This is a genomic window from Aeromonas genomosp. paramedia (genome assembly GCF_023093515.1).
Classification (GTDB): Bacteria; Pseudomonadota; Gammaproteobacteria; order Enterobacterales; family Aeromonadaceae; genus Aeromonas.
The window spans coordinates 287,605-344,742 of sequence record NZ_JAAROG010000018.1; the positions used below are offsets into that span (position 1 = coordinate 287,605).

A 57,138-nucleotide genomic window follows, 5' to 3' on the forward strand; every position below is an offset into this window, starting at 1 on the left:
GTTCTGGAACTGCATCGGCTGACCCAGCTCGGCGCCACGCACCAGTGCCATGGTCTCCTGCAGATCGTCACGCTTCTTGCCGGTGACGCGCACCTCGTCACCCTGGATGGCAACCTGCACCTTGATCTTGGAATCCTTGATCAGCTTCACCAGCTTCTTGGCGATCTCTTTCTCGATCCCCTGCTTGAATTTCACCGTCAGGTGGAAACGCTTGCCGGAGTGAACGCTGTCGCCCACTTCCATGGAGCTGTTCTCGATCTGGCGCTTGAGCAGGGCGCCGCGCAGGATCTCGACCATCTGCTTGAGCTGGAAATCCGCATCGGCTTCCAGCTTCACCTCTTCCTTGTTCAATTCGAAGCTGGCTTCCACACCACGAAAATCGAAACGGGTCGCCAGTTCACGATTGGCGTTATCGACGGCGTTCAACACCTCGTTCATTTTGACTTCAGAGACAATATCGAATGACGGCATAGCCGGGCTCCTCATGCTGTACTTCAGGTTGTGCTGACAAAGGGGCAAATCTACCAGAAAACCGGCAAATTTGCTGATTTCAATGGGATTGCTCTGCTAGAATCCCCTGCGCACAGGAATGGCGAGACCCGTTAGTGTCCGCCTAGCGACATCTTCACTTATCCCCGGTAGCGGGTTGTTCGGAACGCAGCCACTACCCTGATTGAGCCTCTCCATGCCAAGCGGATTACGCGACAACAACCTGAAAAACAGCCGACACCCCTCCTCACCTCACTGGTCCTTGCTGGGCTGTGGTGCCCTGGGCGGCGTCTTCGCCTCCTTGCTGACCCAAAGTGGCCAGCCGACCCGTGTGCTGCTGAGCGAGCGGCACCGCGCCACCCTGCATCCCGGCATCGATTTCACCTCCCTCGAGGGTCACACCCAGCTGCTCGCCATCGAGCGGGGTTTCATCGACAAGCCCGGCCCCATCCAGCGACTGCTGGTGATGACCAAGGCGGGTCAAGTGGTGTCGGCCCTGACGCCCCTGGCAGGCAAGCTGGCGGCAGGGGTTCCCATAGTGCTGCTGCACAATGGCATGGGCATAGCCGAACAGGTGGTGCAGCTGTTTCCACACAACCCCGTCATTGCCGGTGTCACCAGCCACGGCGCCATGCAAAATGGCCACTTCGTGTTCCGCCATACCGGCAAAGGCGAGACCTGGCTGGGCCCGGTCAACGACGCGGCCAAAGCCCATGCCCACCTGGCGGATGAACTCGCTCGCGCCCTCGGTCAAGCCGGCTGGGATGAGCAGATCCTGACCCGCCAGTGGCAGAAACTCGCCATCAACTGCGCCATCAATCCGCTCACGGCGCTTTACAAGCTCAAGAATGGCGAGCTGGCCGGCCCCCGTTTCGCCGATGTGCTGCAACAGATCTGCGTGGAAGTCGCCGACGTGATGCAGGCCGAAGGCCAGCCCACCGGCAGCGACGAGCTGCTACGCCGGGTGATGACTGTGGTGGAACTCACCGCCGACAATTACTCTTCCATGTATCAGGACATGGAGCAGGGGCGTGAGACCGAGATCGAGTCCATCACCGGCTTCCTGCTCGGCAAGGCCGCCGCCCACGGCATCGCGGTGCCGGTCAATCAGGGCCTCTATCAGGCCGTCAAAGAGAAGCGCTGAGCCCGGGATCGCGGGCGATGGAGGAGTGCAGGATGAGCATACTGGTACTGGTAGCCCCTGGGTCGGAGGAGATAGAGACGGTCGCCATCGTCGACACCCTGGTGCGCGGCGGCATAGAGGTAGTGCTGGCCTCCTGCTGCCCGGCGGGGCAGCGCCAGATCCGCGCCTCCCGCGGGGTGCAGCTGGTGGCCGATTGCCATCTCGACGAGCTGACCAGCCGCGACTTCGAAGCCATGGTCGTGCCGGGCGGTCTGCCCGGCAGCGAAGTGATCCGCGACACCCCCCTCGCCATCGACCTGCTGAGGGAACAGGCTGACCTCGGCCGCTGGCGTGCGGCCATCTGCGCCGCCCCCGCCGTGGTGCTGCACCATCACGGCTTGCTTGGCGATGCCAGCGCCACCTGCCACCCAGGCTTTCAGGCCCGCCTGCCCGCCGCGCAACTGAGCACTGCCCGAGTGGTACGGGATGATGCCCATCGCCTCATCACCAGCCAGGGCCCCGGCAGCGCCATCGAGTTTGCCCTCGAGATAGTACGGGTGCTGCGTGGTGACGAGGCCGCCCGCGCGGTCGCAGGCCCCATGGTGCTGCCATAAGCCTGCGCTGGATAAACAAGAAGGCCCCATGCGTTGCAGGGGGCCTTCTTGTTTTCCGGTGTAGATACACGGAAAAAACCTTGCACTTTCCTGCCACCCCCTGGCTGCCAGCATGCTCCCCTACGCCTGATTTGCGCTTTGGCCTGACCCTGATGCCGTCCTGACTCCCTGTTCTTATCGGCCCGTGGGTTGCCCCTGACCCATATCGGCAATGAGAGCCCAAGAGTCTCGCGGCTCGGCTGTAATTCCAGACAATGAATGACGGCGGCCTCACACCCGGAGTTGCAGATCGGCGCCAGCGAGTTGCGCCAAGTGCCGCACGCCGGGTTGTGGCAGATGGTGCCCAAGGGGCCGCCATACATGCTCAAACCTCGGCGTTGCCATAGTTGCGCTTCATGCGCAGGGCCACATTGACCAGGGCGATCAGCACGGGCACTTCCACCAGCGGGCCTATGACGCCGGCGAAGGCCTGATCCGAACTCAAGCCAAACACGGCGATGGAGACCGCAATGGCCAGCTCGAAGTTGTTGCCGGTGGCGGTAAAGGCGATGGAGGCGTTCTTGTCATAGGGAATGCCCAGCTTCTTGCCCACCAGAAAGCTGGTGAAGAACATGAGCACGAAATAGACCACCAGGGGCAAGGCGACCCGCAGCACATCCATGGGCAGCTCGACGATCATCTCCCCCTTGAGGCTGAACATCAGCACGATTGTGGCCAAGAGGGCGATCAACGTGATGGGGGAGATGGCCGGAATGAAGCGCTCGCTGTACCACTTCTCCCCTTTCGCCTTGACCAGATAGTGACGGCTCAGGAAGCCTGCCAGGAAGGGAATGCCGAGATAGATCAGCACGCTTTCGGCGATATCCAGCATGGTGATATCCACTGCGAAGCCCTGCAAACCAAACAGGGGCGGCAGCACTGTGATAAACAGCCAGGCCATGAAGCTGTAGGTGAGGATCTGGAACGCGCTGTTGAGGGCCACCAGGCCAGCACCGTACTCCTTGCTGCCACCGCCGAGATCGTTCCACACCAGCACCATGGCGATGCAACGCGCCAGGCCGATCAGAATGAGACCCACCATGTAGCCAGGCTGATCATGCAAAAACACCAGGGCGATGACAAACATCAGGATAGGGCCAACCAACCAGTTCATCACAAGCGACAAGGTGATTGCCTGACGGTCACGGGTCATGGTGCCCATGGTGGTGTAGTTCACCTTGGCGAGCGGCGGATACATCATCAGGATGAGGCCGATGGCGAGCGGCACATTGGTGGTGCCGACCGACATGGCCTCGTTCCACTGGGCCACCTGAGGGAAGAGATAACCGATCCCCACCCCTATGGCCATGGCGACAAAGATCCAGAGGGTGAGATTGCGGTCGAGAAAACGCATTTTTTTGCTGACGGGCAGATCGCAGCAGGCATTGGTACTCATCAAGAGACTCCCTGAGAGGATGAAACGGGCGGCTGCTGGCGGGGCAAACCGATTGAAATCAACGCCGCCAACAGGATAAAGCCGGTGGAGATCCAGAGGCAGGCCTCAAGACCGTAGAGCTGGAACACCAGACCGGAGAGCAGGGTGCCGAGCAGGCGCCCCAGGGCATTAGCCATGTAATAGAAGCCCACATCCAGCGAGACTCCGTCAGAGCCGGCGTAGCTGACGATGAGGTAGCTGTGCAGGGAGGAGTTGATGGCAAACAGGGCACCGAACACCATCAAGCCACCTACCAGGCTGATGGCCGGATGCACCTCATAGTGGAGCGACAGGGCAATCAGGGCCGGGATCAGGGCCAGCACCAGAGCCCAGCCCATGGCGGCCTTGCCATCGGGTACCCGACCCTCTCGCTTGCCGGTAAAGCGGGGGGCCTGGGTCTGAACCACACCGTAAGCGATGATCCAGAGCGCCAGGAAGCCCCCCACATACCAGTGATCCCAACCAAAGCTGGAGGCGAGGTAGACAGGCAGCGCCACCACAAACCAGACATCGCGGGCACCGAACAGGAACAGACGGGCCGCCGAGAGGTAATTGACGGCGCGGCTCTTGGAGAAGATCTCGCTGAACTTGGGCTTGTTCTTGGCTTTGCCGAGATCCCGTTTCAGGGTCAGCATGCTGATGCACCACACCAGCGCCAACGCCAGTGCCATGACCAGCACGGCCCCCTGAAACCCGAGCAGGGTCAACAGGGCGCCACCAAGGAAAAAGCCCATCCCTTTCAGGGCATTCTTCGAGCCGGTCAAGAGTGCTACCCACTGGTAGAGCTGACCCTGTGCCTCTCCCGGCACCAGCAACTTGATGGAGCTTTTGGCACTCATCTTGTTGAGGTCTTTGGCCACTCCCGAGAGCGCCTGCGCCGCCATCACCCAAGGCACTGTCAGCCAGAGCGGTGGCACCAGCAACATGCCCAGCGCCAGCACCTGGAGGGCTAGGCCGATGTTCATGGTGCGGTTGAGCCCGAGGCGAGCCCCGAGCCAGCCCCCCACCAGATTGGTCACCACCCCAAAGATCTCGTAGAAGAGAAACAGGGAGGCGATGGCCAGTGGGCTGTAACCGAGCCCATGGAAGTAGAGCACCACCAACATGCGCAACGCGCCATCGGTCAGGGTAAAAGCCCAGTAGTTGCCTGTCACCAGCAAATACTGGCGGATCTCGGGGGAGAGTCGGGTCAGTGCCATGGCGGGTTATCCTTGCGCCTTGTCCATTTGACCGACCATGCGCATCAGCTCGGCGGTGCGGTTGGCATAGCCCCACTCGTTGTCATACCAGGCGTAGATCTTCACCTGAGTGTCATTGACCACCATGGTGGAGAGCGCATCTATGGTGCAGGAGCGCGGATCCGTCTTGTAATCCACCGACACCAGCGGGCGTTCTTCATAGCCCATGATCCCCTTGAGCTCACTCATGGCTGCCGCCTTGAGCAAGCCATTGACCTCGGCTTCGGTGGTGGGACGGTTCACCTCGAACACGCAGTCTGTGAGGGAGGCGTTGGCCAGCGGCACCCGTACCGCGTGACCGTTCAGCTTGCCCTTGAGCTCGGGGAAGATGTGGGTGATGGCGGTGGCAGACCCCGTGGTGGTGGGGATCAGGCTCAGGCCGCAGGCGCGGGCACGGCGCAGATCCGCATGGGGGGCATCCAGGATGGTCTGGGTGTTGGTGATGTCATGAATGGTGGTCATGGAACCGTGCTTGATGCCGAGCTGCTCGTGGATCACCTTCACCACGGGCGCCAGACAGTTGGTGGTACAGGAGGCCGCCGTCACTATGGGGTGCTGCTCCTTGTCGTAGAGGTGGTGGTTGACCCCCATGACGACATTGAGGACCCCCTCTTCCTTCACTGGTGCGGTGACCACGACGCGCTTCACCCCTTGCTCCAGATAGGCACCCAGCAGGGCCTTGGTTTTCATCTTGCCGGAGGCCTCGATCACTACATCACAACCGGACCAGTCTGTCTGGCCGATCTCTTTGTTGCGAGTGCAGAGGATACGATGGTTACCGATCACCATCTCGTCTCCCTCGCTGCTGGCTTCATGGTGCCAACGGCCATGGACCGAATCGAAGGTGATGAGGTGTGCCAGCGAAGCGGCATCACCAGCCGGGTCATTGATGCGTACAAACTCCACATCAGCCCAATCGAAGGCGGCGCGAAATGAGAGACGGCCCATGCGGCCAAACCCGTTGATACCCACTTTGATAGTCATGTTGTTTTCCTTAACCGGCGAATGCATGGTGGTTGTTGAGGTAGTTGACGTGCGCTGCCAATGTCAGCGCCTTGGGGCGCAGCCCTTGTACCAGCGACTTGACCTGTGTCGGGGCATAGCCAGCCTCCAGCAGCAGGATGGCTGCCATCAGCCCGGTACGTCCCGAACCGCCACGGCAATGGATGGCCAGGGTCTGACCTGCCGCCAGACGCGCCAACAGATCCACCTTGTGGTTGGCAAAGGTTTCGGCGAACGGCGCCTCGGGGGCGCAATCGTCCTCCACCGGTAGCTGGAACCAGGCCAGCCCCAGTGCATTGCACTCGGCTGGCAAGGCATCGGCCTTGAACTTCGTCAGCTCGGCATCGGGCATCATGGTGACCACAGCCTCTGCCCCTGCTTCTTTCAGGGTCTTGAGGGACGCTTGCAAGGAAGCCTCCCTGGTGCCGGGACAGGGGGTGAAGACAAGGCGGGCGCCATTATCCAGGTTCAGGATGTCAAAGGGGTGCATGATAAGCAGTGGCTCCATGTCTCGTCAGGATGGGAGGGGGAATGTGGGGCTCGGCATGCGGCGATGCCGGGCGGGCGTCAGCACGACTCGTCGCAACAGGGCGAACGCGGCTGACCATTGGCGCCCAGGGGATGGATCTCTGCCAGACCGCAGGCCTCCGGATGACCGGCGCAGCACTCCTCGGTGAGATAACCGATCAAGTCGAGCATCAGGGGAATGTTGGCGCGATAGCGCAAGAAACGCCCCTCCTGCTCCACCGAGAGCAGGCCCGCGTGCAGCATGGCCTTGAGGTGAAACGACAGGGTGTTGGGAGCTATGTCGAGCTCGCTGGCCAGCTGGCCGGCGACCTGACCCTCCAGCCCCGCCTTGACCAGCAGGCGCCACACATCGAGGCGAATGCCGGATGCGAGGGACTCGAATACCTTGGTGGCTATCTCTTTGTTCATGGGACTTTCCCTTAATTCATTTCATGGATTCAACTATACAAGAAACATTGAAATGATCAACATGACCACAACTCATTGTCGATCCCGTCAATCCCTCTTGTCGTTCACACAGCACTCCTCGCGGAAAAACGCGATGATCTCTTCCAGCACCTCATATTGAGAGACGCACAACAGGGTACGGCTCTCCCGGTTCTGCTTGACCAGGCCGACAGAGACCAGGGCCGCAATATGATGGCTCAGGGTCGAGGCGGGAATGGCCAGCTGCTTTTGCAAGTCTCCCACGGGCAGGCCTTGCTCCCCGGCCTTGACCAGGTGCTTGAAAATGAACAAGCGAGTCGGATGACCCAACTCTTTCAATGACTTGGCGACATCTTCCAACTCCATGATCCAACCCTCTTCACAGATGACATTTCGATAATACCAGAAATATCTTGACCACTCATATATTTCGATTATTTTGGAAATATAGTAAGACCAAAGAGGATATGAAGATGAATGACTGGTTAACCATGCTGACGGATGCATCTCGGATGTTTGTATTCCTGGCCGTCGAGCTCTCCGCGCTGTTCCTGGTGATCAGTGCCGCAGTCAGCCTGATCCGCCAGAAGATCCCCGATGCCAAAATCCAGGCCATGCTGGGGGCACGAAAAGGCAGAGGCTATTTGATTTCGGCGGTACTGGGGGCATTAACTCCTTTTTGCAGTTGCTCAACCATTCCGATGCTGCGCGGACTCTTGTCTGCCAAAGCCGGTTTTGGGCCAACCCTGACCTTCCTGTTTGTCTCGCCACTGCTCAACCCGATCATCGTCGGCCTTATGTGGGCCACCTTTGGCTGGAAAGTGACGGTGTTGTATGCCGTGATCGCCGCCAGCGTCTCGGTGCTGGCGAGCATGCTGCTGGACATGCTGGGGTTCGAGCGTCATGTCATTGGTGCCAAAGAGACCAAGCAAAGCTGCAGTGGCACAGCTTGTGGCACCACGACGAGTGAAGCTGCCAGCGTGAGTGCAACCCCTTGCAGCTCAGGCAAGGCTATCAAGTCCGTCACACCGCTAAAGGCTCAGGCACCCTGCTGTACAGCCCAACCTGAGGCCGCGCCAACTATCTCTTGCTGCGCAGATGGCACTGTGGCACTGACTCGGGCCCCAGTCATTCCCACGGCCTTCGCCAAGGCGCGTGCCGATGTATGGCAACAATTCAAAGAAGTGCTGCCTTACTTGTTGCTGGGGGTACTCGTCGGGTCATTTATCTATGGCTTTATTCCTGCCGAGTGGATAGCCACCCACGCCGGGGCTGACAACCCGCTAGCCATTCCATTCAGCGCCATCGTGGGTATTCCACTCTATATCCGGGCAGAAGCCGTGATCCCTCTGGCATCTGTATTGCTGGACAAAGGGATGGGTATGGGGGCTGTGATGGCACTCATCATCGGCAGTGCGGGGGCCAGTCTGACCGAGGTGATCCTGCTCAAGTCGATGTTCAGAACCCCTATGGTTGTGGCATTCCTCACCGTGATCCTAGGAATGGCCATCCTGATGGGTTACTTGGCACAAGGAGTGTTTGCAACCCCGGCCTGAGATCCGCCGCACCGACGCAGTGAAATAAAAGAAGAGAATGGCGTGGACAAAGGGAGCGAAAATGAAAACTCGCGGATACAAAAAAGCCCATCTCATTCAATGAGATGGGCCGTATAGATGGCGGAGGAGGTGGGATTTGAACCCACGGATGGTCGCCCATCGCCGGTTTTCAAGACCGGTGCATTCAGCCGCTCTGCCACCCCTCTCCTCGCAGATCAGCGCTCCCCGAACGACTCGCTCAGGGTCTTGCGCAGGGGCTTGAGCAGATAGTCCATCAGGGTACGATCGCCAGTGCGGATATCCACCTGGGCCGTCATGCCTGGCAGCACGTCAATTACTCTGCCCGTCGTGGAGGTCACGGGGTAGCTGGCGGGCTTGATCCGTACGCGATAATAGATATCCATGCCGCGACTGGTCTCTTCCTTGAGGCTGTCGGCACTCACATACGCCACCTCCCCTTTCACGCCACCAAAGATGGTGTAGTCGAAGGTATCGAAACGAATTGTCGCTTCCAGACCCGGCACCACACGGGCAATGTCGGCGGTACTGACCTTGGCCTCGATCATCAGGTCGTCATCGACCGGGATGATCTGCATCAGCTCCTCCCCAGGCCTGAGCACCCCGCCCACAGTGGTGACACGGATATTCTTGACGATGCCAGGCACCATGGCGGTAAACATGCTGTCCTGTTGCTCTTGCTTGCGCAGGGTCAGGGTCTGCCTGCCTTGCGCTATGTCATCCTCCGCCTTGGCCAGCTCCAGCCTGGCCTCTTCAAGAAACTGGTTGCGCCGATTCACCAGTCGGGCCTCGGCCTCGTTGAGTCCGCGCTGCACTCGCAGCAGCTCGGAGCCGCTGGCATCACCATCGGCATAGAGTTGCTCCACCAGACGCAGCTCCTTCTGGGCCAGTGACACCGCCACCCGCATGGTCCTCAGCTCTTCGCCAAGACCGGTCTGACGCTGCTTGAACAGCGCCTCCTCGACACGGGCCGTCTCGGGAGAGCGCGCCAGCAGGTCCGACGGGAAGGCGAGTCGTTGTTCGCCGATGACTTCCGCCCGCAACCGGGTCGCCCTCGCCTCAAGCGCAAACAGGCGCGCCTCCACTTCCCCGACCGACGCCCCCACTCTCGTCTGCTCCAGACGGGCGAGCAACTGACCGGGAGCGACCCTGTCCCCCTCCTTGACCAGCAGCTGTTCCAGTACACCACCATCCACCGACTGGATGATCTGTACCCGACTGCTGGCAATGACCTCCCCGGTGGCGCGGGCGACTTCGTCAATACGAAACCATGAGGCCCACACGGCAAAGGTAACCACAGTCACGAGTGAGGCCATCAACAACCAGCCCTGGTGGCCCCGGTGAGAGTTCTGCAACTTGCGGATCCGCGCCTGGGTACGCGCGTCATCGTCTTGCAGGAAACGATCAGACCACATCGAGCCTTCCTCCTTTGCCAATCTGTGAGGATGCCACCGGACGGGCGAGCATCTGTGTCAGCACCCGGTCCGGCGTGCCGTCTTTTACCACCTGCCCCTGCTGCATGACGATGACCCGGGTTGCCAATCGAGCGGCAGCCATGGGCCTGTGGGTCGCCACGATCAAGATATCCTCGGGTTGCACCGCCGCTTGCAGGGCCGCCCAGACACGCTGTTCGGATTCGCCGTCGAGGGCCGCGGTCGGCTCGTCCAGCAGCCAGACCCTTGGCTGGTTGATCAGCACCCGAGCGAGGGCAACCAGCTGCCTCTGGCCGCCAGACACCCCCTCTCCCCCCTCGCTGATGGCGAGATCCATGCCCTGAGGGCTGGATGCCGCAATCCCGTCGATACCGAGCTCGCGGGTGATCTGCAGCAGGCGAGAGTCGCTGGTCACGCCGGTCAAGGCCAGGTTGCTGCGCAGCGTGCCCTTGAACAGCTGTACGGCTTGCGGCAGATAGCCCACCTGGCTGGCCACCAGCTGGGGATCGATTTCCCACAGATCGGCGTCCCCCAGGCGGACACGGCCCTCGCCGGGGCAATAGAGTCCAGCCAGCACTTTCAGCAGCGTCGACTTGCCGCAGCCGATCGGTCCCACCAGCAAGACGCGCTCACCGGATTTGAACTGCAGGCGCTCGATGTCGATCTGACAGATGGGCGATTCGGGATAGGCGAAACGCACGCGCTCCAACACCACCTCTGTGGGTAGGGTATCCGGCAGCAGCAGTTGCTGATCAGCACGACGATCCCGCGCCAGCGACAAGACCTGGTGCACCATCTGCAACGCCTGCCTGACGTGTTGCCACTGTGCAAGGTACTGGACACTCTGGGCGATGGGTGCAATCACCCTGCCGCCCAGGATGCTGCACGCGATCAGCCCCCCCATCGTCAAGAGGCCAGCCTCTATCTGCCACACCCCCACGACCACGGCGGCGACATAGGCCAGGGTCGACAGGCTGCCGGTGCTCACGCTGGAAAAACTGCTGACGGCTCTCTGCTGGATGCTGTAGCCATCGATGCTCGCCGTCACGTTCTGCCACTCCTGTGCAAAACGCCAACCGGCATTGTTGGCGCGAATGGACTCGGCACCTCTGATCGTGTCCACCAGCAGTCCCTGCCGCTCGTTGCTGCGCAGCATCTGCTGTGCCAGCAGGGCGCGAAGACGCCACTGGGTAACATAGCCCAGCAACAGGGCCACGGGCAGCAACAGGGCATACACCCAGCCGACCGCGCCTCCAATGATGGCGATAAACGCCAGAAACAGGATGGCAAAGGGCAGGTCCACCAGTGCGAACACCACGCCGGCACTGAAGAACTGCCGTACGGCATCCAGCCCGCCCACCTGGGCCGCCAGGGTGCCCAGACTGCGTGGCTGCTGATCCAGGCGCAGATGCAGCAAGTGCTCGAAGACCTGCTGCGAGACGCGCTTGTCGACCGCGCAGGAGAGGCTGTCCAGGATCCTGGCCCGGGTGATCTTCAGCAACCAATCCAGCAGGATGATCAACATCATGCCGGTCACCAATGTGGTCAGGGTCGCATAGGCCAGGGTGGGCACGACACGGTCGTAGACCTGCATGGCGAAAATGGAGGTACCGACCGCCAGCAGGTTCACCAGCACTGTGGCCACCATGACTTTCCACAGCCAGCCACGCTCACGAAACAGTTCACGCCAGACCAGGCGAGTCGCCAGGTTGCCAGACAATAGGCTGTCGGCCTCGGCGCTTCTGCGGGTCGGCGCCCGCAGCCAGACCACCAGGGCATCCTGTAGCTCGGTGTCATCGGCGCCACGGCGCTCTCCGGCGGCGTTGATCAAGATCAGGCGGCCGGCGGCATCACGCTCGACCAGCAACCACTCGCTCCCCGTCCAGACCAAGGCCGGCAATCGGCGTTGGTCGAGGCGACGCCAGGGCAATTGCACCGGGGTGAGGTTCTTCAATCCGGCCTGGATCAGTACCTGCCTCAGCCACTGTGCGGGCCCGAGGACGGCGACTGAATCTGCTGTTTGAGTGCATGCCTGTTGCAACGCATGGCTGTCACAAGGGATCTGTAGAGACACCAATAACTGTTTCACCAATGTCGGCGCCATACTCTGCGGCGCCTGCTCGGCGGTTTGCCTATCCATGGGGTTGGAACTCCTCACCGTTCAAGGTCACCAGGGGATCAAGCCCCCCCGTCAGCGCAGCCAATTGCAGGGAGTAGATCTCCCAGTCGCTCTTTGCCTGAACCAGCTGCAATTGTTGTTCACTGAATTCGCGCTGGATATTCAGCACATCGAGCCAGCTCTTGGTCCCTGCCACATATTGGCGCTGATAAGACCCCAGCACCGCCCCCAGCTCGGCCAGTGACTCGCTCTGCACCCGGATAAGCCCGGTCTGCAACTCACGGCTGCGTTGCAGGCGACGCACGCTGCGCTCAAGCTCGCTGACGGCGTAGGCCAGGTCCTCCTCGGCCGCACTCTGCTGCGCCACCGCCGCGTCTGTCCGGCCACGGGTAGCAAAGCCCATCCCCTCCAGCGTGCCTTCCAGCACCAGGCTGACCCGGGTCTCATCCCGGTAGGACGGTTGGTCATAGTCCTGCTCCGCTTGCAGGTAGAGCGTGGGCATGGAGGCCGTCCTGACCTGATCCACGCTCGCCCTGGCCCGCTCTATCTCCTGCTTCTTGTAACGCACTTCGGCGCTGCCATTCAGGGCGGCCTGGTGCAATGCCTCGCCCTCGCTGATCTGCAATATATCGGATGCCACCGGCTGCCGGGCCGGCACAGGCGTCTGGGTCAGGGCCAGCAGATCGCTCCTGGCAATGGCCAGCTCCCCTTCGTAGCGCTCGACCCGCGCCCTGGCTTGCGCGAGGCGAGTGGCCGCCAGGCGAACATCTGCCGCCGAGGCAAGCTGTCCCTGCTCGCGCCGGCTGATCTGCTCGAACAGCGACTGGTGAGCTGCCAGACTGGCCTCGACCACCTGCAGGCGCTGGCGGCTGCCAAGGACATTGGAGTAGGCAACAGCGGTCTGCTCCAGCAACTGGCGCCTTACCCGCAGCAAGTCGACACGCTCGACATCGGTGTCGGCATCGGCAAACGCAATGCTGTTATCGATGCGCCCGAATGCCCACAGCGGTTGGCGTGCGCGCAGTGTCACCGGCGTGGAGAGATCCTCCCCTGTGGTGGCATCCCGAGTGGATTCTGAATACTGCTGTACCTGGGCAGTCAGGCTGGGATAGCGCTGGCTGCGCGCGGCATCGGCGGAGTATTCCCGCGCCTCGATCTGCGCCTGTTTGCCACTCACGGCAGGGTGCAGACCGAGGGCTGCCTGCAACGCAGCCTGCAAGCCATCGGCCTGCTGCGCACTCACGGGCTGGATCAGTGCGACCAGACTCAGGACCAGCAGGCCATGCCGCCTCAGGCGCGGCAAGGTTGTTACCATGAAAACTCTCCGTCGATTTCCTGTTCGTTGTGGGGCAAGGCAGAGGGAGCAAGATGCGCTGCCTTGCCCGTCAGCAGTGCCGCCTTTTCCGGCTCGCCGGACAGCACATACGCCCGCGCCAGATCATTGCGCCATTGGCTGTTCCAGGGGCACAGCTCATGGGCCTTGCACATCAGGGCAATGCCCTCGTCCAGGTGGCCCTTGCGCACATAGACAAGCCCCAGCATAAAGGTGGCGGCGGCATGCTCTGGCAGATGGTGCAGCAACTGCTTGCAGTGGTATTCGGCGTCATCCAGCTTCTCTTCGCGGTAGAGCGCCACGCTCGTTTCCAGCAAGCCGGGCACAGGCAGTGCCACCATGTCGGTGATCGGTTGCCACTGGATGCGAGCATTGGTGCCGCGCAAAAGTGGGGCAAGATGGGTCTCGTAACGCGCCCACCTGGCCATGGAGCTCTTGTACAGCGGCTGGCGAACCTGCCAGACGCTGGCGGTTTTCACCGGCCGCTGCAGCTCGCTGAAATTGAGGATCTGAGGCTCCCAGGCCACCCCGACGTAATTCAGCATGCGCCGCGCCTCGCGCTCAGGATCATCCAGCACATCCTCGTAGCGCACCTCCAGGATCTCGCCGGGGAAGAGCTGGTTCCAGTGGTGCATCAACAGGTTATGGTCGGCGAGCTGCTCGCCAATCCAGGTCAGATCGTACGCAAAGCCCATGCCACCGTGCTTGGCCGCATAGTCAGTGAAGTAGTTGGAGATGGCGATATCACGGGGATCGCGCCGCACCGAGATGATACGCGCACGGGGGAACAGCAGCTTGATGAGGCCGATGTTCTCGAAGTTGTGGGGCAGCTTGTCCACCACATGCAGCGCCCCGGGGGCGTACTCCTGCAGCTCCTTGAGAAGATTGCCCGTGATGCCCGCGATCACCTTGGCATCGAGATCGTCCACACAGTCGGGATAATGCCGACCCGAACCGACGCGGCGCTCCCACCGCTCCAGCCCGGCAATCACGCCGGGGACCAGCCCCAGCTCGCCGGCACCGTGGATCTGGCTGTGGCCGGCCAGCATCTGCTCGACCAGCGTGGTGCCGGAGCGCGGCATGCCGAGCACGAACACCGGCAGCGTCGAATCATTGCCAATACCACGGCGATGCTCATAGAGCGACCGACCGAAAGCATGACGAATGCGCGCGCAAGCTTGCCGGTGCGCCGCCGGGTCATAGCCGAGCAAGGCGCGGCTGGCCCCATTCGCCTCGTCGGCCAGTGCGAAGGCCCTGGCATGGTCCTTGCGCTTTTCCCAAGCGGCGGCCAATTGCAGCAGCAGACCGGGTTTCACCGCCCCCTCAGGACCGGGGCGGCGGGCCAGCATCTCCAGGTGGTGCAAGGTGGCGTCATCCTCCGGGAAGCGCCGCGCGTTGATAAGCGCACTATGACCGCGCACCGGGTCGAGCACCTTGACCCGTTCAAACAGCGCCACCGCCTCCTCAAGACGCCCCAATTGCAGGTACAACTGACCCAGCCCCTGCAAGGCTGGCACCAGCTGCGGATGATCTTGCAATACCTGGCAGTAGCGCACTTCGGCCTCGGCATACCGCTGCTCCTGTACATCGACTCCCGCCAGCGCCACCTGCGCTTCAAACACCCAATGAGCGTGCTCCATCCCATCGATACAGCCTGACGGCGGTAGCGCCTGTGCCTCTTCGAGAGCCTGGGTGACCATCTCTCTGGCCAGTGCCGTATGCCCCTGGGTGGCGACAGCCACCAGCTTCAGGCGCAACGTCAACGCGGGCTTTTGCTGCTGGCGCGCCAGATGGATGGCACGGTGCAGCAAGGCGATGGCCTGGGATGTGCGCCCTTGCAGCTCAGCCAGCTCGGCCCGGTGCTGATGCAAGCCAGGATGCTCGGGATAATGCCTTCCCCCCCGGCACAGGGCATCCTCGGCCTGGGCATGACGACCGACCTCGGCCAGTCGCTGGGCATAACCGGTCAGCAGGCCGCAATAATCTTCCTCGTCCAGCGTGGTTTGCTGCTCGTCCAGCCAGGCATCGGCGGCGGCATATTGCTCAGCCGCCAGCCACAGCTCCAGACGCAGACCACGCAGTTGCTGGCCATTCCAAGCCGCCTGTGGCTCGGGCCAGTGCTCCTGCTCCCCCTCCCAGAAGGCCTCGGCCCGGGTCAGCAGTTGCCCGCCCAATGCGATGGCACCGTCCTGCAAATAGAGACGCAGCAGTTGTTGATAGATCAGGATATTGGGCGCCAGGAAAAGGCTTCGTTCATACAGTTGCCGCGCCGCCGCCGTCTGCTGGCGCCGCAGCTGACAGGTCGCCAGCCGCGCCAGCAGCAGTGCGTGCTCCGGTGCTTCAAGCAGGGCAGCCTCGAGCAGCGCCTGCGCCACGTCGAGCTCCCCCTGCAGCAGTTGGACGGCAGCCAGGTCGACACGCCCATCGACATCAAGGGTCGCAAGATCCAGCCCAGCCAGCGCGTGACGGGCTGAATCCAGCTCGCCAAGTTGGGCGCACGCCAGCGCCAGCAATACTTGTTCGGCTGGGGTTTGTGGGGCACCGCAGGCCTCCTGCAACAGCATAAATTGTTGCTGCAGGGCCAGCGTGCGCAATAGGGAGAGTGAACTCATGGGAACAGCGGGATCCTGGGGCGTTATCGCCCCTCAACGAGGGGCGATAGGGATGGAGAAATAGAACCGGGTCAAGCCAGACCTTGAGAGGTCAGCACTCCAGCCGGCATGTTGGCTCTGTAGATGTTGCCAAGCGCTGAACCAAGGTTCGGGTTGGCACCCCACATGCTACCAATCCAGAGTTGTGCCCCCCCATTCAGGCTCGATGGGGCGTATCGAGAAAGCAGACCACTTCCATAGATCACGACCGCTGAATTGCTGTTCGTCGCAAAATACTCGGCGCCCGCGTCGTGCAGTATACGGGTGACGTTGCCGCCAAAGGCTCCCTTCACCGGGGTGCCCGACCCGACAAGCACGATGCGGTCATCGCTGCCAAGATTGTTCGCTCCCTGCCATACGCCCCAGCTGTCGCTAGCGCCAGGACCGTTGCCGTCCGTGCTGAGTGCACCGGACGTGCTGCTGACCCGGATGTAGATGGTGTAGGCGGTGCTAGCATCGAAGGTGCGCCCGCTGTGGCTGGAGTTCACACCCTCGACCAGATCGAACACCACTATGCTGGTGTCGATCGCGGGCGCCGAAGTATCGATCACGATGGCTTCATTTGCCCCGAGCGAACCCGCTGCGCCCGGGGTTGGCAGGGTCAGGGTGGCGTTGTTGCCGGCCGCATCGCGGATGGTGCCACCATTGAGGCCCAGTGCCACCGAGCTCAGGTAATCCAGATCGGCGCTGGTGTCCCCCGCCTGAACCGTGTAGTTGAAGGTCAGGGTGTTAGAGCCTGAACCACTGACGTAATTGATGGTCCGATCCGTAGTGCCGGTTTCCAGTGTCAGTTGCGGTGTGCCGGTGACTGTGACCGCATCGCTGAAACTGACCTGGATGCTGATCACACTCCCCACACCGTAGGTACCCGCCGCCGTAGGGCTGCTAACCCCGTTCACGACAGGGGCCGTGGTATCGACCAGGAAGCTGGCGTTGTCGGCCACCAGGGCGTGGCTCAGGTTCACGTCGTTACCCGCGGCGTCGCGCAGGGTGCCCCCGTTGGCAGCAAGTGCGCCGGCGGCGATGCTGATGCCGTTGGCATCGGTCTGACCGGGCAAAATCGTGTATTGGAATACCAGCGACGCTGTGCCTGAGCCCGAGGCGTAATTTGCGTAAACCGTGCTGCCACCGATATTCAGCGCCAGACGCGGCGTACCGCCGGTGATATTGACCAGGGTCGCCTCGTTCATGGTCACGGTGACGCTGACAACGTCACCGGCATTCAGGATGTTGTTCTGTACACCGCTGGCACTGGTGATCGCCACAGCGCTGATACCTGGGGCCGTGGTATCCACCAGGTAGCTGGCGTTATCGGTTACAGCGCCATGAGTCAGGGTGGCCGCATTGCCCGCCGCGTCGCGCAGCGTTCCGCCGTTCGCCTGCAGCGCATTGGCACCCAGACTGATACCGTTGGCATCGCTCTGGCCAGCCAGAATGGTGTATTGGAAGATCAATGAGGCAGTGCCACTGCCCGAGACGTAATCGGCGTAGACTGTGCTGCCCCCGACATTCAGCGCCACACGCGGGGTTCCCCCCGTGGTGTCGACCAGGGTCGCCTCATCCATGGTCACAGTGATGCTGACCACGTCACCCGCATTCAGGCGGCTGTTCTGTGCACCGCTTGCCCCACTGATGGCGATGCTGTCGACAGCAGGTGCGACTTCATCGACCAGATCGTTGATCCCCAGGGTGACCACCTGCTCGCTGGCATTGCCGGCCGCATCCGTGGCCACCACGGTGAAGCTGTAGCTCGCCTTGGTTTCATGATCCGGGTTGCCCGTGAGAGTCACAGCCCCCGTACTGGCGTTGATGCTGAACAGCCCTGCATCCGCTCCTGCCTTCAGGCTGTAGCTGGTGTTGCCGCTCGACACATCGCCGCTGTCGGTGCTGGTGACGGTGTAGACCAGCTGCCCGGCGCCGCTGTTTTCATTGATGGCGCTGGCAGTCGTCCCCGAGGTGATGGTCGGCGCCACTTCGTCCAGGTCGGTGATGTTCAGCGTGACCACCTGCTCACTGGCATTGCCAGCCGCATCCGTGGCCACCACGGTAAAGCTGTAGCTGGGCTTGGTCTCGTGATCCGGGTTGCCCGTCAGGGTCACCGCCCCGGTGGCCGCATCAATGCTGAACAGCGCCGCGTCCGCCCCCGCCTTCAGGCTGTAGCTGGTGCTGCCGCTCGACACATCGCCGCTGTCTGTGCTGGTGACGGTATAGACCAGCTGACCGGCGCCGCTGTTTTCATTGATAGCGCTGGCGGTGCCGCCTGAGGTAATGGTCGGGGCCAGGTCATCCAGGTCATTGACGTTCAGGGTGACAACTTGCTCGCTGGCGTTGCCGGCGGCATCCGTGGCCACCACGGTAAAGCTGTAGCTCGCCTTGGTTTCATGGTCCGGGTTGCCCGTGAGAGTCACAGCCCCGGTGCTGGCGTCGATGCTAAACAGCGCCGCATCCGCTCCCGCCTTCAGGCTGTAGCTGGTACTGCCGCTCGACACATCACCGCTGTCTGTACTGGTAACGGTGTAGACCAGCTGCCCGGCGCCGCTGTTTTCATTGATGGTGCTGGCGCTGGCCCCGGAGGTGATGGTCGGGGCCACTTCGTCCAGGTCATTGACGTTCAGCGTGACCAGCTGCTCGCTGGCGTTGCCGGCGGCATCCGTGGCCACCACGGTAAAGCTGTAACTTGCCTTGGTTTCATGATCCGGGTTGCCCGTCAGGGTCACTGCTCCGGTAGCCGCGTTGATGCTGAACAGCCCCGCATCCGCTCCCGCCTTCAGGCTGTAGCTGGTGTTCCCGGTCGACACATCGCCGCTGTCGGTGCTGGTGACGGTGTAGACCAGCTGACCGGCACCGCTGTTTTCATTGATGGCGCTGGCGGTCGTCCCCGAGGTGATGGTCGGCGCCACTTCGTCCAGGCCATTGACGTTCAGCGTTACCACCTGCTCACTGGCATTGCCGGCCGCATCCGTGGCCACCACGGTGAAGCTGTAGCTGGGCTTGTTTTCATGATCCGGGTTGCCCGTGAGAGTCACTGCCCCGGTGCTGGCGTCGATGCTGAACAGCGCCGCGTCCGCCCCTGCCTTCAGGCTGTAGCTGGTGCTGCCGCTCGACACATCGCCGCCGTCGGTGCTGGTGACTGTGTAGACTTGCTGTCCGACGCCGCTGTTTTCATTGATGGCGCAGGCAGTCGTCCCAGAGGTGATGGTCGGGGCCAGGTCATCCAGATCATTGATATTGAGCGTGACCGTCTGCTCGCTGGCATTGCCGGCCGCATCCGTGGCCACCACGGTGAAGCTGTAGCTGGGTTTGGTTTCATGGTCCGGGTTGCCCGTGAGAGTCACAGCCCCGGTGGCTGCGTCGATGCTGAACAACGCCGCATCCGCTCCCGCCTTCAGGCTGTAGCTGGTGCTGCCGCTCGACACATCGCCGCCGTCGGTGCTGGTGACGGTATAGACCAGCTGCCCGGCGCCGCTGTTTTCATTGATGGTGCTGGCGCTGGCCCCGGAGGTGATGGTCGGGGCCACTTCGTCCAGGTCATTGACGTTCAGCGTGACCAGCTGCTCGCTGGCGTTGCCGGCGGCATCCGTGGCCACCACGGTAAAGCTGTAACTTGCCTTGGTTTCATGATCCGGGTTGCCCGTCAGGGTCACTGCTCCGGTAGCCGCGTTGATGCTGAACAGCCCCGCATCCGCTCCCGCCTTCAGGCTGTAGCTGGTGCTGCCGGTCGACACATCGCCGCTGTCTGTGCTGGTGACGGTGTAGACCAGCTGACCGGCGCCGCTGTTTTCATTGATGGCGCTGGCGGTCGCCCCCGAGGTGATGGTCGGCGCCACTTCGTCCAGGTCATTGATATTGAGCGTGACCACCTGCTCGCTGGCATTGCCGGCCGCATCCGTGGCCACCACGGTAAAGTTGTAGCTGGGCTTGGTCTCGTGATCCGGGTTGCCCGTGAGAGTCACAGCCCCCGTACTGGCATCGATGCTGAACAGCCCCGCATCCGCTCCCGCCTTCAGGCTGTAGCTGGTGTTGCCGGTCGACACATCGCCGCTGTCTGTGCTGGTGACTGTGTAGACCAGCTGACCGGCGCCGCTGTTTTCATTGATGGCGCTGGCGGTCGTCCCCGAGGTGATGGTCGGCGCCACTTCGTCCAGGTCGGTGATGTTCAGCGTGACCACCTGCTCACTGGCATTGCCAGCCGCATCCGTGGCCACCACGGTGAAGCTGTAGCTGGGTTTGGTTTCATGGTCCGGGTTGCCCGTGAGAGTCACCGCCCCGGTGGCCCCATCGATGCTGAACAACGCCGCGTCCGCTCCCGCCTTCAGGCTGTAGCTGGTGCTGCTGCTCGACACATCACCGCCGTCGGTGCTGGTGACGGTATAGACCAGCTGCCCGGCGCCGCTGTTTTCATTGATGGTGCTGGCGCTGGCCCCGGAGGTGATGGTCGGAGCCACTTCGTCCAGGTCATTGACGTTCAGCGTGACCAACTGCTCGCTGGCGTTGCCGGCGGCATCCGTGGCCACCACGGTGAAGCTGTAGCTGGGTTTGGTTTCATGATCCGGGTTGCCCATCAGGGTGACCGCCCCGGTGGCTGCGTCGATGCTGAACAACGCCGCATCCGCCCCCGCCTTCAGGCTATAGCTGGTGCTGCCGCTCGACACATCGCCGCTGTCTGTGCTGGTGACGGCGTAGACCAGCTGACCGGCGCCGCTGTTTTCATTGATAGCGCTGGCGGTGCCGCCTGAGGTAATGGTCGGGGCCAGGTCATCCAGGTCATTGACGTTCAGGGTAACAACTTGCTCGCTGGCATTGCCGGCGGCATCCGTGGCCACCACGGTAAAGCTGTAGCTGGGCTTGGTCTCGTGATCCGGGTTGCCCGTGAGAGTCACAGCCCCGGTGCTGGCATCAATGCTGAACAGCGCCGCATCCGCCCCCGCCTTCAGGCTGTAGCTGGTGCTGCCGGTCGACACATCGCCACTGTCGGTGCTGGTGACGGTATAGACCAACTGCCCGGCGCCGCTGTTTTCATTGATGGCGCTGGCGGTGGCACCGGAGGTGATGGTCGGGGCCAGGTCATCCAGGTCATTGATATTGAGCGTGACCGTCTGCTCGCTGGCATTGCCGGCGGCATCGGTGGCCACCACGGTGAAGCTGTAGCTGGGTTTGGTTTCATGGTCCGGGTTGCCCGTGAGAGTCACAGCCCCGGTGGCTGCGTCGATGCTGAACAACGCCGCATCCGCTCCCGCCTTCAGGCTGTAGCTGGTGCTGCCGCTCGACACATCGCCGCCGTCGGTGCTGGTGACGGTATAGACCAGCTGCCCGGCGCCGCTGTTTTCATTGATGTCGCTGGCGGTCGTCCCGGAGGTGATGGTTGGCGCTATCTCGTCCTGGTCATTGATATTGAGCGTGACAGTCTGCTCGCTGACGTTGCCGGCTGCATCCGTGGCCACCACGGTAAAGCTGTAGCTGGGCTTGTTCTCGTGATCCGGGTTGCCAATCAGGGCGACTGCCCCCGTGCTGGCGTCGATGCTAAACAACGCCGCGTCCGCCCCCGCCTTCAGGCTGTAACTGGTGCTGCCGCTAGACACATCGCCGCCGTCTGTGCTGGTGACGGTGTAGATCACCTGCCCGGCACTGCTGTTTTCATTGATGGCGCTGGCGGTCGCCCCTGAGGTGATAGTCGGCGCCACCTCGTCCAGGTCGGTGATGTTCAGGGTGACTGTCTGCTCGCTGACGTTGCCGGCGGCATCCGTGGCCACCACGGTGAAGCTGTAGCTAGGCTTGATTTCATGATCCGGGTTGCCAGTCAGGATGACCGCCCCCGTGGCCGCATCAATGATGAAGGCGCCATGGTCACCCGCCGCTTTGAGGCTGTAGGTGACAATCCCTGCGTCACTCACCGCTGCGGTATAAACGCTCTGCAAAGCACCACTATTTTCCAAAATGGCATCGGCTGTCGCGCCTGAGCTGAATTTGGGTGCGTAGGTATCAACCACCACGGCAACGGCATCAGTCAAGTTCTGCCCCGTTTGCGCTGACGTATACTCACCGCCTTGCACGACAATGCCCTGTGCACTTTCGGTCAAGGTCGCCTTGCCGTTGCTGACCTGCAACCCAGCCAGAAGATCAGCGATGGTTTGCTGGCTATTGCCACCGTTCTGGGTATCCGCTCCTGAGAGCGCCGCCAGTAGGGCTCCGTATATTTCGCCTGCACTCAAGCCGTTGTTGCTGTCAAAACTGCCGCCGTTGGTTGGCACTACAGTAGTGCCATGCAAACTCGGCAGGCCGAATAGATCGGCAACGGCATCGTTGATGCTGTCCACCGTAGATGCCGCGGGCACACCACCGGCTGTCGCATCTTGCACCTTGTGATAAGCCAGGGTACTGAGGACATTAAGATTGACGGTGACTGTGGAATTAGGCTCCGACACCACCTCCATCGCGAACAGGTCAGCATTAAGGTCTTTGCCAGCCTGAGTCGCTTCATCCAGATAATCGGCACTTGGGCCATTGTTAACGACCCGGGCGATGACCACCCCAAGGTAGTCGCCAACCGCAATGGAGAAAGTGCCATCTGGATTGACCTGAGCCGTCCCCAACAGGGTGATGCCGTCAGCCTGGTAAACCTCGACACGCAGATCATTACCCGCGATAACCGGGCCGCCGACTATGGTCCCGGCAACCTTGTTGACGACGCTGGCCTCTGAGCCACCATCACCATCACCTCCCCCGCCACTGCCTGCAGCCAGGGCAATTCCACCAAGACCAAGCGCCCCCAGCCCGACAGTAATGGGAGTGAAGAAATCGCTGTCAGAGCTCCCCCGCCAGACGATGTGATCACCATTGGCAGTGGTCTCGATCACCGGGCTGTCACTCGTCACCGAGGCGCCAACCAGCGTCGAACCATCCAGTTCAGCCTGGGGGATAAACGCAGTCTCTGGCTCATCATAAAACTCGGTGAGCTCAACCAGAACGCCATCGTCCTCTGACTCGACAATCAGCGAGCCGCCCTTGCGCTTGACGACCACCCCCTCAGGGGACTTGCCTGTCGAAATATCGATTAACGCGTACTTGGCGCCAGGTTGAGCCGGAACGACGACAACATCGCTGAGAGGTATTTGCCGCAGTGAGCCATCAGCAAGGCGCTCGACAAGTTGCAATGACTGTTTAACGCCTGTTTTTGAGGCCATGTAGATCTCCCTATCCACCTGTATTTTAATGATATTTCTATTATGAATGACGGCCTGCGACAAAAGGCGACGGGGTCGATACTAGCAGACAAGTTGCGGTCGATGATAGATGGCGCTTACGGCCAGGAGCAGTCAAATTGTCGCCGTTGCCATCAAGCATGGGCACGCAACAAACGCCTTCCTGCAGCAGTAAAGAAACACAACAAACAGTGTGATTTGCACTGGATAGAGAAAGGTTCTCTTATTTGGAGAGACGGAAAGGGGAACCTGAAGGGGGTCGAGATAGAGGGCACGCCAGTTGATACCCACAGGCATACCTAATACTGCAGATACAAAAAACCCATCTCATTCAATGAGATGGGTTGTATAGATGGCGGAGGAGGTGGGATTTGAACCCACGGATGGTCGCCCATCGCCGGTTTTCAAGACCGGTGCATTCAGCCGCTCTGCCACCCCTCCGCAGCAGTGCGAGGCATATTACCCATGACGATCCCCCTTGTAAATCCCCGCTCTGCTCGTTTGCCGATTTATTGGGCTAAATGGCCAACAAAACCCGCAGAGTCGCCCCAAAGCCTGCTTTTTCAACCGGATGGCTTGACTTGAAAACAGACTCACCCACTATAGTGGCCTCCACCATATTCCCAGCAAGATGGACTTATGAGAATCAAACATGCCCTGTTCGCCGCCCTGACCGGCGCGACCCTGCTTGCGGCGCCGGTGCAGGCGAGCGAGCTGACCAAGAGCGACGTCGAGCAGATCGTGCGCGACTATCTGGTCAAGAATCCGGAGATCCTGGTCGAGATGTCCAATGCCCTGCGTGCCAAGCAGGAGAGCCAGCAGGCCGAGAGCGACAAGACGCTGATAGAAGCCCATGCCAAGCAGCTCTTCGCCAACCAGGATCCCGAGAGCGGCAACCCCAAGGGGAGCCTGACCGTGGTCGAGTTCTTCGACTACAACTGCGGCTACTGCAAGCGGGCCCATCCCCTCATCCAGCAACTGCTCGGTGAAGACAAGGACATCCGCTACATCTACAAGCAGTTCCCCATACTGAGCGAGACCTCCTACTACGCCGCCCGCGCGGCGCTGGCAGTCAAGCTGGGTCAGCCCGACAAGTACCAGGCCTTCCACGACAAGCTGTACGCCCACCAGGGCCCACTCTCCGACGAGGCTCAGGTGAAAGACGTCGCCAAGGCCGCCGGGGTGGACTGGAGCAAGGTCGAGGCGAAGATCAAGGACGGCAGCATAGATCAGAACCTGGGTACCAACCGTGCCCTGGCCGAGGCCATGAGCATCTCCGGCACCCCGGCCTTCATCATCGGCGATCAGATCCTGCGCGGTGCCCCCCGCGATCTGGCCAGCCTCAAGGCCATCATCAAGGACGTACGCGCCGGCAAGAGCATTCAGTAACCCGCTCTTCGCTCGTAAAGAAACGCCCCGGCATGCCGGGGCGTTTTGCTATCCGGGGTGTTATCACGCCTGATAGCCGTTCGGGTTGTTGCTTTGCCAGCGCCAGGTGTCGACCATCATCTGCGCCAGACCCCGCTCGGCCTGCCAGCCCAGCTCGTCCCGGGCCAGGGTCGGCTCGGCCCAGCACTCGGCGATGTCGCCGGGGCGACGGGGCTTGATCTGGTAGGGAATGGGGCGGCCGCTGGCGGTTTCGAACGCCTTGACCATCTCCAGCACCGAGTAACCCTGACCTGTGCCCAGGTTGTAGGTGAAGACCCCGGTGTCGCCCTCGATGCGGGCCAGCGCCTTGAGGTGGCCGATGGCGAGATCCACCACGTGGATGTAGTCGCGCACGCCGGTGCCGTCCGGCGTCGGGTAGTCGTTGCCGAATACCCCCAGCTCCTTGAGCTTGCCGACGCCGACCTGACTGATGTAAGGCAGCAGGTTGTTGGGAATGCCGTTGGGATCTTCACCGATGAGGCCGCTCTCGTGGGCACCCACCGGGTTGAAGTAGCGCAGCAGCACTATGGCCCAGCGGGGATCGGATTTGGAGAGATCCCGCAATATCTCTTCCACCATCAGCTTGGAGCGGCCATAGGGGTTGGTGGCGCTGGTGGGGAAGTCTTCCCTCAGGGGCACCGAAGCGGGATCGCCGTAGACGGTGGCCGAGGAGCTGAACACCAGGCGGAACACGCCGGCCCTGGCCATCTCCTCGCACAGCACCAGGGTGCCGGTCACGTTGTTCTGGTAGTAGGTGAGCGGGATCTGGCTGGACTCCCCCACCGCCTTGAGGCCGGCGAAGTGGATCACCGACTCGATGTTGTGGGCGGCGAACAGCCGTTGCAGGCAGGCCCTGTCCAGGATGTCCCCCTCGACGAAGGTGACCGGCTGGCCGGTGATACGCTCGACCCGCCTTAGGGACTCGGGGGAGGAGTTGGAGAGGTTGTCCAGTACTACCACCTGCTGGCCGGCGCCCAGCAGCTCGACCAGTGTATGGGAGCCGATATAGCCGGCGCCGCCCGTGACCAGAATTGTCATTTTTTATCCCGTGCTTTGCTGAAACTGGAGCTGAGTCTACCCGCCCTGCCCGCGCGGGAAAAGCTCGGGATACTTATGACGCCCTCAGTAGTCGAGGCCGACATCCCCCCTGGCGGTGCAGGAGCAGGCGAGCGCCACCCCGCTCTCCAGATCCTGCGCGTTCAATGTCATCACGCTCTGGCGCTCTATCTCCCCCGTGGTGGTACAGCGACAGGCCCCGCATACCCCGGCGCGGCAGGCGGCCATCATGGTCTCTCCCGCCCCCTCCAGCGCCGCCAGCAGGGTCTGGCCCGGCAGTATCTTCACCCTCTTGCCGCTCTTTTTCAGGGTCAGCCAGAAGTGGTCGCTGTCGGCGGCAACTGGCGCCGCACTCGATGCCGCAGAAGGCAGGCCGAAGGACTCCTGATGCAGCTGCGCCGCCGGCAACCCCAGCTCTGCCAGCATGGCGCAGACTGCCGCCATGTAGGGGGTGGGTCCGCACAGATAGACGTGGCGGCTCAGGAGATCCGGCGCCAGTTCCCTCAGCATCTCCGGGCTGAGTCGGCCCACCCAGGGATAAGCCGTCGGCGCCTGTTCCAGTATCAGTGCCTGGCGCAGCCCGGCATGGGCCTCGGCCAGCGCGGCCAACTCATCTGCGAAGATCACATCCTCAGGGGTTCTGGCGCTGTGAATAAAGCGGATATCCGCGTCCGGCCGCTTGGCCAGCTCGCCGCGCAGCATGGCCCACATGGGGGTGATGCCGGAGCCGGCACTCAGCAGCAACGGCCGTTCGCAGGGAAGCACCGTCAGGTTGAAGTCACCGAAGGGGCCGTCGGCCAGGATCTGGTCCCCCAGCTGCAAGGTTTGGTGCAGGTGATGAGAGACCAGGCCCACGTCCTTGATGGTGACCTGCCAGCTAGGATCCTGCGGGCTGGAGGAGAGGGTGTAGGCACGGCACTGGGGCTCGCCGCCTATCTCGGTGTGCAGGGTCACGCACTGACCGGCGAGCACGGGGGGCAAGGCGCCATCGGCGGCGACAAACTGCCAGCTGGTCACGTCGTGGGTCTCCGCACGACGGCCGATGCAGCGCAGGGTGAGAGAGGTGGAGGTCATCGCAAGGCTCCTCTTGTCTTGAAGCGATCGTCTTGAAAAAAAGGCGAGCCATCAGGCTCGCCAAAGGCTTACAACATGCTGAATGCATCAGGCCGCCAGGATCTCGGCAATATCCGCCTCTGCGGTCGTGGTGCCCTTGAGGCCGGACTATGTCTCCAGCACCTTGATCAGGCCGCCAGGATCTCGGCCAAGTCGGCCTCGGCCGTGGTGGTCCCTTTCAGGCCAAACTGCTCCTCCAGCACCTTGAGCAGGGCCGGGGTGAGGAAGGCCGGTGCGGTCGGGCCGGTGCGGATGTCCTTCACCCCGAGCGCCAGCAGGGTGAGCAGGATGACGATGGCTTTTTGCTCGAACCAGGAGAGCACCAGGGTCAGGGGCAGATCGTTGACGCCGCACTCGAATGCCTCGGAGAGCGCCAGGGCGAGCTGGATGGCGGAGTAGGCGTCGTTGCACTGGCCCACGTCCAGCAGGCGCGGAATGCCGCCGATGTCGCCAAAGTCGAGCTTGTTGAACTTGTACTTGCCGCAGCCCAGGGTGAGCAGCAGGCTGTCCTGCGGTATTCCCTTGGCGAACTCGGTGTAGTAGGCGCGCTCGGCACGGTCGCCGTCACAGCCCCCCACCAGGAAGAAGTGGCTGATCTCGCCGGCCTTGACCTTCTCGATCACCGCGGGGGCGGCCTGCATCAGGGAGTTGCGGGCGAAGCCTATGGTGATAAAGTGCTCCAGCTCAACGTGCTTGAAGCCTTCCAGCGCCTGGGCCTTGGCGATAACGGCAGAGAAATCTTCCCCTTCCAGGTGGGTCACGCCCGGCCAGCCGACGATGGAGCGGGTGAAGATGCGATCCGAGTAGTTACCCACATTGGGGTCGATGATGCAGTTGGAGGTCATCACCACGGCGCCAGGGAAGTTCGCGAACTCCTTCTGCTGGTTCTGCCAGGCGGAGCCGTAGTTGCCCACCAGGTGCGGATACTGCTTGAAGAAGGGGTAGGCCAGGGCCGGCAGCATCTCGCCATGAGTGTAGACGTTGATGCCGGTCCCCTTGGTCTGCTCCAGGATGAGCTTGAGATCCACCATGTCGTGACCGGAGACCAGGATGCACTTGCCCGGCATCGGAGTGACGCGCACCTGGGTCGGCTCTGGGTGGCCAAACGCCGTGGTTTCACCGAGATCCAGCATCTCCATGATGCGGAAGTTGAGCAGGCCTATCTCCATGGCGCACTTGAACAGGGGATCCAGATCGCTGGGATCCGTGCCGAGCCAGCTCATGATGCGGTGGAATTCTGCGGCTACCCCGGCATCCTGCTGATCCAGCACCCGGGCATGCTCCATATAGGCGGCAGCGCCCTTGAGGCCGTAGAGACAGAGCAGACGCAGCCCCATGATGTCTTCGTTGACCTCGCTCTTGCCGCGATTGACCGCGGTCTGGGGCGCATGGGCCAGCTGTTCCAGCAGCTCGCTGCCCGGTTCGAAGCGGGCGGCGGCGGGCAGATCGCTTACCTGAACCGCCAGCGGTGCCAGCTTGGCGGCCAGCTGCTGACGATAGGCCATCGCCTGATTCACATAGCCGACGATGCGCGCCGAGTCGAAGTTGACGTTGGTGAGGGTGGCGAAGAAGGCCTTGGGCACGAAGGCGTCGATCTCGTCATCGATCATGCCGTGCTCGCGGGCTGCCAGGGCCCAGGCGCTGAGACCCTGCAACGCATAGATCAGCACATCCTGCAGATCCGAGGTTTCCGCCGTCTTGCCGCACATGCCTTGTGCGTAAGCGCAGCCATTGCCTGCGGGGGTACGAATTGTCTGTTCACATTGCACACAAAACATCATGCCTCTCCTAATTGGACATTTCAGTTGTTTGTTTTGTGGCGATTCTATTCCCCTCTAGAAAAACTTAATAGGCATTCAATTTACCAATTAAGTTTTCATTGATGCAGATCAAAAACAAAAAAGCCGCCCAGAGAGGGCGGCAAGCGGGTGGATAACATCAAAGACAATTCGGGATTGCAGCAACAGGGGATGCGGAACGATCGGGCCGGTGCCACTCATGGCATCCGGCCCTGACTTCATCAGGCCAGATAGGCGCGCAGCATCCAGACCAGTTTCTCCTGCTGCTGCACATAGTCGGAGAGGATGGAGGCGGTGCCCTCGTCACCGGCCTCGGCGGCCTGCCCCAGGATGCGGCGCTGGGCCACCAGCAGCTCGCGGAAACTCTCCAGCAGGGATTCGACACAGGCACGGCCGTCGTGCAGCCCCTTCTGCTCGGGGATGGCGGAGACCTTGATGTAGTCGCTGAAGCTGTGCAGGGGCACCCCATCCAGGGTGAGGATGCGCTCGGCCAGGGCATCGACCTTCAGCAGCAGATCGTTGTAGATCTCTTCGAATTTCAGGTGCAGCTCGAAGAACTGGTTGCCGCGGATGTTCCAGTGGAAACCACGGACGTTCATGTAGAGGATCTGGTAGCTGGCCAGCAACTTGTTCAGCTCGGCGGCCAGGGCTTGTGATTGAACGGTATCAAGACCAATGGGGCTCTTCATCATTCACCTCCAGGTGGTAAACATTATCGGGAACGGAGTCAGCATATCCCCGCACAGACTCAAAGGACAATTGCTTGTACCTTGCCCATTGATAGCGACTGGCTATCGTCAGCAGGAAAAACACCCGCTCTCATCGCTCAAGCCGCTCGATATAGAGGATCACCTCCCCCAGATGAATGCCGAACTTGCTGATCTCGGCCCGGTTGATCAGGCGATCTTCATCCAGCAGATACATCCAGTCATCGAAGCTCACCCGCACCACATCCCCCTCCGGCAGGGCCAGATCGAGTTGATAGCGCCAGTTCAGGGCAAAGCCTGCCGTCTTGCCCACCGCCTCCCCCACCACGTCCGAGGCGGTGCCGCGCCAGTGTCCATTCGCCCCCTTGCTCAAAAACCAGGTGCGGGTCTGCTGGCGACCATCATCGAAATAGAACTGCTCGAACAGCTCCCCCTTGCCCTCTCGCCAGCGCCCCTGCATCTCGACCCGAAAGCGACTGGTCACTTCGCCGCTACGGTCGGTCACCAGGCCATGGGCCACCAGCTTGCCATTGAAGAAACGGGCTAGATCCCAGTTCGGGCCCTGTCCTCTATAGTCATCGAGGCTGGCGCCACAACCAGTCAGCAACAGCAGTGACCACAGCAGCAGAAGGCGCCATGTGCGATGGAAGGTCATGAGGAACTCCAGTATCAGGGTTGGCCGCGCAGGCGGCGGGTAAGGGCGGGATCGCGACTGTTGTCGGCGAGCCAGATGGCCAGAAAGGCGGCGGAAAACTGGGGATCGGCAAGGGAGCCCAGGGGCTTGTCCTGCCACCAGAAGTGACCGGCTCCCGCACTGTCCACATAGAAGGTGAGTCTGTCCCCTGCCCCGACATCGGGCCAGAGGGCGGCGAGCCGGCCGAGCCAGCGCTCGCGATCCGTCTCGCTGCCAAGGCCAAGCCGCTGCCACTCGGCGGCGGTGGCGCTCAGCAGATCTTCCCGCTCTATGGCTCTGGCATAGGTGAGGGTCAGGGCCTGCGGATAGCGACCCGGCTCGTAGCGTCCGCTCGCGCTGTAGAGGGTGGCGTCATAGAGCTTGAACCAGAGCCAGCTCATCTCCCCCTGCCCGACCGGGCGCAGTTGTTGCCAGGGGGCGGCAGAGGCCTGCACCACAGTGGCAAACAGCAGCGTCAGCACCGCCAGCAAGGTGCTAGCTCCACCCCATGTGCCAATGGGCGGGATCTTCCAGTTCATGCCAGTCCATCTCCTGTTCCTGCAGGGTATTGATATCCTGCATCACCACGCTCGCCAGTTGACCTCGCGCATCCCGCTGGCAGGCCACCACCAGGTAGAAGCGGTCGGCCAGCTCGTACTGGCTCTCCTTGGTCCATTTGGAAAATAACAAGGCGTCGGTCGAAAAGGTGTTCATCTCGGCTCACCCTCCAGCGTCACCGTTACCCACAGCAGTACGGGTAACCACCCCATCCAGATCACCGCCAGCAGCGCCGTGCTGATCCAGATGCCCCAGGGTAAGTGTACGGCCCCCATGGCAGCTCCCGCCACATAGGAGCTCGCCCCCCCCACCATGCCAAACAGCTCCTGCTGCCAGCGCGGCAAGGGCCTAAGCCAGCGCAGACCGTGGGAGAGAGTCAGGGCAAAACCGCACCAGAGCAGCAACAGCCAGAGCGGGAAACCGGCCGGAAACTGGAACAGGCCGAGCCACCAGAGCAGGATGTCGAGCAGACAACCTGCCAGGGCAACGGGAATGAGCCGCCAGTCATACCGACGGCGGGGGGAGAAGAGGAAATGAAGCAACAACATCAGCAGCAGCGGGCCAGGTTGCTGCCATTTCACCGCCAGCAACCAGTAGAGGTTGAACCCCAGCAGGTGGGCCCACTGCCACATGGTCAGTGACCGCTCACTGGCAGATCACCGGACCAGCCGAGGGGGCCCGGCTTGGCCGCCTCCAGCTGCACCAGGCTGATGGCCCGCTCCCAGAAGCCCCCCTCGCAATAGGCAAAATAGAAGTGCCACAGCCGGATAAAGTCCTGGCTGTAGCCGAGCCTCGGCAGCTCGGGGGCCAGCGCCAGGAAGCGCTCGCACCAGTGGGCCAGGGTGCGGGCATAGTGGTGGCCGTGATCGTGCAGCCGCACCAGCTGCATGTCGGTCTCCCGGGCGAGCAGCCCCGCCATCTGGGAGACGCTCGGCAGGCAGCCGCCGGGGAAGATGTAGCGCTGGATGAAGTCGACCCCGCGCAGATACTGGGCGTGGCGCTGATCGGCTATGGTGATGGCCTGGATCAGCAGGCGACCGCCGGGCTTGAGCAGGCGCGACAGCTGGCGGAAGTAGTCCGGCAGGAAGGCGTGCCCCACCGCCTCTATCATCTCGATGGAGACCAGCTTGTCGAAGCGCCCCTCCAGCTTGCGGTAATCCTCCAGCAGCAGGGTGATGCGATCCCCCAGCCCCTCCCGGGCAATCCACTCTTTTGCGTAGTCATGCTGGGCCTGGGAGATAGTCGTAGTGGTCACCCGGCAGCCGTAATGGCGGGCGGCATAGACAGCCAGGCCGCCCCAGCCGGTGCCTATCTCCAGCAGGTGATCCTCCGGTCCCAGCTCGAGCCGCTCGCAGATGGTGCGCAGCTTGGCCTGCTGCCCCTGCTCCAGGGTGGCCTCGGCGCTCGGGTAGATGGCGCTTGAATACTGCATGTGGCTGTCGAGGAAGCCCTGATAGAGGGCGTTGCCGAGGTCATAGTGGGCGGCGATGTTGGATCTCGACCCGGTCAGGGTGTTGCGGCTGCGCCAATGACGCACCTTGTTGAAGGGGAAGCTGAGCCAGCCGAGTCGCCGCTCCAGGGTGTCGAGCAGCGGCAGGTTGCGCGCCAGCAGCCGCACCAGGGCCACCGGATCCGGGCTGGTCCAGAGCCCCTCCACCCAGGTTTCACCGGCGGCTATGCTGCCCCCCAGCAGCAGGCGGCGATAGAAGGCGGGATCCTGCACCACCACCTCGGCGTGCAGGTCAGTGCCCGCCACCCCGAAGCTGTGGCGCTCATTGCCCTCCCGCAGCAGCAGTTGCCCCTGTTCGAGGCGTCCCAGCAGAGTGAGCAGCAGTTGCCTGGCCCCCTTGTCGATGAAAGAGGGAGAGAGGGTTGATTGAGCAAGTTCCATTAGCGGCTCTCCGGATGGCTAAAAATGGGAGTTCGTTTGATAAAAAGACGCAGGGCCTGCCAGTAGATCCCGAGCAGCACCTTGAGGGTCATCCAGGGCCAGCGGACGAGCAGGGCCGCGAGCCCACGGCGCGACAGCGGCTCGCGGCGCAGCGCCAGGGTGGCGTCGAACAGCTTGGCCTCGCCGGATCTGGGATGACTCTCGATATGGATCAGCGTCTCCTCTTCGGGCGGGCGGATGCGCCAGTGATAGCGCATGGCCAGCCCCATGAAGGGGGAGACGTGAAAGTCCTTGTCGTGGGGCGCCAGGGCCGCCAGATCCAGCAGATAGTAGTGGCGCTCGTTCCAGGGGGTGTTCGATACCTCCGCCAGCAGATAGCGCGCCTCCCCCTCCCGGTAGCAGAAGTAGAAGTTGACCGGGCTGAAGTAGAAACCCAGGCAGCGCACGTTGCCAAGCAGCAGCACCCGGCCGTCCGGCTCGGCGTCGCCACCCAGTTCGCTCACCTTGTCCCACACCGCCTGCTTGAGGCTGACCTCGCCGCCACCCAGATAGTCGCGGCGGCGAAAGGAGAGCAGCCCCGCCCGCTCCACGCCGAACCAGCGTCCCTGGCTGAGCCCCGGCAGCTCGTCCAGATCCAGCCCCAGCATGAAGAGGCCGTAAGAGAAGGCGTGGCTGCGCGGCGCGAAGCGCCGGTGGCGCACCGAGCCCTGCCAGATGGCGCTGATGGTGTCGCTGGCGGCCTTCACAGGCTGGCTCCGAAGCGACTGGCTACGTCCAGGGCGCTGCGCACCCCGTCCTCGTGAAAGCCGTTGTACCAGTAAGCGCCGCAGAAGTGGGTGTGCTGCCGGCCGCAGATCTCGGCCCGCCGCTGCTGGGCGGCGATGGAGGCCTGATTGAAGACCGGATGATGATAGACGAAGCGGCGTAGCACCTTGCTCTCGTCCACCCGGCCCTGGGGATTGAGGCTGACGCAGAAGGGGTGCGGCGAGCTTATCCCCTGCAGGATGTTCATGTTGTAGCTCACCAGGGGGCGCGCCTCGTCGTCATCCCCGAGCTGATAGTTCCAGCTGGCCCAGGCCTTTGGCCGGAGCGGCAGGCAGCTCGCATCGGTGTGAAGCCAGACGTCGTTGGCCTGATAGGCCATGGCACCGAGAATGGCCTGCTCCCCTTCGCTCGCATCCGTCAGCAGGGCCAGGGCCTGATCGCTGTGACAGGCGAGGATCACCTCGTCAAAGTGCTCCTCCCCGTAGCCGCTTCGGACCAGCACCCCCTCGGCCGCGCGCCTTATCCCTTGCACCGCGCAGGCCAGCCGGATCCGCGGCAGCCAGCCTGCGGTGAGCGGGCCTATGTATTCCCGCGAGCCGCCCGGAATGACATACCACTGAGGACGGTTGGCCACATCCAGCAGGCCGTGGTTGGCAAAGAAACGCAGGAAGAAGCCCAGCGGAAAGGCGCGCATGTCCGCCAGGGTGGAAGACCAGATGGCCGCCCCCATGGGCAGTATGTAGTGGCGGGCGAAGTAGTCGCTGAACTCCCCCAGTTGCAGGAAATCCCCCAGGGTAGGTTCGCTGCCACCGCCGTGGCGCCCAAGCTCCGCCAGCCAGGCGCGGGCCTCCCGGTTGAAGCGCAGTATCTCGGCGACGAAGCGGTAGAAGCGCGGGCTCAGCAGGTTGCTGCGCTGGGCAAACAGGGTATCCAGATTGTGGCCGTTGTACTCCAGCCCCTGGGGGCTCTTGACCGAGAAGCTCATCTCGGTGGGCTGGCGCGCCACCCCGATCCGCTCCAGCAGTTTCAGGAAATTCGGGTAGGTGCGATCGTTGAAGACGATAAAGCCGGTGTCGATGGCATAGCTACGACCGGCCAGGCTGACATCCACGGTGGCGGTATGTCCGCCGAGCAGGGGGGCCGCCTCGAACAAGGTGATGTCGTGCCGCTTGTGGAGCAGAAAACCGGCGCTGAGACCCGAGATCCCGGAACCTATGATGGCGATCTTTTTCTTCATGAAGGGGATCCTTTCGAGATGAGAGAGCGCCCCAGCCGCAGCCAGAGCCCCGTCGGCAGAGCCCCCAGCAGGCGCAGCAGCCAGATGAAGCGACGGGGGAAGTGGATCTGGTGGCGACCGGCAGCCAGCCCGCCCATGATGGCGCGGGATGCCTCCTCCACCGTCACCAGACAGGGCATGGGAAAATCATTCTTCGCGGTGAGCGGCGTTTGCACGAAGCCCGGGCGGATCAGGGTGACCCCTATCCCCTTGCTTGCGAGATCGAGGCGCAGGGTATGGGCCAGATAATCGAGGGCCGCCTTGGAGGCGCCATAGGCCTCGGCCCTTGGCAGGGGCAGCCAGCTCACCGAGGAGCTGACGATGGCGAGCCGCGACCCGGCCGCCAGCCGCGGCAGGAAGGCGGCCAGGGCGTGGCCGGTGGCGATCAGGTTGGTCTCGATCACCCGGGCAAACAGCGCGCTGTCAAATCCCTCGGCGACATCCATGTACTCGCAGTTGCCGGCGCCCAGGATCAGCAGATCCAGCGTGGGCAGGCCGGCGGCGACCTCTGCCATGGCGACGCTGTCCCGTGCATCGAACTGCAGGGGAGTGATGCCGTGAAGTCCCAGCTCCTGCAGTCGCTCGCCGTCGCGGCCACAGCCCCACACCTGCCAGCCAGCGCGCCGATAATCGAGCGCCAGCTGGCGACCTATGCCGGAGGTGGCCCCGGTGATCAGCACGCGTCCGCTCATGTTCCCAGCCTCCCCTTGATGGCGCGCACCACGGGCCCGAGCAGCGGCAACTGCTCGTAGAGCATGGCGCCGAGATCGAAGTAGTCCCGGTGCAGGCAGATCTTGCCCCAGGCATCGAACTGCAGCCGGGTGGCGCCCTCGACCCGCACGGGCCGACCACCGGCGATCCTGGGGTGGGCGAAGATCATGACCCAGCTGAGCCAGGCTTCATTGCCCTGCTGCTGCTGGCTGGTGATCTCGAAGCGGCACTCCTTGAGCCGCCCGTAGAGGGAAGAAAAATAGCGGGTGAGCGCGGCCAGCCCCTCGATGCGGTGGGCCGGATCGATGAACACCACCTGCTCGGCATAGATCTCCGGCAGGCGGTGCAGCTGGTGCTTGTCCAGCTGCAGGTAGAGGACGATGAAATGGGCCAGCGCGTCGTTCATGTTATTGCTTCTCCAGGTCACGGAACATCTCGATGGCCCTCACCCGTGCAACGGCATGATCCACCATGGGCGCCGGGTAGTCCTGCCGCCCCTTGAGCCGCAACCAGTCGTGGGGCTGGTGCACATGGGTGGCAGGCAGATCGGCAAGCTCAGATACCCAGGTACGGATAAACTCCCCTTGTGGATCAAATCGTTGCCCCTGAGTCGTCGGGTTGAACACCCGAAAGTAGGGGGCCGCATCGGCGCCTGTGCCCGCTGCCCACTGCCAGCCGCCATTGTTGGCCGCCAGATCCCCGTCGATCAGCCGGCTCATGAAGTAATCCTCCCCGAGCCGCCAGTGGATATGCAGATCCTTGGTCAGGAAACTCGCCACTATCATCCGCAGCCGGTTGTGCATCCAGCCGGTGGCGTTGAGGCAGCGCATGGCGGCGTCGACTATGGGGTAGCCGGTGCGCCCCTCGCACCAGGCGGCAAAGGCATCCGGGTCCCAGCTCCAGGGCAGGGCCGCCGTCTCCGGCTTGAAAGGGCGATTCATCGAGAGGGTCGGGATCAGTACCAGCAGGTGGCGATAGAACTCGCGCCAGATGAGTTCATTGAGCCAGACGAAACCGGGCTGCGCCTTGGACTGGGGCCGGCCGCCGAGCCGCTGCTGCAAGGCCGCCACGCACTGACGGGGGCTGACGATGCCCGCCGCCAGATAGGGGGAGAGGATGGAGGTACCCGCCAGCGCCGGAAAATCACGGGTCTCGCCGTAGCCCAGCACCCCCTGCTCCAGGAAGGCATGCAGCCGCCGCAGGGCCTCGGCCTCCCCCACCGGCCAGCGGGGATCCGGGGTCAGCTCCCCGAGTCCCTCATCGACAAAGGCCCGCTCGGCGAGCGGCTGCCAGGGCAGGGAGTCGCCCAGCGGCGCCGGGGCTCTGTGGATGACGAAGCCATCCTCATCCAGCGCCTTGAGCCAGGCGCGGCTGAAGGGGGTGAAGACCTTGAACATCTCCCTCCCGCCGGTCAGCACCCGTCCAGGGGGCAGCACGCAGCAGCCGTTGAGCCAGTGGCAACCCACCTCCTGCTCTGCCAGCGCGGCGGTGACCGCATGGTCCCGGCGCTGTTCGTCCAGTTCGATGGCCTGATTGGCGTAGAGCTGGGTGACGCCGAGCTCGCGGCAGAGGTCAGCCAGCGCCGCAGGCACCTCGGCAAAGGTCTCGACCCGCAGCAGATGGAGCTGGATGCCGAGGGCCGCCAGCTCACGGCCCAGCGCATCCACCTGGGCCAGGATGAAGCGCTGGCGGATGGGGGCCATCTTGTGCTGCCGCCACTGGGTGGGGGAGATGATGAAGAGTGCGGCGACCGGCTCATCGCTGGCGCAGCCATGACGCAGCGCCGGGTTGTCGGAAAGGCGCAAGTCATTGCGAAACCAGACCAGCCTCATGATCTCTTGCTCCCGCGCCCGCTCAGGCCACGGGCGGCAGGCCTGTCCACCATCACCTCGGCCAGGGTCGCCCGCCAGCCGTGAGCGGCCAGCCAGTCAGCGTCATAGAGTCGCCCCAGCTCGCCAAAGAGCCGGGTACCGGCAGGCCAGTCGGCGGCCAGCGCCGGCTTGCCAAGGCCGGCCCCCAGCAGCACCCGCCAGGGGGTGAGGGCTCGCCCTTCCAGCAGGGCGACGTGGCGCGGCTCCACCGCCCCCAGCAACTGCACCTCATAGCCCTGACCGATCAGCTCGTAGGCCGCCCAGACCAGATCGAGAGGGCCCACCTGACCCCAGCTCGCCAGGGTGACCGGCAGCCCCTTCTCCTGCTCGATGAGGTGGCGGGCGAAGCGGGTGTGGAGCCAGCCCAGCCACACCTGTTGCAGCAGCTCGCCATCCGGCCGCTCGCGCCACAGGCCCAGCAGCCGCTCCACCAGCGGCTGCAGCACCCGGCTGCGCACCAGCTCGAAGGGGTAGCTCGCCAGCAGGTCGTTAAGCTCGGCCTCCGCCTTGCGCTGATTGAAGGCGAGCAGCGCCTGGCTGAACTGCTCCAGGGTCTGCTGCCAGTGATCGCTCACCGGCTGGGACTGGGGCTCGCTCAACAGCCCTTTCACCTGGCCTATGCTCACCCCCCGCTCCAGCCAGCTCAGGATCTCGCCTATCTGGCGGATATCCTGCTCGCTGTAGAGGCGGTGCCCCTTGTCGGTGCGGGCGGGCTGCACCAGGCCGTAGCGGCGCTGCCAGGCACGCAGGGTGACGGCATTGACCCCGGTGAGGCGGGAGACCTCGCGGATGGGGTAGATCCCCTCGTCCGGCTTGGCGGCATCATCTTGTGGTACATCAGACATGGTGACTTCCATTCAACAGGGTATGGGCGCCCCGAGCCCAGAGGCTGCGTCGGGGCACAAGCGAATTCAGAGCCCGTCACGCAGCTTGCGCGTATCGGGATGTGGCTCTGGATAAGGCTGATCTCGCCATTCTCAAAGCCCGTAACGCAATTTCAGCGTATCGGGATGCGGGTTGAGATAGACCTGCTCGGACAAGTAGGCATTGGGGTATTCCCGCAGGTAGTGGCGGATCAGGGTGAGGGGCACCAGCAGCGGGAAGATGCCGGTGCGGTACTTGTCTATGGTGTCGCAGAGCTCCTGCTTCTGGGCCGGGGTCAGCACCCGCTTGAAATAGCCCTGCAGGTGCATCAGCACATTGGTGTGGCTGCGACGGTTGGCACGCAGGGTCAGGGCCGCCATCAGGCCCTTGATGTAGTTGTCGGCCACCTCCTGCAGGTTGGCCTTGCCGAGGTTGCCGAGCAACTTGCCAAGGGTGCGGTAGTGGGTGGTGGCGTGGGAGAGCACCAGGTACTTGTAGCGCGAATGAAAGCGGATGAGGGCGGCAGCGGTGATCCCGCTGGCGCAGAGCCGCTGCCAGTCGTGATAGGCGAAGACCCGCAGCACGAAGTTCTCCCGCAGTATGGGATCGCACAGGCGGCCGTCTTCCTCCACCGGCAGCAGGGGGTTGGCCTCCATCAAGGCCTTGGCAAAGAGACCAATTCCCTCCTTGGCGCTCCCCTCGTTGTTGGCGCCATAGATGCGCACCCGCTCCATGCCGCAGCTGGGTGACTTGGCACAGAGGATGTAGCCGGAGATGAAGTCGAGCTGGCGTGCCTTCTGCTCGCTGAAGGCGATGAGCCGCTCGGTGACGTCGAAGCTGCCGTTGCTCGCCTCGGCCCGCACCTCCCCATGACGCTTGACCAGGCGGATGGCGGCGCGGGGTGCGCCCAGGCCGATGGCCATCTCGGGACAGACCGGGTGATAGTCGAAGTGGGCGCCAAGATCCCGTTCGCAGAAACTGGAGCGCTTGTGGCCCCCGTCGAACCGCACTTCCTGCCCCAGCAGACAGGCACTGATACCGACCTTGATCTTGTACATGATTGCGCCCCTTGTATAAGCATTGAACCAGTTATAGCAGTTATACAAAGAAATGAAAGTTGTATAACTATTACGGACCGATACGACACAAGGGGGAAAACAGGATCACCGGAAAATGAAAAAGCCCATGACCGGGGTCATGGGCAAAATGGAGGTCACGACAGACAGGGAAATCAGAAGCTGTATTTCACACCCAGGCTGGTGATGGATCCTTTCTGCAGATCCCAGTTGCGATAGGTGTAATCGGCGGTGAGGGCCAGGTTCTGGCTCACCTTGTAGGCGGCACCCGCCTTGAAGTCGTGCATGTCGTCGGTCATGTTGGCGTAGCGATAGCCGGTGGAGAGCTCGACGGCGCCGATGTCGTAGCGCAGGCCTACTTCACCGTAGAGGCTGCCGCTCTGCTTGCGGGTGATGTCGTCCCAGCCGCTGTCGTTGACGTTGGAGGCAAGCTCGCGCTCCATGCTGTAGCCCATCAGACCCGCTTCACCGTACAGGTTCAGGCCGGTGCTGAGGGGAGTGAATACCCCCATACCCAGATTGGAGATGGCCATGCTGTCATTGCCGCTGTTGCGGGAGCTGTATTCGGAACCGAAACGGCCGTAGAAGTTGGAGCCGAAGCTCTTGGAGAGATCCAGGCTCAGACCACCGAAATCGCGGTTGTTGCTGTCCTTGCCACCGACGTAGTCGGACTTGGTGTGTGCCCAGGTGGCAGACCCCTTGGCGTAGCTGAACGCATCTTGCGCCAGGACGGAGGTGGAAGAGAGGCCGGCCAGAACCAGAACAGACAGTGCGAGTTTTTGCATTTTGTTGACTCCGATTGTTGAGTTAGGCGGAACCTAACTGGAATGGAGCCATTGTGACGGGCGAGGGGGGAGGTGCCGAGCGGCAAGCTGTTGCCAAACCATGTCAGATGTAAGCAGATATTGCTGGCGGTTACCGGAGCAACACTCCATGAGGGACGGGCCTGCCCGTCCCCGCCGCTATCCTAGCGGAATTCCACTTCGTCGATCTGCACCCGCACCAGCGGCTTGCCGGTCAGATTGGCCGGGCGGGCCAGCTCGATGGCCCGCGACGGACGCTGCTCGCCCTTGCGCAGATAGGATTCAGGCAGACGATTCTCCCCGACCCAGAAGCGCACCGGCTGGGTCGCCAGCTGCACCCCCTCGGCGCTGAACAGGGTCAGGCTGCCGTTGACCCGCACCACGTTGCGGCTGCCGGTGTTGCTCACCATGAACTGCAGGCGCAGCGGATCCTCGCCCTCCACCTGGTTCAGGGTCACCGTGATCCCGTCCCGGGTCGCCTGGGCGAGCAGGTCGGGATTGGCCAGGGCCTGCTCGGTCAGCACCGGCGCCGCCACGCTCGTCGTCACCGTCTTGCCGGCCACCGTCTCGGCGGGTTTCACCAGCAGGTACTCCCAGGTGAAGTCGTCGTTGAGCTGCACCTGACGGCCATCGGCCAGGGTGACCTGGGTCAGGGGCGCGGCCTGGGCCAGCATGGGGGAGAGGCAGAGGGCAAGCAGCAGTCTGGACAAGGGTTTCATGGGCAGATGACTCGATAGGGATGCAGAGGGAGCAGTATAAAGAGTCGGGCTGTCCTTGCCTATGACCCGACTCACGTTACGGGCCTGGGCCGGGGTCAGATGACCAGCTGCTGGGGGTCTTCCCCCGATACCATGTCCAGGGTCACCAGATCGAACTGGGCGCTCTTGAGCGCCTTCTGGATGCTCGGCTGCATGTCGAACACCAGGGCCCGCATACGCTGGGGCACCCTGATCCTGGCCAGGGTGGTGACCCTGTCCGCCAGGGTATGGAAGAAGACCTGGGCCCCGTCCAACCCCATGTCGAACAGCATCTGCTCGGCCATGTCCACCATGCGCAGGTGGCGCCGGTCCAGGGACTCGACGTCGGAGAAGCGCTGGCTCAGGCAAGCCTCTCCCCCCGCCCCCCACAGGGCCAGCTGGCGCTTGTGGAAGCCATAGCGAAAGTCCCGGTGGGTCATGCCCTGCTCGGCAAAGATCCAGAGGGTATTGGCCGGCACGCTGTCGAAACGCCGCAGATACTCCCGCATCTCCTCCACCGAGGCCGACATCAGGATAGGGGGGCCGTCATCGTGCTCGAGCTGCTGGCAGAGGTAGCGCACCGGATCCGTCACCTCGGCGAGGTGGCCGAGGTGCACGCTGAAGATCATCTCGTCGGTCCTGATCACCTGGTGGGCGATGCCGTAGTGCTTGCAGTAGCGCTTGGCCCGGGCCACCGCCTTGCGGCTCAGGGTCGGGTTGTCCAGGGTGATGGCCCGAAAGCGGACCCCGCTGGCCCGGCACAGATCCATGCTGTAACAGGACTCCAGCCGGCCGGAGAAGGAGACAAGCAGTTCGCCGTAACCGGCCAGGGTATTGATGAGCCTCTGTTCCCTGGCCTGAAATAGCTGATCGTATCCCCGATTCAGCGCGACGACATTGGCATCCATAACAACGGCTCCGGATGATGAATAGGATGTTATTTTGCGATGACAAAGCTGAATAGACACTTAAAGAATAGGGACAAAGTTGTTCTTTATTCGCTCAAGAGGCAAATCAGCCCCCCTTTTCTCCGGGCCCGGCGAAGGGCCCCTCAGGCGGGCAACCATCCCTGCTCGACCAGTTGCCGGCGGCATGCGGGGGCGTCGGTGAACACCATGCCCTGCAGGCCGAGCGCCCGGGCCGCCGCCACGTTGGCCGGGCTGTCGTCGATAAAGAGGCACTCCCCAGCCTTGAGGTCGAACGACACCAGCAGATAGCGGTAGATGTCGGGCTCGGGCTTGAGCATCCGCACCCGGGCCGACACCACCTTGCCGCTGAAGAAGCGCCAGAACTCCTGATGCTGCTCCAGCCAGTCGATGCTGGCATGGCCCATGTTGGAGAGGGCGTAGAGCCGGTGACCGGCACTGTGCAGCACCTCGATAAGCGCCACCATGGCGGGGTCCGGCAGCAAGGAGGCGGGCACCGCCTGCAGGATGGCGAGGTTCTGTGCCATAGGCAGGCCGATGCGTGCCTCTGCCTGGCGCGCCATGGCGTGCAGAGAGAGGGTGCCCCTGTCCACCTCCAGCCAGTCGGGGTGGTTGAACAGCAGCTCCGCCAGGGCCTCGGCGCCATCCGGTCCTCGCACCGAGCGCACTATGCCGACCGGATCCCAGCTCACCACTACCCGTCCCAGATCGAAGATAATCGCCATCCTCTCGCCTCCCTCTCATTGACCAGCAACAACGGGACCAGTGTGACACTCATTCGGCCAGGGATCCCGACCATCTACCCTGCCCCGTTCAACGCACCGGGGCAAGTTTTACTTGCATCGGCGTGCCAAATCCCTTAATGGTTATGACGTTACATTCAGGACAACATCATGCACACACCATTCTTCTTTGCTTTCTCGTTTATCCGGCCCTCATGAGGGAAGGCCCTGTCGTCGCATCAACAGAAAGCAAAGACGAATCGAGCCTCCCCCAGCGGAGGCTTTTTTTTGCAGCAACCACCACAGAAGATTTGGATAGGGAACCACCATGGCAACGCTCGACGAGATCAGACAAGACATCACCCAGTTGGATCAGGAGCTGCTCGCCCTGCTGGCCAAACGCAAGACCCTCAGCATCGAGGTTGCCCGCGCCAAGCAGGCCAATCCCCGTCCCATCCGCGACACCCAGCGGGAGCAGGACCTGCTGGTTGCCCTGATCCAGAAGGGGCGTGCCCTCGGACTGGATGCCCAGTACATCACCCGCATCTACCACACCATCATCGAAGATTCCGTGCTCTCCCAGCAGGCCTACCTGCAGAGCCTGCTCAACCCCCAGCAGCAGGAGCCCATGACCAGCGTCGCCTACCTGGGCCCGCGCGGCTCTTACTCCAGCCTGGCCGCCCGCAAGTACCTGGCGCGCTACAAGGATCAGGTCATAGAGGTGAACTGCCAGAACTTCCGCGAGGTGCTGGACACGGTGGAGTCGGGCCGCGCCGCCTTCGGGGTGCTGCCCATCGAGAACACCAGCTCGGGCTCCATCAACGAGGTGTACGACGTGATGCAGCACACCACCCTCTCCATCGTGGGTGAGCTGACCTATCCCATAGAGCACTGCATCCTCACCGCCGTGCCCACCGAGCTGTCACGCATCAAGACCTTCTACGCCCATCCCCAGGTGTTCCAGCAGTGCTCCCACTACCTGAGCAAGCTGGAAGGGGCGCGCCACGAGATCTGCGACTCCTCCTCCAGCGCCATGATGAAGGTGAAGGAGCTGGGGAGCCCGGATGCGGCGGCCATCGGCAGCGCCGCCGGCGGCGAGCTGTATGGTCTCGACGTGCTGGCCGAGCAGCTCGCGAACCAGAAGGAGAACTACAGCCGCTTCATCGTGGTGGCGCGCAAGCCCATCGACGTGGCGCCCCAGATCCCGGCCAAGACCACCCTCATCATGTCTACCTCCCAGAAGCCGGGCTCCCTGGTGGAGGCGCTGCTGGTGCTGCGCAGCCACGAGATCAACATGACCAAGCTGGAATCCCGTCCGGTGCAGGGCAACCCCTGGGAGGAGATGTTCTATCTGGATGTCTCCGCCAACCTGCAGACCCCTGAGATGCAGGCCGCCCTGCTGGAGCTGACCAAGATCACCCGCTACGTCAAGGTGCTGGGTTGCTACCCGAGCGAAGACGTCAAGCCGACTGCAGTGCCGCCGGTGCTGATGGGCAGCTAAGCCCCCGAACGGCAAGAGGCGAGCATCAGGCTCGCCTCTCTCTTTGCTGTCTCCCCACCCCCGCGGGCGGCGCCGCAGCCCCCAGTCCCCCGATTTAGCGTTCGGAAAAACTGAACGACATATCCCCACCATTCACTCCAGGTATACGACCTGGGCCGCCAACCGGGCCCCAGACTCACGCCGGCGGGGCGCCAACCCGGCTCCTGCCCCCTGCCGACCCGATCCCCGGCCAAACAAAAAGGCGAGCCTGCGCTCGCCTTTGTCTGTGCTGTGACGACCGCCGGGCTCATGCCGGCGTCCGCTCGGACCCATCCTGGAACTGACCTGCCATCAGCTGGTTCAGGTGACGGAGAGTGTCGTCCCGCTTCTCGCCCTGGAACTGACCCGACATCGGCTGGCTCAGGTGACGGAGGATAACGTCCCGCTTCGGGTGCTAGAACTGGCCCGACATCAGCTGGTTCAGGTGACGGAGGATAACGCCCCGCTTCTCGCCCTAGAACTGACCCGCCATCGGCTGGTTCAGGTGACGGAGGATAACGTGCCGCTTCGGGTGCTAGAACTGACCCGCCATCAGCTGATTGAGGTGATAGAGGTTGCGGGTGTCGAGCTCCAGCTCGGTGGCATAGGTGTTGCCGCGGGGATAGGTCGCCACCACACGGGCACCGCGCACCATGCCGGCCACAGACACATCCAGGGAGTTGGAGGTCTGGGTCAGGTCCTTGTAGCTGCTCTGGCCACGCACCTGCTGGCCGTTGAGCTGCTCCGCCAGCTCCCGGTAGGCATCCATCTTGGACGCCCGGATCGCCTGCAGCATCTTCTCCGACTGGGAGGGGCCAGGCTGGATGTCGATCACCGCGTAGCCCACCGCCTTGAGCACGGGGAAGTCATCCGGCTTCTCGGCCACGTCGTAGTTTACGACCCGGTTGCCACTGCACGCCGTCAGCAAGAGGGCCATCATCAGGCCAAGCACGATTCTCATGGCTGTCTACTCCTCAGAAATCAAGGGGTCAGGTTGACCAGATGGCCGGACGCGCTCTGGCCGCCCCGCATCAGGTAACCCCGGTTGACCGATGCCCGGCCAAACGAGTTGCTGGCGCCGGACAGATATTGTTGCGGGATAAGGCTCTGGGCCGTGGTCTCCACCATCTTGGTACGCAGATCGATGATCCTGGCATTGACCAGGATCCCCTGCGAATTGCGGCTGAAGGTGCCGGTCAGGATCCGGGAGATGGGCAGGCGGGCGGAGAGATCCTTGTAGTTGCGGCTCATCACGAAGTCGCCACTGGGGGTCACTTGAATGCTGCCCGTGGTCTTGAAGTCCACCACCACCTCACCGCGCCGGTTCAGCTCATAGATGAAGCTTTCCTCGATCTGCAACCCCATCCAGTTGGTGTCCTTCAGGGTGTCGAGATCGACGAAGGAGGCGACGGCGATGGGCTCGGTCAGGGTGGTGAGGGACTTGCGCTCCATCAGCTGATCCGTCATGCGGGCCACCAGCCAGTTGAGCTCCATCCCCTTGGCCGCCTGCCGGGGATCCCCTTGATCCCGGTTGATGGGGTCGGCCGACCCGCAGCCGGCCAGCGCCAGCGCAATCGCCAGCGCCGTGATAATTCTGTTCATGGATACCTGTTCCTGTATCTACACCTGACTTGTTATCGGTCACAGCGGCCAACACTTGAGACGGGAATGCGCCAAGGATCGCCCGATGATCCGCCAGAGGGCCTTGGGCGGCGCCAATAAAGAGGCTGGAGCCGGGAAATGCGGCGAGCTGTACACCCTTTCGCCGGAACAAGGCATGGATCTTGCTTTTATTTGCGCACCCGGTGCAAACCAGGCCAGTGTCCATGAAGCCGCTCATCCGCTCCCCGGGGCGCAAGAGGGGTTCGTCTATTCAAGGTGTACGTTATGAAAGTTGTGCTGCTGTCAACCCTGTTGCTGGCCAGTCTGTCGGCCCGCGCCGAGCTCATAGAGGCGCAAGGCAGTGCCGCTATCCTGGGGGGCGACGAGGTCTATGCCCGCGAGCAGGCGACCCGGGATGCGCTGCGTCAGGCCCTGCTGGCCAGCGGCGCGTCCGTCTCCAGCATCCAGCGCCTGGAGAACGGCAGCCTGCGCTCCGAGCAGATCCAGATCCGCTCCGGCGGCGACATCCGCCAGTACCGCCTCAAGCGCGAGGAGGTGCGCAACGGCCGCATGTACATCACCCTGGTGGCCGACATCCAGGCCGAGCGGCAGATCTGCCAGACCCAGCACTACGCCAAGGATTTGACGCTGGTACGCCTGCGCATGCGCTACCCGGATCAGGCGAGCACCGGCGCCCTCGACGACATGCCGGCGGATCTCTCCCGCCGCCTGTTCGAGACCCTGGCGGCGGCGCCCCAGGGGGTGGTCGCCCGCCAGTGGCTGGACGAAAACCTGCGCATCGATCCCCTCCACCTGCAGCAGGGGGATCGCAGCGCCCTCGAGGAGATCAAGGCCCTGAGCCTGCGCACCGACAGCCAGTATCTGGTGCTCGGCAGCATCGACGATCTCTCCCTCGAGCCCCAGGGCAACCAGCTGACCAGCTGGTATGAAGACCCGATCCGCAACTTCCGCATGCAGCTCTACCTGTTCGACGGCATCAACGGCAGCCTGCTCGGGCGCAAGGAGTATCAGGGCCGGGCCAACTGGACCTTCTCCAAGCGGGAGCAGGTGGGCAGCCACAGCGGCCAGTTCTGGCAGTCCAGCTACGGCCAGGAGGTGAGCTACCAGCTGAAGGAGGCGGCCCAGGACATCATCGCCGAGCTCGCCTGCGCCCCCGTCACCGCCCGCATCGTGGCCCAGCACGAGCGCGGCCCCCACATCAGCCTGGGCCGTCGCAACGGGGTCAAGCTCGGGGATCAGTTCCGCGTCCAGCACAGCGCCGACTTCATCGATCCCTATGGCAAGTCCAGGGTGATGCGCAACCCCGCCGACGGCCTGTTCGAGGTGGTGCAGGTGTTCGAGGATGGCGCCATCATCAGCAGTCAGAACAAATATTCGCCGTTTAATGTCCAAATCGGTGATTTGGCCGTATTGGAATAGGAATCAAGGGTTTAAAAGCACAATGCTTCTTGTATAATGCCCGCCACAAGGTTCCCGTAGCTCAGCAGGATAGAGCGGTCCCCTCCTAAGGGACAGGCCACTGGTTCGACTCCAGTCGGGAACGCCATACAAAACAAGGGGTTGGCATCGCAAGATGCCAACCCCTTGTGCCTTTCTGGCCCAGGCCGCCAGCCCCGACCCTCCCAGGCAAAGCCTCCCGGCGCCAAGCGGCGCGCCAGATACGGATCCCCGCTCGCCTGCTCCCTTCCTGACCGAAACAACTGTCATCTACGCTTGAAGTGCGCCGTCCGGGATGACGGCCACTCCTCATCCGTTCGAGAAAAAAGAAGGACATCATGGCTAGCAAGAAAAAATCCAAAGCAGAACAGCCGGTACCGGTCACCGAGCCCAAGCCCCTTGGCAACAAGGCATACGAGAAGGAGCTGCGTCGCCTGCACGTGGAGCTGGTGAAGCTGCAGCAGTGGGTAGTGCACAAGGGGCTCAAGGTCTGCATCGTCTTCGAGGGGCGCGACGGCGCCGGCAAGGGGGGCACCATCAAGGCGATCACCGAGCGGGTCAGCCCCCGGATATTCAGGGTCATCGCGCTGCCGGCCCCCACGGAGCGGGAGAAGAGCCAGCTCTATTTCCAGCGCTATATTCCGCATCTGCCGGCGGCGGGCGAGATCGTCATCTTCGATCGCAGCTGGTACAACAGGGCCGGGGTGGAGCGCATCATGGGCTTTTGCAGCCAGGAGGCGAGCGACAAATTCCTGGCTGGCACCCCCATGGTGGAAAAAGCGCTGGTGGACTCTGGCATCATTTTGCTGAAGTACTGGCTGGAGGTGACGCCAGAGGAGCAGGAGCGACGGCTGCGGGATCGCATCGACGATGGGCGCAAGATCTGGAAGCTCTCCCCCATGGACATCAAGTCCTTCGATCGCTGGGATGACTACACCCGGGCGCGGGACGCCATGTTCATCGCCACCGACACCGCCTGGGCCCCCTGGTTCGTGGCTCGCTCAGAGGACAAGAAACGAGTGCGGCTCAACATCATCTCCCACCTGCTGAACCACATTCCCTACGAGGAGCTGCCGGCCGAGCCGGTCAAGCTGCCAAAACGCAAGATTGGCAAGGTCAAGGCCTCGGAGCACCCGCTCCGGGTGATCCCGGAACTCTTCTGATCACCATCAAGGGGCAGCCTCCGGCTCGCCCCTTGCCCCCTCACTCTCTGCTCTGCTGATATTGGCGAATCGCCGCCCTGGCATTGAACAGGGCATTGGGGAACCTCCGGCTCGCCCCTTGCTCTCTCACTCCCTGCTCTGCTGATACTGGCGAATCGTCGCCCTGGCATTGGGGGGCTTCTGGCTCATCCCTTGTCCCCTCACGCCCTGCTCTGCTGATACTGGCGGATGGCCGCCCAGGCATTGAACAGGGCATTGGGGAACCTCTGGCTCGCCCTTTGCTCTCTCACTCCCTGCTCTGCTGATACCGGCGGATGGCTGCCCTGGCATTGAACAGCATGCGGTCCTCCCCCAGCTGGTCGGCCAGCCCGCTGCGGCGCACGTTCTCGAGCACCCCGGGATTGAGCCCGGCCAGCCAGAGGGTGACCCCCCTGGCGCGGGCCTGCTGCTCTCCCTCCATCAGCATCATCAGCGCCGAGTACTCCACGTCCTGCACCCGGCTCATGTCCAGCACCACCACCTCGGGCTGGTGAGTCTCGGTCAGCTCGCGGATCCGGGCCGCCACATGCTGCACATTGATGAAGAAGAGGCGCCCCTCCGGCCGCAGGATAAGCAGGCCAGGGATCGTCTCGTCATCGGGGTGCAGCTCACTGAGCGGACGCAGCACATCCTCCCCGGGCTTGCGGCCGATCACATAGACCCTGGGCTGCGCCGTCTGGCTGGCCAGCCCCAGCAGGGAAGCAAGGATGGCAACCACTATCCCCTCCAGGGTGCCGAACAGCAGCACCCCCAGGCAGGCGATGGCGGCCCAGCGAAACTCCATCATGCGAATCTGCCCTATCTTGCGAAACTCCCCCGGCTGGATGAGCCCCACCGAATAGACGATGACCACCACCGCCAGGGTGGCGCTCGGCAGCCAGGAGAGCAGCGGGGCGAGGAAGATCATGGTGGCCAGCGCCATGGCGGCGGTGACGGCGGAGGCCCACTGGCTCAGGCCCCCGACGGAGCGCACCACGGCAGTCTGGGAGGTGCCGCCCCCCGCCGGCATGCTGCCACAGAAGGCGCCCCCCAGGTTGGCCAGCCCGGTGGCCACCAGCTCGCGGTTCGGGTTGATCTCGGGCTCTTCCTTGCCCACGAAGGCCCGCCCTGCGGCTATGGTCTCGGTGAAGCTCATCAGCGCTATGCCCGCCGCCCCCGGCAGCAGCTGCAACACCAGGGTCAGATCCGGCATCGTCAGGGCGGGCAAGCCGGTGGGGATGGTCCCGACGATGGCCACCCCCGCCTCGTTCAGGCCAAAGCCCCACACCAGGGCGATGCCGATACCCACCCCCAGCAAGGGGGCGGGGGAATGGGGGAAGCGCCACTCCATGAACACCAGCACCAGCAGGGTGGCCAGGGCGACTCCCAGGGTCAGCCAGGAGCTCTGGGGCAGGGCCAGCCCCAGGTGGTAGAGATCCAGGAAGAAGTTCTCCTTCTGCAGGTGCACCCCGAACAGCTTGGGCAGCTGATCGAGGATGATCACCAGCCCTATGCCGCTCTTGAACCCCACCAGCACCGGCAGGGAGATGAAGTTGGCCACGAAGCCGAGCCGCAGCACCGCCGCCAGCATCAGCATGGCCCCCACCAGCAGGGTCAGGGTGGCGGTCACTGTGAGCAGCCGACCGGGATCCCCGTCCGGCACCACCAGCCCGAGCTGGGTCGCGGTCAGGATAGCCAGGGTGCTGGTGGAGCTGACGCTGAGCACCCGGGAGGAGCCCAGCAGGGCGTAGAGCAGCATGGGCACGAAGGCGGTGTAGAGACCGACGGCCACCGGCAGACCGGCCACGCTGGCATAGGCCATGGCCTTGGGCAGCACGACCGCCGCCGCTGTGACGCCGGCCAGCAGGTCGGACAGGGAGCGCCTTGGCGCCGACGCGGGTGATGACATCTTATCCTCCATGAACTCATGGCCCTATGGCCCCGATGCTGCACCGGCGCTCGAGTGACCCCGTTGCCAGCCTATGACCATGGCCGCTCGCCCAGGCGTGCGAGCCATGTCTCATCGCACCATCAAGTGTACGCGCCCCGCCTTGCGTCGGGCTGAATGCCTTGAGCGTCGTGGTGGGGAAAGCCCGCAGAGCGGGCCATCGCTCTCCCTCTGTTGGCAACCCCCTATACTTCAGCGACGTTGCGCCGCCGGCCAGCCCCCCTTCCAAGAGGAGATCCCCCTTGCTGCGACTGCTTGCACTGCTGCTGATCTGCCTGGTGAGCCCGCTCCGGGCGCTGACACTGACCCCCCTGGTGGAGGGGCTCAACCATCCCTGGGGACTGGTCCTGCTGCCGGGGGGCGGCTATCTGATTGGCGAGCGCCCGGGCCGCCTGCTGCGCATCGACGCCGGCGGCGAGCGCCATGTCATCTCGGGCCTGCCTCCCCTCGCCGCCACGGGTCAGGGGGGCCTGCTCGATCTCGCCCTGGACGACGAGGGCTGGCTCTATCTCAGCTACAGCGAGCCGGGGGACGGCGGAGCCGGCACCGCCGTGGCCCGCGCCCGGCTGCAAAAGGACGCCCTCGTCGACTGGCAACTGCTGTTTCGCCAGCAGCCCAAGGTGGCTGGCGGCGCCCACTTCGGCTCCCGCCTGGTGCTGACCGAGGATGGCTATCTCTTCATCACCCTAGGCGATCGCTACAGCGAGCGGGAGCGGGCCCAGACGCTGGACAACCACCTCGGCAAAACGGTGCGCCTGCACAGGGATGGCCGGGTGCCCGCCGACAATCCCTTCGTCAAGACGGCGGGGGCCCTGCCGGAGATCTGGAGCCTGGGCCATCGCAACATGCAGGGGGCGGCGCTGCGCCCAGGCAGCCAGCAGTTCTGGGCCCACGAGCACGGCCCCCAGGGCGGGGACGAGGTCAATCTCATCCTGCCGGGCCACAACTACGGCTGGCCCAGAGTGACCTTCGGCGAGGAGTACGGGGGCGGCAAGATTGGCCTGGGCCAGAGCGCGCCGGGCATGACGCCGCCGCGCTGGATCTGGGTGCCCTCCATCGCCCCCTCGGGCATGGGCTTCTACCAAGGCGATCTGTTCAAGGAGTGGCGTGGGGATCTGCTGGTCGGCGCCCTGCGCGGTCAGGCCCTGCTGCGCCTTCGCCTCGCGGGGGACAAGATTGTCTCGGAAGAGCGGCTGCTGACCGATCTCGGGGAGCGGATCCGTACCCTGCAGGAGGGAGCGGACGGCGCCCTCTATCTGCTGACGGACTCAGGCAAGGGGCGCCTGCTCAAACTGACCCCATGACATGGATGCCGGCCCGGACCGGGCGCCGGCGAGGAGGAAGCATGAACAAGAATCGAACCCTGCTGGTGCTCTGCGCCAGCCTCTGGTTGCTGGGCTGCAACACCATCCACGGGGTGGGACGGGACATCGAGAAGGCGGGCGAGGTGATCCAGGGATCCACCAACCTGGCGAGCGAGCCTCAGGCCGGCAAAGAGTGACCGGCTGACACAGTCACTCGACGCCGGAGGCCAGGCTGGCGAGCGGCGCCATGGTCACCCTGACCCCGTGCTGCGCCAGCGCCTCCCGGGCGCTCTGGGGCAGTTGCTCGTCGGTGATCACCTGATCGATCGCATCCCAGCCCACCACGTTGAAGGTGCCCACCTTGCCATATTTGGACGAGTCGCAGATGAGGATGCGGGTCGCCGCCGACTCCACCACGGCCCGCTTCACCGGCACCTTCTGTTCGCTCGGGGTGGAGATCCCCTGCCCGTCCCAGGAGGAGGAGGAGAGGAAGGCAACGTCCAGATGGAGGTTGCGCAGGAAGTGGGCGGTGGCCTCACCGGCGCAGGACTGGTTCTCGCGAATGACCTGCCCCCCGGTGTGATAGAGGCGGCAGCGGCCGTGCTCGATGAGGTAGGCGCACACCATGAAGTCGTTGGTCACTATCATCAGATCTTCCCGCAGCGCCAGCTCCCGGGCCAGCTCCAGGGAGGTGGTGCCGGCATCCAGGTAGACTGTGCTCCCCTCGCTCACCTGGGCGGCGGCGAGCCGGGCGATGGCCAGCTTGGCCCCCTGCATCAGGCTGCGCTTGGTGGCGTGGGAGGGCTCGCTCTTGATCCGCTGGGAGAGGCTGACCCCGCCCGAGACGGAGAGCACCCGCCCCTGCTCCTCCAGCTTCTGGATGTCGCGCCTGATGGTCATGTGGGAGACCTGCAGCCAGTCGGTCAGCTCCACTATGCTGACCACGCCGCGCTCTGCCAGCAGCTGCAGGATACGTTGCTGTCGCTCTACGGGAATCATCTTGCCTCGCACCTCGGGGAAGGGAAGGCGCCATTCTACCCCAGAGACCTGGGAAAAAATGATAATTAACCTGAAACGCGCTCACAAATCACATTTCCTCACACAAGTGGCGCCATTTATTGACTCGAAAGAATCTCAATCCTCATCAATAACAAAAATTAACACACAATAAGTTATTTTTTGTGACACCTGCCTGATATTTCATCGCCGCAAGCCTCTACTATCGGCTCATCAGTCGTAATCGAGGAATCACGAGATGAGCACTCCCTATCATGTTGCGGTCATCGGCCTGGGCGCCATGGGCATGGGCGCCGCCCGCTCCTGCCTGCGGGCCGGGCTCACCACCTATGGCATCGACCTCAGCGAGCAGGCCCGCAGCCAGCTGCAGCAGGCCGGTGCCGCCGCCGTCATGGCCGATGCCAGACCCCTGGCCGAGACGCTCGATGCGGTGTTGCTGCTGGTGGTCAACGCCACCCAGGTGCGCCGCATCCTGCTCGGCGAAGAGGGGCTGGCCCGCCACCTCAAACCGGGCACCGCCATCATGGTCTCTTCCACCATAGCGGCCGAAGAGGCGAGCGCCCTGGCCGCCGAGCTGGCACAGCTGGGACTGCCGATGCTGGATGCGCCTGTCTCCGGTGGCGCCATCAAGGCCGATGCCGGCGAGATGACGGTGATGGCCGCAGGCTCAGAGGCCGCCTTCGACAAGCTGGCCCCGGTACTGGATGCCGTCGCCGGCAAGCTCTACCGGGTCGGCAGCGAACCGGGCCAGGGCAGCACCGTCAAGATCATCCACCAGCTGCTGGCCGGGGTGCACATCGCCGTTGCCGCCGAGGCCATGGCCCTGGCCAGCCGTGCCGGCGTATCGCTGGATCTCATGTATGACGTGGTGACCCATGCCGCCGGCAACTCCTGGATGTTTGAAAACCGCATGCCCCGGGTGCTGGCCGGTGACTACCAGGCCCGCTCCGCGGTGGACATCTTCGTCAAGGATCTCACCCTGGTGGCGGACACCGCCAAGGCGCTGCGCTTCCCGCTGCCGCTCGCGAGCACGGCGCTGAACATGTTCCTCGACGCCAGCAACGCAGGGCACGGCCAGGAAGATGACAGCGCCGTCATCAAGACGTTCTCCGGCATCACACTGCCGGGCCAGGAGGATCAGCCATGAAACTCGGTGTCATCGCAGACGACTTCACCGGCGCCACCGACATCGCCGGTTTCCTGGTGGAGAACGGCCTCTCCACCATCCAGTTTGCCGGCATCCCGACAGCGGCGGATCTGACCGGGGTCGATGCCGTGGTGATCAGCCTAAAGAGCCGCTCCTGCCCCGCCGATGAGGCGGTGCGCGACTCCCTGGCGGCCCTCGACTGGCTCAAGGCCCACGGCTGCCCGCGCATCTACCAGAAATACTGCTCCACCTTCGACAGCACGGCGGCGGGCAATATAGGACCGGTCACCGACGCCCTGCTGGCGGCGCTTGGCCACGACTTCACCCTGATCTGCCCGGCCCTGCCGGTGAACGGTCGCACCGTCTATCAGGGCAACCTCTTCGTCGGCACCCAGCCGCTCGCCGAGTCCGGCATGCGCCACCACCCCATCACCCCCATGACCGACAGCAACCTGCTGCGGCTGATGGAGGGGCAGGCCCAGGGCCGCGCCGGTCTGGTGCCGTTCGCCACCATAGCTCAAGGCCCTGATGCCATTTCCGACGCCTTTGAGCAGCTGGCAGAGGGGGGTGTGCGCTACGCCGTGGTCGACACCCTGACCGAGCAGCACCTGCTGGACATCGCCACCGCCGCCCTCCACATGCCCCTGGTGACCGGCGGATCCGGCCTCGCCATCGGCCTGGCCCGCCAGCTTGGCAGCGGCGATCTGCAGGGTGCCCGCGAGGCGGGCTGGCCCAGAGGCACCCGCGCCGCTGTGCTGTCGGGCTCCTGCTCCGAGATGACCAACCGCCAGGTGGCCCGCTATCGCCAGCACGCCCCCGCCCTGGCGCTGGACGTGGTGCGCTGCCTCGAAGAGGCCGACTACCCGGCCGAGCTGGCGCGCTGGGTACTGGACCAGCCCCTGGCCCCGGCGCCGCTGGTCTACGCCACCACCAGCCCGGTTGAGCTGGCCCGCATTCAGGAGACCCACGGCCAGCAGGCGGCCAGCGATACGGTGGAGCACTGCTTTGCCCGCCTCGCCCAACTGCTGCAAGGCGCCGGTGTGGACCGCTTCATCATCGCCGGTGGCGAGACCTCGAGCCGGGTCACCCAGGCCCTCGGCGTCAAGGCGTTCCACATAGGCCCGCAGATCGCCCCCGGTGTGCCCTGGGTGCGGGCCATCGACGCCCCCCTGTCGCTGGCCCTCAAGTCCGGCAATTTCGGGAGCGACGACTTCTTCGACAAGGCTCAGGAGTACTTCCATGACTGAACAGGCACTGCGCGACACCATGGTGATGCTGGGGGCCTCCCTCTTCCAGCGCGGCTATGCCACCGGGGGCGCCGGCAACCTCTCTGCCCTGCTGCCGGACGGTACCCTGATCGCCACCCCCACCGGCTCCTGCCTGGGACGGCTCAGCGCCGACAGGCTCTCTCACGTCAACCTGCAGGGGGAGCACCTGGGGGGTGATCGCCCCTCCAAGGAGGTGGCCTTCCACCTCGCCATCTACCACAACAATCCGCACTGCCGGGCCGTGGTGCACCTGCACTGCACCCACCTGACCGCCCTCTCCTGCCTGGAGGGGCTGGATCCGGCCAACGTCATCCGCCCCTTCACCCCTTACTACGTGATGCGGGTCGGCCAGTTGCCGCTCATCCCCTACTACAAGCCGGGGGATGCCCGCATCGCCGAGGAGCTGGGGCGCCGCGCCCCCGAGGGCAACGCCTTCCTGCTCGCCAACCACGGCCCCGTGGTGACGGGCAAGGATCTGGTGGATGCGGTCAACAACATGGAAGAGCTGGAGGAGACGGCGCGCCTGGCACTGATGCTCCATGGCCACTCCATCCGCTACCTGAGCGAACCCGAAATCGATGAATTGAGGAGGATGAAACCATGAGCCAGCCCTGGTCCGCCTCTCTGACCCGATATGAACACAACGTATTGAGGAGCATCACGCCATGAGCAAGTTTGCCGCCAATCTCACCATGCTGTTTACCGAGGTGCCGTTCCTGGAGCGCTTCGCCGCCGCCCGGGACGCAGGCTTCGAGGCCGTGGAGTTCCTCTTCCCCTACGAGTGGCCTGCCGCCGAGCTGGGCCGCCGCTTGCGCGAGCAGGGGCTCTCCCAGGCCCTGTTCAACATGCCGCCGGGCAACTGGGGCGCGGGGGAGCGCGGCATGGCCGCCATCCCGGGGCGGGAGGCGGAGTTTCGCGGCCACCTGCCAAGCGTGCGTGACTACGCCCTGGCGCTGGGCTGCACCAAGGTGCACGCCATGAGCGGCATAGTCGACCCGGCTCATAGCCTCTCGGCCCACCGCCAGACCCTGATCGACAACATCCGCTTCGCCGCCGACTTCCTGGCCGCAGACGGCATCAGGGTGCTGCTCGAGCCGCTCAATGATCGGGATGTGCCCGGCTACTTCCTGGCCCACCAGCTCGACGCCCTGGCCCTGGTGCAGGAGATAGACAGACCCAACGTGGGGGTGCAGCTCGACCTCTACCACGCCCAGATAATGGACGGGGATCTCACCCGTCTCATCGGCAAGCTGGGCCCGGCCATCGGCCATGTCCAGATCGCCTCGGTGCCGGATCGCCACGAGCCGGACGAGGGGGAGATCGCCTACCCCCACCTGTTCAAGGTGCTGGCGCAGGCGGGCTACCACGACTGGATTGGCTGCGAGTACAACCCCAGAGCCGGCACCCGGGAGGGGCTGGGCTGGCTGACACAACAATAACGACCCTGAACATGAACGAGTCTGAGGATAACAAGATGCAGATCATCATCACCGGCGGCGGTGGCTTCCTGGGCCAGAAACTGGCCCGGGCCCTGCTGCAAGGCCCCCACCCCTTCACCGAGCTGCTGCTGGTAGACATCCAGCAGCCGCAATCCCCCCTGCCAGACCCCAGGGTTCGCTGCCTGCGGGCCGACCTCACCGAACCCGGTGTCGCCGACTCCCTCATCAGCGAGCGGACCGCCGTGGTCTATCACCTGGCGGCCATCGTCAGCAGCCATGCGGAGCAGGATTTCGATCTGGGCTGGAAGGTCAACCTGGACACCACCCGCCCCCTGCTGGAGGCCTGCCGCCATGCCCGCCCCGGCATCCGCTTCGTCTTCACCAGTTCGCTGGCCGTCTATGGCGGCCCGCTGCCGGCGCTGGTGAATGATGGCACGGCGCTCACCCCCACCTCCTCCTACGGTGCCCAGAAGGCCATGGGGGAGCTGCTGGTCAACGACTACAGCCGCAAGGGCTATGTGGATGGTCTGGTACTGCGCCTGCCCACCATCTGCGTGCGGCCGGGCAAGCCGAACCGCGCCGCCTCGTCCTTCGTCAGCAGCATCATCCGCGAGCCGCTGCAAGGGGAGAGCGCCCTCTGCCCGGTGAGCCCGGATCTACGCCTCTGGCTCTCGAGCCCCGCCACCGTGGTCGCGAACTTCCTGCTGGCGGCCAGGCTCCCCGCCACAGGTGACGCCCGCAGCATCAACCTGCCCGGCATCAGCGTGACCGTCGGCGAGATGCTGGAGGCCCTCGCACGGGCCGGTGGCCAGGCGGCCCGGGATCGGGTGCAGTTTGCCGCCGATCCGGCCGTCGAGCGCATAGTCGCGAGCTGGCCGGGACGCATCGACAACCAGCGGGCCAGCGCCCTCGGCTTCGCGGCAGACAGGACGTTTGCCGACATCATCGACAGTTTCATCACCCATGACATGCAGGAGGCATCATGAGCGACATCCCAACCCCCATCATAGGTCTCATCATCGCGGTCTTCGTGCTGGTGTTCCTGGTCATCCGTACCCGGGTGCACGCCCTGATCG

General features: G+C 63.4%; 51 protein-coding genes, 2 tRNA genes and 1 other annotated feature (2 of these 54 cut by a window edge). Of the genes, 16 read left to right on the forward strand and 37 right to left on the reverse strand.

Annotated features, from left to right (window positions below):
* On the reverse strand, positions 1 to 471 hold the 5' portion of the coding sequence (locus HB860_RS14440) for a YajQ family cyclic di-GMP-binding protein (RefSeq protein WP_139436622.1). It extends 12 nt beyond the left edge of the window; only the first 471 of its 483 coding nucleotides appear in the window; the start codon lies at positions 469 to 471; its stop codon lies off the left edge, out of view.
* A 214-nt stretch (positions 472 to 685) separates the two neighbouring features.
* On the opposite strand from HB860_RS14440, the gene HB860_RS14445 reads away from it, so the two are divergent.
* Positions 686 to 1,633 (forward strand): ketopantoate reductase family protein, encoded by a 948-nt coding sequence (locus tag HB860_RS14445; RefSeq protein ID WP_247627085.1) that lies wholly within the window; start codon positions 686 to 688, stop codon positions 1,631 to 1,633.
* Positions 1,634 to 1,665: 32 nt separating this feature from the next.
* Entirely contained in the window at positions 1,666 to 2,226 is a 561-nt protein-coding gene (locus HB860_RS14450) for a DJ-1 family glyoxalase III (RefSeq protein WP_247627086.1), read from the forward strand.
* 364 nt (positions 2,227 to 2,590) lie between these two features.
* Here HB860_RS14450 and arsB read toward each other — a convergent pair whose 3' ends face one another.
* The 6 genes from arsB to HB860_RS14485 form a co-directional block, all read right to left on the reverse strand.
* Positions 2,591 to 3,661, reverse strand: a complete 1,071-nt coding sequence (arsB, locus tag HB860_RS14460; RefSeq protein ID WP_247627087.1) for an ACR3 family arsenite efflux transporter — start codon at positions 3,659 to 3,661, stop codon at positions 2,591 to 2,593.
* Positions 3,661 to 4,899, reverse strand: a complete 1,239-nt coding sequence (gene arsJ / locus HB860_RS14465; protein WP_247627088.1) for an organoarsenical effux MFS transporter ArsJ — start codon at positions 4,897 to 4,899, stop codon at positions 3,661 to 3,663. Before arsJ ends, arsB begins: the two co-directional genes overlap by 1 nt.
* Before the next feature lie 6 nt (positions 4,900 to 4,905).
* A complete protein-coding gene (locus HB860_RS14470; protein ID WP_247627089.1) occupies positions 4,906 to 5,922 on the reverse strand; it encodes an ArsJ-associated glyceraldehyde-3-phosphate dehydrogenase in 1,017 nt (338 codons plus the stop codon).
* A gap of 10 nt (positions 5,923 to 5,932) precedes the next feature.
* Positions 5,933 to 6,430 (reverse strand): tyrosine-protein phosphatase, encoded by a 498-nt coding sequence (locus HB860_RS14475; RefSeq protein ID WP_247627090.1) that lies wholly within the window; start codon positions 6,428 to 6,430, stop codon positions 5,933 to 5,935.
* A gap of 77 nt (positions 6,431 to 6,507) precedes the next feature.
* Complete coding sequence (locus HB860_RS14480; RefSeq protein ID WP_247627091.1) at positions 6,508 to 6,876, reverse strand: ArsR/SmtB family transcription factor; 369 nt, start codon at positions 6,874 to 6,876, stop codon at positions 6,508 to 6,510.
* Positions 6,877 to 6,963: 87 nt separating this feature from the next.
* Complete coding sequence (locus HB860_RS14485; protein ID WP_247627092.1) at positions 6,964 to 7,260, reverse strand: ArsR/SmtB family transcription factor; 297 nt, start codon at positions 7,258 to 7,260, stop codon at positions 6,964 to 6,966.
* Positions 7,261 to 7,367: 107 nt separating this feature from the next.
* Between HB860_RS14485 and HB860_RS14490 the strand changes: the two genes are divergently transcribed.
* Positions 7,368 to 8,450 (forward strand): permease, encoded by a 1,083-nt coding sequence (locus HB860_RS14490; protein WP_247627093.1) that lies wholly within the window; start codon positions 7,368 to 7,370, stop codon positions 8,448 to 8,450.
* 215 nt (positions 8,451 to 8,665) lie between these two features.
* On the opposite strand, the gene HB860_RS14495 is transcribed toward HB860_RS14490, so the two are convergent.
* The 6 genes from HB860_RS14495 to HB860_RS14520 form a co-directional block, all read right to left on the reverse strand.
* A complete protein-coding gene (locus HB860_RS14495; protein ID WP_139434217.1) occupies positions 8,666 to 9,883 on the reverse strand; it encodes an HlyD family efflux transporter periplasmic adaptor subunit in 1,218 nt (405 codons plus the stop codon).
* Positions 9,873 to 11,855, reverse strand: a complete 1,983-nt coding sequence (locus HB860_RS14500) for an ATP-binding cassette domain-containing protein (protein WP_247627094.1) — start codon at positions 11,853 to 11,855, stop codon at positions 9,873 to 9,875. The genes HB860_RS14495 and HB860_RS14500 overlap by 11 nt, the downstream gene beginning before the upstream one ends.
* Positions 11,856 to 12,033: 178 nt before the next feature.
* Positions 12,034 to 13,335 (reverse strand): TolC family protein, encoded by a 1,302-nt coding sequence (locus tag HB860_RS14505; RefSeq protein WP_247627095.1) that lies wholly within the window; start codon positions 13,333 to 13,335, stop codon positions 12,034 to 12,036.
* A complete protein-coding gene (locus HB860_RS14510) occupies positions 13,329 to 15,965 on the reverse strand; it encodes a tetratricopeptide repeat-containing sulfotransferase family protein (RefSeq protein WP_247627096.1) in 2,637 nt (878 codons plus the stop codon). Before HB860_RS14510 ends, HB860_RS14505 begins: the two co-directional genes overlap by 7 nt.
* A 71-nt stretch (positions 15,966 to 16,036) precedes the next feature.
* Complete coding sequence (locus HB860_RS14515; RefSeq protein WP_247627097.1) at positions 16,037 to 23,023, reverse strand: cadherin domain-containing protein; 6,987 nt, start codon at positions 23,021 to 23,023, stop codon at positions 16,037 to 16,039.
* 533 nt (positions 23,024 to 23,556) lie between these two features.
* Positions 23,557 to 23,644: transfer RNA gene (locus HB860_RS14520), tRNA-Ser, on the reverse strand.
* A 198-nt stretch (positions 23,645 to 23,842) separates the two neighbouring features.
* On the opposite strand from HB860_RS14520, the gene HB860_RS14525 reads away from it, so the two are divergent.
* Positions 23,843 to 24,592: a DsbA family protein gene (locus tag HB860_RS14525; RefSeq protein ID WP_139434212.1), complete on the forward strand. Its 750-nt coding sequence runs from the start codon at positions 23,843 to 23,845 to the stop codon at positions 24,590 to 24,592.
* Positions 24,593 to 24,655: 63 nt separating this feature from the next.
* On the opposite strand, the gene galE is transcribed toward HB860_RS14525, so the two are convergent.
* The 20 genes from galE to HB860_RS14625 all read right to left on the reverse strand — a co-directional run bounded on the left by galE (position 24,656) and on the right by HB860_RS14625 (position 42,182).
* Entirely contained in the window at positions 24,656 to 25,669 is a 1,014-nt protein-coding gene (gene galE / locus HB860_RS14530) for a UDP-glucose 4-epimerase GalE (protein WP_247627098.1), read from the reverse strand.
* An 84-nt stretch (positions 25,670 to 25,753) separates the two neighbouring features.
* Entirely contained in the window at positions 25,754 to 26,761 is a 1,008-nt protein-coding gene (locus HB860_RS14535; protein WP_247627099.1) for a hybrid-cluster NAD(P)-dependent oxidoreductase, read from the reverse strand.
* 167 nt (positions 26,762 to 26,928) lie between these two features.
* Positions 26,929 to 28,578, reverse strand: a complete 1,650-nt coding sequence (gene hcp, locus HB860_RS14540; RefSeq protein WP_247627100.1) for a hydroxylamine reductase — start codon at positions 28,576 to 28,578, stop codon at positions 26,929 to 26,931.
* Positions 28,579 to 28,820: 242 nt separating this feature from the next.
* Positions 28,821 to 29,288, reverse strand: a complete 468-nt coding sequence (locus tag HB860_RS14545; protein ID WP_139434208.1) for a Dps family protein — start codon at positions 29,286 to 29,288, stop codon at positions 28,821 to 28,823.
* A gap of 130 nt (positions 29,289 to 29,418) precedes the next feature.
* A complete protein-coding gene (locus HB860_RS14550) occupies positions 29,419 to 29,961 on the reverse strand; it encodes a DUF3833 domain-containing protein (RefSeq protein ID WP_247627101.1) in 543 nt (180 codons plus the stop codon).
* Positions 29,962 to 29,975: 14 nt separating this feature from the next.
* Complete coding sequence (locus HB860_RS14555) at positions 29,976 to 30,518, reverse strand: chalcone isomerase family protein (protein WP_247627102.1); 543 nt, start codon at positions 30,516 to 30,518, stop codon at positions 29,976 to 29,978.
* Positions 30,475 to 30,693, reverse strand: a complete 219-nt coding sequence (locus HB860_RS14560) for a TIGR02450 family Trp-rich protein (protein ID WP_247627103.1) — start codon at positions 30,691 to 30,693, stop codon at positions 30,475 to 30,477. The genes HB860_RS14555 and HB860_RS14560 overlap by 44 nt, the downstream gene beginning before the upstream one ends.
* On the reverse strand, positions 30,690 to 31,169 hold the full coding sequence (locus tag HB860_RS14565) for a DUF2878 domain-containing protein (protein ID WP_247627104.1): 480 nt from the start codon (positions 31,167 to 31,169) through the stop codon (positions 30,690 to 30,692). The genes HB860_RS14560 and HB860_RS14565 overlap by 4 nt, the downstream gene beginning before the upstream one ends.
* Before the next feature lie 2 nt (positions 31,170 to 31,171).
* Entirely contained in the window at positions 31,172 to 32,428 is a 1,257-nt protein-coding gene (locus HB860_RS14570) for an SAM-dependent methyltransferase (RefSeq protein WP_247627105.1), read from the reverse strand.
* Complete coding sequence (locus HB860_RS14575; protein ID WP_247627106.1) at positions 32,428 to 33,174, reverse strand: DUF1365 domain-containing protein; 747 nt, start codon at positions 33,172 to 33,174, stop codon at positions 32,428 to 32,430. The genes HB860_RS14570 and HB860_RS14575 overlap by 1 nt, the downstream gene beginning before the upstream one ends.
* Positions 33,171 to 34,430, reverse strand: a complete 1,260-nt coding sequence (locus tag HB860_RS14580; RefSeq protein ID WP_247627107.1) for an NAD(P)/FAD-dependent oxidoreductase — start codon at positions 34,428 to 34,430, stop codon at positions 33,171 to 33,173. The genes HB860_RS14575 and HB860_RS14580 overlap by 4 nt, the downstream gene beginning before the upstream one ends.
* The gene (locus HB860_RS14585; protein ID WP_247627108.1) at positions 34,427 to 35,161 is read right to left on the reverse strand and encodes an SDR family NAD(P)-dependent oxidoreductase; all 735 of its coding nucleotides are present in this window, start codon (positions 35,159 to 35,161) and stop codon (positions 34,427 to 34,429) included. The genes HB860_RS14580 and HB860_RS14585 overlap by 4 nt, the downstream gene beginning before the upstream one ends.
* Complete coding sequence (locus HB860_RS14590; protein ID WP_247627109.1) at positions 35,158 to 35,586, reverse strand: nuclear transport factor 2 family protein; 429 nt, start codon at positions 35,584 to 35,586, stop codon at positions 35,158 to 35,160. Before HB860_RS14590 ends, HB860_RS14585 begins: the two co-directional genes overlap by 4 nt.
* Before the next feature lies 1 nt (position 35,587).
* Positions 35,588 to 37,012, reverse strand: coding sequence for a deoxyribodipyrimidine photo-lyase (gene phrB, locus HB860_RS14595; RefSeq protein WP_247627110.1), 1,425 nt, complete (start codon positions 37,010 to 37,012; stop codon positions 35,588 to 35,590).
* Entirely contained in the window at positions 37,009 to 37,896 is an 888-nt protein-coding gene (locus tag HB860_RS14600) for a MerR family transcriptional regulator (protein ID WP_247627111.1), read from the reverse strand. The genes phrB and HB860_RS14600 overlap by 4 nt, the downstream gene beginning before the upstream one ends.
* Before the next feature lie 132 nt (positions 37,897 to 38,028).
* Positions 38,029 to 38,973, reverse strand: coding sequence for a YbgA family protein (locus HB860_RS14605; RefSeq protein WP_247627112.1), 945 nt, complete (start codon positions 38,971 to 38,973; stop codon positions 38,029 to 38,031).
* A gap of 173 nt (positions 38,974 to 39,146) precedes the next feature.
* Entirely contained in the window at positions 39,147 to 39,776 is a 630-nt protein-coding gene (locus HB860_RS14610; protein WP_247627113.1) for an autotransporter, read from the reverse strand.
* 182 nt (positions 39,777 to 39,958) lie between these two features.
* Entirely contained in the window at positions 39,959 to 40,513 is a 555-nt protein-coding gene (locus HB860_RS14615) for a DUF3157 family protein (protein WP_139434195.1), read from the reverse strand.
* A 95-nt stretch (positions 40,514 to 40,608) separates the two neighbouring features.
* Positions 40,609 to 41,439, reverse strand: a complete 831-nt coding sequence (locus HB860_RS14620) for a hypothetical protein (protein ID WP_202046984.1) — start codon at positions 41,437 to 41,439, stop codon at positions 40,609 to 40,611.
* A gap of 143 nt (positions 41,440 to 41,582) precedes the next feature.
* Positions 41,583 to 42,182: an HAD family hydrolase gene (locus tag HB860_RS14625; RefSeq protein ID WP_247627114.1), complete on the reverse strand. Its 600-nt coding sequence runs from the start codon at positions 42,180 to 42,182 to the stop codon at positions 41,583 to 41,585.
* 164 nt (positions 42,183 to 42,346) lie between these two features.
* Positions 42,347 to 42,469: a sequence feature (Phe leader region), on the forward strand.
* A 38-nt stretch (positions 42,470 to 42,507) separates the two neighbouring features.
* On the opposite strand from HB860_RS14625, the gene pheA reads away from it, so the two are divergent.
* Positions 42,508 to 43,680, forward strand: coding sequence for a prephenate dehydratase (gene pheA, locus HB860_RS14630; protein ID WP_139434192.1), 1,173 nt, complete (start codon positions 42,508 to 42,510; stop codon positions 43,678 to 43,680).
* 553 nt (positions 43,681 to 44,233) lie between these two features.
* Here the strand turns inward: pheA and HB860_RS14635 are convergent.
* Together HB860_RS14635 and HB860_RS14640 are read right to left on the reverse strand one after the other, a co-directional pair.
* Entirely contained in the window at positions 44,234 to 44,659 is a 426-nt protein-coding gene (locus HB860_RS14635) for an LPP20 family lipoprotein (protein ID WP_202046987.1), read from the reverse strand.
* 20 nt (positions 44,660 to 44,679) lie between these two features.
* Complete coding sequence (locus tag HB860_RS14640; protein ID WP_247627115.1) at positions 44,680 to 45,300, reverse strand: FlgO family outer membrane protein; 621 nt, start codon at positions 45,298 to 45,300, stop codon at positions 44,680 to 44,682.
* A 285-nt stretch (positions 45,301 to 45,585) separates the two neighbouring features.
* On the opposite strand from HB860_RS14640, the gene HB860_RS14645 reads away from it, so the two are divergent.
* The 3 genes from HB860_RS14645 (at position 45,586) to ppk2 (ending at position 47,921) form a co-directional block, all read left to right on the forward strand.
* Positions 45,586 to 46,740, forward strand: coding sequence for a flagellar assembly protein FlgT (locus tag HB860_RS14645; RefSeq protein ID WP_139434189.1), 1,155 nt, complete (start codon positions 45,586 to 45,588; stop codon positions 46,738 to 46,740).
* 50 nt (positions 46,741 to 46,790) lie between these two features.
* A tRNA-Arg gene (locus tag HB860_RS14650) sits at positions 46,791 to 46,867 on the forward strand.
* A 229-nt stretch (positions 46,868 to 47,096) separates the two neighbouring features.
* Positions 47,097 to 47,921, forward strand: coding sequence for a polyphosphate kinase 2 (ppk2, locus tag HB860_RS14655; RefSeq protein ID WP_247627116.1), 825 nt, complete (start codon positions 47,097 to 47,099; stop codon positions 47,919 to 47,921).
* 286 nt (positions 47,922 to 48,207) lie between these two features.
* Here ppk2 and HB860_RS14660 read toward each other — a convergent pair whose 3' ends face one another.
* Positions 48,208 to 49,848 carry a SulP family inorganic anion transporter gene (locus HB860_RS14660; protein ID WP_247627117.1) on the reverse strand — a complete coding sequence of 547 codons (1,641 nt, stop codon included), beginning with the start codon at positions 49,846 to 49,848 and terminating at the stop codon, positions 48,208 to 48,210.
* Between the two features lie 281 nt (positions 49,849 to 50,129).
* On the opposite strand from HB860_RS14660, the gene HB860_RS14665 reads away from it, so the two are divergent.
* Both HB860_RS14665 and HB860_RS14670 read left to right on the forward strand, forming a co-directional pair.
* Complete coding sequence (locus HB860_RS14665; protein WP_247627118.1) at positions 50,130 to 51,191, forward strand: PQQ-dependent sugar dehydrogenase; 1,062 nt, start codon at positions 50,130 to 50,132, stop codon at positions 51,189 to 51,191.
* 41 nt (positions 51,192 to 51,232) lie between these two features.
* Positions 51,233 to 51,388 carry an entericidin A/B family lipoprotein gene (locus HB860_RS14670; RefSeq protein ID WP_247627119.1) on the forward strand — a complete coding sequence of 52 codons (156 nt, stop codon included), beginning with the start codon at positions 51,233 to 51,235 and terminating at the stop codon, positions 51,386 to 51,388.
* Between the two features lie 13 nt (positions 51,389 to 51,401).
* Here the strand turns inward: HB860_RS14670 and HB860_RS14675 are convergent, their stop codons facing one another.
* On the reverse strand, positions 51,402 to 52,190 hold the full coding sequence (locus HB860_RS14675) for a DeoR/GlpR family DNA-binding transcription regulator (protein WP_202047020.1): 789 nt from the start codon (positions 52,188 to 52,190) through the stop codon (positions 51,402 to 51,404).
* Positions 52,191 to 52,446: 256 nt separating this feature from the next.
* Here HB860_RS14675 and ltnD point away from each other — a divergent pair, with 256 nt between their 5' ends.
* The 6 genes from ltnD to HB860_RS14705 all read left to right on the forward strand — a co-directional run.
* The gene (gene ltnD, locus HB860_RS14680) at positions 52,447 to 53,355 is read left to right on the forward strand and encodes an L-threonate dehydrogenase (protein WP_247627120.1); all 909 of its coding nucleotides are present in this window, start codon (positions 52,447 to 52,449) and stop codon (positions 53,353 to 53,355) included.
* Complete coding sequence (gene otnK / locus HB860_RS14685; RefSeq protein WP_247627121.1) at positions 53,352 to 54,602, forward strand: 3-oxo-tetronate kinase; 1,251 nt, start codon at positions 53,352 to 53,354, stop codon at positions 54,600 to 54,602. The genes ltnD and otnK overlap by 4 nt, the downstream gene beginning before the upstream one ends.
* Positions 54,595 to 55,227, forward strand: coding sequence for an aldolase (locus tag HB860_RS14690; protein ID WP_247627122.1), 633 nt, complete (start codon positions 54,595 to 54,597; stop codon positions 55,225 to 55,227). Before otnK ends, HB860_RS14690 begins: the two co-directional genes overlap by 8 nt.
* 61 nt (positions 55,228 to 55,288) lie before the next feature.
* On the forward strand, positions 55,289 to 56,062 hold the full coding sequence (gene otnI, locus HB860_RS14695; protein WP_247627123.1) for a 2-oxo-tetronate isomerase: 774 nt from the start codon (positions 55,289 to 55,291) through the stop codon (positions 56,060 to 56,062).
* Positions 56,063 to 56,097: 35 nt separating this feature from the next.
* Positions 56,098 to 57,048 (forward strand): D-erythronate dehydrogenase, encoded by a 951-nt coding sequence (denD, locus tag HB860_RS14700; protein WP_247627124.1) that lies wholly within the window; start codon positions 56,098 to 56,100, stop codon positions 57,046 to 57,048.
* On the forward strand, positions 57,045 to 57,138 hold the start of the coding sequence (locus HB860_RS14705) for a GntP family permease (RefSeq protein WP_247627125.1). Its footprint extends 1,412 nt past the window's final position; only the first 94 of its 1,506 coding nucleotides appear in the window; its start codon is at positions 57,045 to 57,047; the stop codon falls past the right edge of the window. Before denD ends, HB860_RS14705 begins: the two co-directional genes overlap by 4 nt.

Coding starts and splice junctions, on each gene's coding strand:
- HB860_RS14445 (WP_247627085.1), top strand. CDS start 686: ATGCCAAGCGGATTACGCGACAACAACCTGAAAAACAGCCGACACCCC.
- HB860_RS14450 (WP_247627086.1), top strand. CDS start 1,666: ATGAGCATACTGGTACTGGTAGCCCCTGGGTCGGAGGAGATAGAGACG.
- arsB (WP_247627087.1), bottom strand. CDS start 3,661: ATGAGTACCAATGCCTGCTGCGATCTGCCCGTCAGCAAAAAAATGCGT.
- arsJ (WP_247627088.1), bottom strand. CDS start 4,899: ATGGCACTGACCCGACTCTCCCCCGAGATCCGCCAGTATTTGCTGGTG.
- HB860_RS14470 (WP_247627089.1), bottom strand. CDS start 5,922: ATGACTATCAAAGTGGGTATCAACGGGTTTGGCCGCATGGGCCGTCTC.
- HB860_RS14475 (WP_247627090.1), bottom strand. CDS start 6,430: ATGCACCCCTTTGACATCCTGAACCTGGATAATGGCGCCCGCCTTGTC.
- HB860_RS14480 (WP_247627091.1), bottom strand. CDS start 6,876: ATGAACAAAGAGATAGCCACCAAGGTATTCGAGTCCCTCGCATCCGGC.
- HB860_RS14485 (WP_247627092.1), bottom strand. CDS start 7,260: ATGGAGTTGGAAGATGTCGCCAAGTCATTGAAAGAGTTGGGTCATCCG.
- HB860_RS14490 (WP_247627093.1), top strand. CDS start 7,368: ATGAATGACTGGTTAACCATGCTGACGGATGCATCTCGGATGTTTGTA.
- HB860_RS14495 (WP_139434217.1), bottom strand. CDS start 9,883: ATGTGGTCTGATCGTTTCCTGCAAGACGATGACGCGCGTACCCAGGCG.
- HB860_RS14505 (WP_247627095.1), bottom strand. CDS start 13,335: ATGGTAACAACCTTGCCGCGCCTGAGGCGGCATGGCCTGCTGGTCCTG.
- HB860_RS14510 (WP_247627096.1), bottom strand. CDS start 15,965: ATGAGTTCACTCTCCCTATTGCGCACGCTGGCCCTGCAGCAACAATTT.
- HB860_RS14525 (WP_139434212.1), top strand. CDS start 23,843: ATGAGAATCAAACATGCCCTGTTCGCCGCCCTGACCGGCGCGACCCTG.
- galE (WP_247627098.1), bottom strand. CDS start 25,669: ATGACAATTCTGGTCACGGGCGGCGCCGGCTATATCGGCTCCCATACA.
- HB860_RS14535 (WP_247627099.1), bottom strand. CDS start 26,761: ATGACCTCCACCTCTCTCACCCTGCGCTGCATCGGCCGTCGTGCGGAG.
- hcp (WP_247627100.1), bottom strand. CDS start 28,578: ATGTTTTGTGTGCAATGTGAACAGACAATTCGTACCCCCGCAGGCAAT.
- HB860_RS14545 (WP_139434208.1), bottom strand. CDS start 29,288: ATGAAGAGCCCCATTGGTCTTGATACCGTTCAATCACAAGCCCTGGCC.
- HB860_RS14550 (WP_247627101.1), bottom strand. CDS start 29,961: ATGACCTTCCATCGCACATGGCGCCTTCTGCTGCTGTGGTCACTGCTG.
- HB860_RS14555 (WP_247627102.1), bottom strand. CDS start 30,518: ATGAACTGGAAGATCCCGCCCATTGGCACATGGGGTGGAGCTAGCACC.
- HB860_RS14560 (WP_247627103.1), bottom strand. CDS start 30,693: ATGAACACCTTTTCGACCGACGCCTTGTTATTTTCCAAATGGACCAAG.
- HB860_RS14565 (WP_247627104.1), bottom strand. CDS start 31,169: ATGTGGCAGTGGGCCCACCTGCTGGGGTTCAACCTCTACTGGTTGCTG.
- HB860_RS14570 (WP_247627105.1), bottom strand. CDS start 32,428: ATGGAACTTGCTCAATCAACCCTCTCTCCCTCTTTCATCGACAAGGGG.
- HB860_RS14580 (WP_247627107.1), bottom strand. CDS start 34,430: ATGAAGAAAAAGATCGCCATCATAGGTTCCGGGATCTCGGGTCTCAGC.
- HB860_RS14585 (WP_247627108.1), bottom strand. CDS start 35,161: ATGAGCGGACGCGTGCTGATCACCGGGGCCACCTCCGGCATAGGTCGC.
- HB860_RS14590 (WP_247627109.1), bottom strand. CDS start 35,586: ATGAACGACGCGCTGGCCCATTTCATCGTCCTCTACCTGCAGCTGGAC.
- phrB (WP_247627110.1), bottom strand. CDS start 37,012: ATGAGGCTGGTCTGGTTTCGCAATGACTTGCGCCTTTCCGACAACCCG.
- HB860_RS14600 (WP_247627111.1), bottom strand. CDS start 37,896: ATGTCTGATGTACCACAAGATGATGCCGCCAAGCCGGACGAGGGGATC.
- HB860_RS14605 (WP_247627112.1), bottom strand. CDS start 38,973: ATGTACAAGATCAAGGTCGGTATCAGTGCCTGTCTGCTGGGGCAGGAA.
- HB860_RS14610 (WP_247627113.1), bottom strand. CDS start 39,776: ATGCAAAAACTCGCACTGTCTGTTCTGGTTCTGGCCGGCCTCTCTTCC.
- HB860_RS14615 (WP_139434195.1), bottom strand. CDS start 40,513: ATGAAACCCTTGTCCAGACTGCTGCTTGCCCTCTGCCTCTCCCCCATG.
- HB860_RS14620 (WP_202046984.1), bottom strand. CDS start 41,439: ATGGATGCCAATGTCGTCGCGCTGAATCGGGGATACGATCAGCTATTT.
- HB860_RS14625 (WP_247627114.1), bottom strand. CDS start 42,182: ATGGCGATTATCTTCGATCTGGGACGGGTAGTGGTGAGCTGGGATCCG.
- pheA (WP_139434192.1), top strand. CDS start 42,508: ATGGCAACGCTCGACGAGATCAGACAAGACATCACCCAGTTGGATCAG.
- HB860_RS14635 (WP_202046987.1), bottom strand. CDS start 44,659: ATGAGAATCGTGCTTGGCCTGATGATGGCCCTCTTGCTGACGGCGTGC.
- HB860_RS14640 (WP_247627115.1), bottom strand. CDS start 45,300: ATGAACAGAATTATCACGGCGCTGGCGATTGCGCTGGCGCTGGCCGGC.
- HB860_RS14645 (WP_139434189.1), top strand. CDS start 45,586: ATGAAAGTTGTGCTGCTGTCAACCCTGTTGCTGGCCAGTCTGTCGGCC.
- ppk2 (WP_247627116.1), top strand. CDS start 47,097: ATGGCTAGCAAGAAAAAATCCAAAGCAGAACAGCCGGTACCGGTCACC.
- HB860_RS14660 (WP_247627117.1), bottom strand. CDS start 49,848: ATGTCATCACCCGCGTCGGCGCCAAGGCGCTCCCTGTCCGACCTGCTG.
- HB860_RS14670 (WP_247627119.1), top strand. CDS start 51,233: ATGAACAAGAATCGAACCCTGCTGGTGCTCTGCGCCAGCCTCTGGTTG.
- HB860_RS14675 (WP_202047020.1), bottom strand. CDS start 52,190: ATGATTCCCGTAGAGCGACAGCAACGTATCCTGCAGCTGCTGGCAGAG.
- ltnD (WP_247627120.1), top strand. CDS start 52,447: ATGAGCACTCCCTATCATGTTGCGGTCATCGGCCTGGGCGCCATGGGC.
- otnK (WP_247627121.1), top strand. CDS start 53,352: ATGAAACTCGGTGTCATCGCAGACGACTTCACCGGCGCCACCGACATC.
- HB860_RS14690 (WP_247627122.1), top strand. CDS start 54,595: ATGACTGAACAGGCACTGCGCGACACCATGGTGATGCTGGGGGCCTCC.
- otnI (WP_247627123.1), top strand. CDS start 55,289: ATGAGCAAGTTTGCCGCCAATCTCACCATGCTGTTTACCGAGGTGCCG.
- denD (WP_247627124.1), top strand. CDS start 56,098: ATGCAGATCATCATCACCGGCGGCGGTGGCTTCCTGGGCCAGAAACTG.